General features: G+C 63.9%; 47 protein-coding genes and 1 tRNA gene (2 of these 48 cut by a window edge). 25 read left to right on the top strand and 23 right to left on the bottom strand.

From position 1 onward, the window contains the following. Positions 1-880 carry the 5' portion of an NmrA family NAD(P)-binding protein gene (locus JAO73_RS06570; RefSeq protein WP_198976297.1) on the bottom strand. It extends 2 nt beyond the left edge of the window, so 880 of the gene's 882 nt are visible here — the first part of the coding sequence; its start codon is at positions 878-880; its stop codon straddles the left edge of the window (only 1 of its three bases is visible, at position 1). 280 nt (positions 881-1160) lie between these two features. Here JAO73_RS06570 and JAO73_RS06575 point away from each other — a divergent pair, with 280 nt between their 5' ends. Together JAO73_RS06575 and JAO73_RS06580 are read left to right on the top strand one after the other, a co-directional pair. Continuing rightward, complete coding sequence (locus tag JAO73_RS06575) at positions 1161-1775, top strand: TetR/AcrR family transcriptional regulator (RefSeq protein ID WP_198976298.1); 615 nt, start codon at positions 1161-1163, stop codon at positions 1773-1775. A gap of 11 nt (positions 1776-1786) precedes the next feature. Continuing rightward, positions 1787-2374 carry a YdeI/OmpD-associated family protein gene (locus tag JAO73_RS06580; RefSeq protein WP_198976299.1) on the top strand — a complete coding sequence of 196 codons (588 nt, stop codon included), beginning with the start codon at positions 1787-1789 and terminating at the stop codon, positions 2372-2374. Positions 2375-2381: 7 nt separating this feature from the next. Here the strand turns inward: JAO73_RS06580 and JAO73_RS06585 are convergent, their stop codons facing one another. Beyond that, positions 2382-3074 (bottom strand): LytR/AlgR family response regulator transcription factor, encoded by a 693-nt coding sequence (locus tag JAO73_RS06585; RefSeq protein ID WP_198976300.1) that lies wholly within the window; start codon positions 3072-3074, stop codon positions 2382-2384. 154 nt (positions 3075-3228) lie between these two features. Then, positions 3229-4335: a sensor histidine kinase gene (locus JAO73_RS06590; protein ID WP_198976301.1), complete on the bottom strand. Its 1107-nt coding sequence runs from the start codon at positions 4333-4335 to the stop codon at positions 3229-3231. Between the two features lie 227 nt (positions 4336-4562). On the opposite strand from JAO73_RS06590, the gene JAO73_RS06595 reads away from it, so the two are divergent. The 3 genes from JAO73_RS06595 to JAO73_RS06605 all read left to right on the top strand — a co-directional run bounded on the left by JAO73_RS06595 (position 4563) and on the right by JAO73_RS06605 (position 9585). Next, the gene (locus tag JAO73_RS06595) at positions 4563-7046 is read left to right on the top strand and encodes a TonB-dependent receptor (protein ID WP_198976302.1); all 2484 of its coding nucleotides are present in this window, start codon (positions 4563-4565) and stop codon (positions 7044-7046) included. A gap of 118 nt (positions 7047-7164) precedes the next feature. Further along, on the top strand, positions 7165-8298 hold the full coding sequence (locus tag JAO73_RS06600) for a putative sensor domain DACNV-containing protein (protein ID WP_198976303.1): 1134 nt from the start codon (positions 7165-7167) through the stop codon (positions 8296-8298). 117 nt (positions 8299-8415) lie between these two features. Beyond that, positions 8416-9585: a tetratricopeptide repeat protein gene (locus JAO73_RS06605; RefSeq protein ID WP_198976304.1), complete on the top strand. Its 1170-nt coding sequence runs from the start codon at positions 8416-8418 to the stop codon at positions 9583-9585. 20 nt (positions 9586-9605) lie between these two features. On the opposite strand, the gene JAO73_RS06610 is transcribed toward JAO73_RS06605, so the two are convergent. Beyond that, on the bottom strand, positions 9606-10160 hold the full coding sequence (locus tag JAO73_RS06610) for a hypothetical protein (protein WP_198976305.1): 555 nt from the start codon (positions 10158-10160) through the stop codon (positions 9606-9608). Between the two features lie 217 nt (positions 10161-10377). Here JAO73_RS06610 and JAO73_RS06615 point away from each other — a divergent pair, with 217 nt between their 5' ends. After that, entirely contained in the window at positions 10378-10749 is a 372-nt protein-coding gene (locus tag JAO73_RS06615; RefSeq protein WP_198976306.1) for a hypothetical protein, read from the top strand. A 49-nt stretch (positions 10750-10798) separates the two neighbouring features. Next, complete coding sequence (locus JAO73_RS06620) at positions 10799-11080, top strand: hypothetical protein (protein ID WP_198976307.1); 282 nt, start codon at positions 10799-10801, stop codon at positions 11078-11080. Positions 11081-11180: 100 nt separating this feature from the next. Here the strand turns inward: JAO73_RS06620 and JAO73_RS06625 are convergent, their stop codons facing one another. From JAO73_RS06625 to rluF, 4 genes are all read right to left on the bottom strand, one after another. After that, on the bottom strand, positions 11181-11672 hold the full coding sequence (locus JAO73_RS06625) for a cold-shock protein (RefSeq protein WP_198976308.1): 492 nt from the start codon (positions 11670-11672) through the stop codon (positions 11181-11183). A gap of 113 nt (positions 11673-11785) precedes the next feature. Further along, positions 11786-12769: a 23S rRNA (adenine(1618)-N(6))-methyltransferase RlmF gene (rlmF, locus tag JAO73_RS06630; RefSeq protein ID WP_198976309.1), complete on the bottom strand. Its 984-nt coding sequence runs from the start codon at positions 12767-12769 to the stop codon at positions 11786-11788. An 8-nt stretch (positions 12770-12777) separates the two neighbouring features. Next, positions 12778-13605, bottom strand: a complete 828-nt coding sequence (locus tag JAO73_RS06635; protein ID WP_198976310.1) for a hypothetical protein — start codon at positions 13603-13605, stop codon at positions 12778-12780. A 59-nt stretch (positions 13606-13664) separates the two neighbouring features. Continuing rightward, positions 13665-14747 (bottom strand): 23S rRNA pseudouridine(2604) synthase RluF, encoded by a 1083-nt coding sequence (gene rluF / locus JAO73_RS06640; protein WP_198976311.1) that lies wholly within the window; start codon positions 14745-14747, stop codon positions 13665-13667. Positions 14748-14949: 202 nt separating this feature from the next. Between rluF and JAO73_RS06645 the strand changes: the two genes are divergently transcribed. Then, on the top strand, positions 14950-15594 hold the full coding sequence (locus JAO73_RS06645; RefSeq protein WP_198976312.1) for a hypothetical protein: 645 nt from the start codon (positions 14950-14952) through the stop codon (positions 15592-15594). Between the two features lie 69 nt (positions 15595-15663). On the opposite strand, the gene JAO73_RS06650 is transcribed toward JAO73_RS06645, so the two are convergent. Together JAO73_RS06650 and JAO73_RS06655 are read right to left on the bottom strand one after the other, a co-directional pair. After that, entirely contained in the window at positions 15664-16116 is a 453-nt protein-coding gene (locus tag JAO73_RS06650) for a DinB family protein (protein ID WP_198976313.1), read from the bottom strand. 40 nt (positions 16117-16156) lie between these two features. Continuing rightward, positions 16157-17314, bottom strand: a complete 1158-nt coding sequence (locus tag JAO73_RS06655) for a phosphatase PAP2 family protein (protein ID WP_198976314.1) — start codon at positions 17312-17314, stop codon at positions 16157-16159. 272 nt (positions 17315-17586) lie between these two features. Between JAO73_RS06655 and JAO73_RS06660 the strand changes: the two genes are divergently transcribed. The 3 genes from JAO73_RS06660 (at position 17587) to JAO73_RS06670 (ending at position 20503) form a co-directional block, all read left to right on the top strand. Further along, positions 17587-19041 (top strand): aldehyde dehydrogenase family protein, encoded by a 1455-nt coding sequence (locus tag JAO73_RS06660; protein WP_198976315.1) that lies wholly within the window; start codon positions 17587-17589, stop codon positions 19039-19041. A gap of 2 nt (positions 19042-19043) precedes the next feature. Further along, positions 19044-19832: an SDR family oxidoreductase gene (locus JAO73_RS06665; RefSeq protein WP_198976316.1), complete on the top strand. Its 789-nt coding sequence runs from the start codon at positions 19044-19046 to the stop codon at positions 19830-19832. A 65-nt stretch (positions 19833-19897) separates the two neighbouring features. Beyond that, on the top strand, positions 19898-20503 hold the full coding sequence (locus JAO73_RS06670) for a Uma2 family endonuclease (protein ID WP_198976317.1): 606 nt from the start codon (positions 19898-19900) through the stop codon (positions 20501-20503). A 19-nt stretch (positions 20504-20522) separates the two neighbouring features. On the opposite strand, the gene JAO73_RS06675 is transcribed toward JAO73_RS06670, so the two are convergent. Genes JAO73_RS06675 through JAO73_RS06685 form a run of 3 tightly spaced genes read right to left on the bottom strand, consistent with a single transcriptional unit; the run spans position 20523 to position 23379 of the window. Beyond that, complete coding sequence (locus tag JAO73_RS06675; RefSeq protein ID WP_198976318.1) at positions 20523-20942, bottom strand: hypothetical protein; 420 nt, start codon at positions 20940-20942, stop codon at positions 20523-20525. A gap of 57 nt (positions 20943-20999) precedes the next feature. Further along, positions 21000-21329 (bottom strand): hypothetical protein, encoded by a 330-nt coding sequence (locus JAO73_RS06680; RefSeq protein WP_198976319.1) that lies wholly within the window; start codon positions 21327-21329, stop codon positions 21000-21002. A 40-nt stretch (positions 21330-21369) separates the two neighbouring features. Continuing rightward, positions 21370-23379 (bottom strand): GMC family oxidoreductase, encoded by a 2010-nt coding sequence (locus JAO73_RS06685; RefSeq protein ID WP_198976320.1) that lies wholly within the window; start codon positions 23377-23379, stop codon positions 21370-21372. 164 nt (positions 23380-23543) lie between these two features. Here JAO73_RS06685 and JAO73_RS06690 point away from each other — a divergent pair, with 164 nt between their 5' ends. After that, a complete protein-coding gene (locus JAO73_RS06690) occupies positions 23544-24068 on the top strand; it encodes an acyl-CoA thioesterase (protein WP_190928115.1) in 525 nt (174 codons plus the stop codon). Positions 24069-24154: 86 nt separating this feature from the next. Here the strand turns inward: JAO73_RS06690 and JAO73_RS06695 are convergent, their stop codons facing one another. The 3 genes from JAO73_RS06695 to JAO73_RS06705 form a co-directional block, all read right to left on the bottom strand. Then, the gene (locus tag JAO73_RS06695; RefSeq protein ID WP_198976321.1) at positions 24155-25540 is read right to left on the bottom strand and encodes a hypothetical protein; all 1386 of its coding nucleotides are present in this window, start codon (positions 25538-25540) and stop codon (positions 24155-24157) included. A gap of 235 nt (positions 25541-25775) precedes the next feature. Then, complete coding sequence (locus tag JAO73_RS06700; protein WP_198976322.1) at positions 25776-26891, bottom strand: inorganic phosphate transporter; 1116 nt, start codon at positions 26889-26891, stop codon at positions 25776-25778. Positions 26892-27033: 142 nt separating this feature from the next. Then, positions 27034-28905 carry a M1 family metallopeptidase gene (locus JAO73_RS06705; protein ID WP_233168724.1) on the bottom strand — a complete coding sequence of 624 codons (1872 nt, stop codon included), beginning with the start codon at positions 28903-28905 and terminating at the stop codon, positions 27034-27036. Positions 28906-29251: 346 nt separating this feature from the next. Here JAO73_RS06705 and JAO73_RS06710 point away from each other — a divergent pair, with 346 nt between their 5' ends. The 4 genes from JAO73_RS06710 to JAO73_RS06725 all read left to right on the top strand — a co-directional run bounded on the left by JAO73_RS06710 (position 29252) and on the right by JAO73_RS06725 (position 34993). After that, positions 29252-31597: a mechanosensitive ion channel family protein gene (locus JAO73_RS06710; RefSeq protein WP_198976323.1), complete on the top strand. Its 2346-nt coding sequence runs from the start codon at positions 29252-29254 to the stop codon at positions 31595-31597. A gap of 340 nt (positions 31598-31937) precedes the next feature. Further along, a complete protein-coding gene (locus tag JAO73_RS06715) occupies positions 31938-32390 on the top strand; it encodes a BLUF domain-containing protein (RefSeq protein ID WP_198976324.1) in 453 nt (150 codons plus the stop codon). 62 nt (positions 32391-32452) lie between these two features. Next, entirely contained in the window at positions 32453-34318 is a 1866-nt protein-coding gene (locus JAO73_RS06720) for a PAS domain-containing sensor histidine kinase (RefSeq protein ID WP_198976325.1), read from the top strand. A 96-nt stretch (positions 34319-34414) separates the two neighbouring features. After that, complete coding sequence (locus JAO73_RS06725; RefSeq protein WP_198976326.1) at positions 34415-34993, top strand: type 1 glutamine amidotransferase domain-containing protein; 579 nt, start codon at positions 34415-34417, stop codon at positions 34991-34993. Positions 34994-35228: 235 nt separating this feature from the next. Here the strand turns inward: JAO73_RS06725 and JAO73_RS06730 are convergent, their stop codons facing one another. Next, entirely contained in the window at positions 35229-36401 is a 1173-nt protein-coding gene (locus JAO73_RS06730) for a serine aminopeptidase domain-containing protein (protein WP_198976327.1), read from the bottom strand. 1025 nt (positions 36402-37426) lie between these two features. On the opposite strand from JAO73_RS06730, the gene JAO73_RS06735 reads away from it, so the two are divergent. The 3 genes from JAO73_RS06735 (at position 37427) to JAO73_RS06745 (ending at position 41099) form a co-directional block, all read left to right on the top strand. Continuing rightward, on the top strand, positions 37427-38476 hold the full coding sequence (locus tag JAO73_RS06735; protein ID WP_198976328.1) for a metallopeptidase domain-containing protein: 1050 nt from the start codon (positions 37427-37429) through the stop codon (positions 38474-38476). Then, a complete protein-coding gene (locus JAO73_RS06740) occupies positions 38473-39591 on the top strand; it encodes a hypothetical protein (protein ID WP_198976329.1) in 1119 nt (372 codons plus the stop codon). Before JAO73_RS06735 ends, JAO73_RS06740 begins: the two co-directional genes overlap by 4 nt. A gap of 797 nt (positions 39592-40388) precedes the next feature. After that, a complete protein-coding gene (locus JAO73_RS06745; RefSeq protein ID WP_198976330.1) occupies positions 40389-41099 on the top strand; it encodes a hypothetical protein in 711 nt (236 codons plus the stop codon). Between the two features lie 104 nt (positions 41100-41203). Here the strand turns inward: JAO73_RS06745 and JAO73_RS06750 are convergent, their stop codons facing one another. The 3 genes from JAO73_RS06750 to JAO73_RS06760 all read right to left on the bottom strand — a co-directional run bounded on the left by JAO73_RS06750 (position 41204) and on the right by JAO73_RS06760 (position 43202). After that, entirely contained in the window at positions 41204-41707 is a 504-nt protein-coding gene (locus JAO73_RS06750) for a DUF6992 family protein (RefSeq protein ID WP_198976331.1), read from the bottom strand. A gap of 44 nt (positions 41708-41751) precedes the next feature. Next, the gene (locus tag JAO73_RS06755) at positions 41752-42435 is read right to left on the bottom strand and encodes a porin family protein (protein WP_198976332.1); all 684 of its coding nucleotides are present in this window, start codon (positions 42433-42435) and stop codon (positions 41752-41754) included. Between the two features lie 143 nt (positions 42436-42578). Continuing rightward, positions 42579-43202 (bottom strand): outer membrane beta-barrel protein, encoded by a 624-nt coding sequence (locus JAO73_RS06760; RefSeq protein WP_198976333.1) that lies wholly within the window; start codon positions 43200-43202, stop codon positions 42579-42581. Positions 43203-43393: 191 nt separating this feature from the next. Between JAO73_RS06760 and JAO73_RS06765 the strand changes: the two genes are divergently transcribed. The 3 genes from JAO73_RS06765 (at position 43394) to JAO73_RS06775 (ending at position 46206) form a co-directional block, all read left to right on the top strand. Further along, positions 43394-43468: transfer RNA gene (locus JAO73_RS06765), tRNA-Val, on the top strand. A gap of 521 nt (positions 43469-43989) precedes the next feature. Next, positions 43990-45147 carry a Gfo/Idh/MocA family protein gene (locus tag JAO73_RS06770; protein ID WP_198976334.1) on the top strand — a complete coding sequence of 386 codons (1158 nt, stop codon included), beginning with the start codon at positions 43990-43992 and terminating at the stop codon, positions 45145-45147. Positions 45148-45153: 6 nt separating this feature from the next. Next, positions 45154-46206 carry a sugar phosphate isomerase/epimerase family protein gene (locus JAO73_RS06775; RefSeq protein ID WP_198976335.1) on the top strand — a complete coding sequence of 351 codons (1053 nt, stop codon included), beginning with the start codon at positions 45154-45156 and terminating at the stop codon, positions 46204-46206. 49 nt (positions 46207-46255) lie between these two features. Here JAO73_RS06775 and gloA2 read toward each other — a convergent pair whose 3' ends face one another. After that, positions 46256-46645: an SMU1112c/YaeR family gloxylase I-like metalloprotein gene (gene gloA2, locus JAO73_RS06780; protein WP_198976336.1), complete on the bottom strand. Its 390-nt coding sequence runs from the start codon at positions 46643-46645 to the stop codon at positions 46256-46258. Between the two features lie 289 nt (positions 46646-46934). Between gloA2 and JAO73_RS06785 the strand changes: the two genes are divergently transcribed. From JAO73_RS06785 to JAO73_RS06795, 3 genes are all read left to right on the top strand, one after another. Continuing rightward, positions 46935-49763: a substrate-binding domain-containing protein gene (locus JAO73_RS06785; protein ID WP_198976337.1), complete on the top strand. Its 2829-nt coding sequence runs from the start codon at positions 46935-46937 to the stop codon at positions 49761-49763. Positions 49764-50062: 299 nt separating this feature from the next. Further along, positions 50063-51238, top strand: a complete 1176-nt coding sequence (locus tag JAO73_RS06790; protein ID WP_198976338.1) for an alginate lyase family protein — start codon at positions 50063-50065, stop codon at positions 51236-51238. A gap of 139 nt (positions 51239-51377) precedes the next feature. Next, positions 51378-52565 (top strand): glycoside hydrolase family 88 protein, encoded by a 1188-nt coding sequence (locus tag JAO73_RS06795; RefSeq protein WP_198976339.1) that lies wholly within the window; start codon positions 51378-51380, stop codon positions 52563-52565. 668 nt (positions 52566-53233) lie between these two features. On the opposite strand, the gene JAO73_RS06800 is transcribed toward JAO73_RS06795, so the two are convergent. Both JAO73_RS06800 and JAO73_RS06805 read right to left on the bottom strand, forming a co-directional pair. Beyond that, the gene (locus tag JAO73_RS06800) at positions 53234-54673 is read right to left on the bottom strand and encodes a RagB/SusD family nutrient uptake outer membrane protein (protein WP_198976340.1); all 1440 of its coding nucleotides are present in this window, start codon (positions 54671-54673) and stop codon (positions 53234-53236) included. Positions 54674-54693: 20 nt separating this feature from the next. After that, positions 54694-57083, bottom strand: partial view of a SusC/RagA family TonB-linked outer membrane protein gene (locus JAO73_RS06805; protein WP_198976341.1) — the 3' portion only. 853 nt of this gene lie beyond the right edge of the window; the window shows 2390 of its 3243 coding nt (coding positions 854-3243); the start codon falls outside the window, past its right edge; it ends in the stop codon at positions 54694-54696.

The following is a 57083-nucleotide window of genomic DNA, read 5'->3' on the forward strand; positions in this document are numbered from 1 at the left end:
AGAACGCTGCGGCAAACTCTTTGGCAAAGTCTTCTAGTTTCACCTTGCCCAACGATTGGGGCGGGTTGCGGTCGTAGTCGCGCCGCATGGCGCCGCTGCGGCTGCTGATGCCCAGGTCGGTGAAATCGGAGGCCAGTTGGGCGGGCATGCCGCTCTGTTCCATGCCGCTGCGGTACTGCTCATCGGGCAGCACCACCCACTGCAAATCCGGCTTGCCGATGGCCGCGCCCAGGATGCGGGCGGTTTCGGTGGCGGTGCGCTCGTCGCTGGCGATGTAGCGCACGTCCTGGCCGGGCACGGCGGGTTTGGTCAGCTCTTCGGCGGCGGCCGCGGCAATGTCGGCGGGGGCCACCAGCAGCAGCTTGTCTTCGCCGCCGTAGTTGGTTCCGATGAAGCCGGCCGTTTTTATCATTCCGATAAGATTGTAGAAGTTGTAGTAGAAATACACCGGGCGCAAGTGCGTGAGCGCCACGCCAGGCAGGGCATTGAGCAGCTGCTCCACGTCGTGCGCGCCCAGGATGATGCCCGTGCCGTGGTCCAAATCGGCGCCGTAGCTGCTCAGATGCACCACGCGCTTCACGCCGGCTTGGGCAATGGCTTGCGCGTAGTTGCGGCCCAGGCGGTTGTAGTACGGCCGAAAATCGGGGATGGCAAAATTGGGCGGCACCATGGCGTACACGGCGTCGGCGCCGGTGAAGGTGGCGGTCAGGAAGTCCACGTCTTCCAGCGAACCAATGGCGGCGGTGGCGCCGAGGGCTTCAATAGCCGCTTGCTTTTCGGCCTTGCTGCTGATGACCGTGACGGCGTGGCCTTGCTGCACCAGCGCCTGCGTGAGGGGCCGGCTGATGTGGCCGAGCGAACCCGTAATGATTATTCTCATGATGTATTGGGTTAGGTTTGTGCTGTAAGTATACTATACGGTATAGTATACTTGTATGTTTTCAGCCGATTTTTTTTTGCTGGTTTCAGAAAAGCCGTTCATTAGCGGGCTGGATAGCGCTTATACCGTTCGGAAGCCCGATTTTTGCAGGTAAGCAACCCGCCTTGGCGGGCACTGCGCTGCTGTTATTCAGGCGCGCTGGCTTCGGCCGCCATGCCGCTGGTTGCCGAAGCGTGTCGCCGCGGCAATGGAAACTTCCGCTATTTATTCACCAAACAGGATGGCCAAACGTGGGGCCGAGCTTCGGACCGAAATGCTATTTGCCGCCAAGGCCGTGTTCCTGGAAGTCGGGTTCGAGCGCGCGTCCATGGACCGCATTGCGGCGCAGGCCGGCACCACCAAGCGCACGCTCTACGCGCACTTTGCCAGCAAGGAAAACCTGTTCCTGGCCGTGTTCGACTTCGTGCTGGATTTGCAGCAGCACCGCCTGCAAGGGCCCGCCGACTACGCCCCCGGTACCGAACAGGCCCTCGTGCTGTTTTGCGCCCGGTTCCTCAACGCCATCTTGTCTGAAAAGCCCGTGCGCCTGTGCCGGCTGGCCATCACCGAGGCCGAGCGGTTTCCGCAGGGCACGGTGCGGCTGCACGAGGCCATGTTCGAAAGCGCCCAGGGCCGCGTGGCGCAGTTCCTGAGCGAGCGGATGAACGTGGACGCCGCGGCCAGCCAGCACCTGGCGCACACGCTGCTGGCGCCGCTGGTTTACCCGCGCTTCACCCGGGCGCTGTTTGGCTTTGCAGAGCCGGCGGCTACTTTTTCCGAGGAATTGGGCAATTGCCCGGCCATTGATGTAGCGGCCGTTCGCAACGTGGTGGCCGCCATTCTGCTCCCCCAATAACGCCGCTGCCCATGTCCCGCACCGACGCCTTCGCCCAAGCCCAGCCCGCCAGCCGCGCCGAGTGGCGGCAGTGGCTGGCCACGCACCACGCCAGCAGCCCCGGCGTGTGGCTGGTGTACTGCAAAAAGTCCAGCGGCCAGCCCAGCGTGACTTACCCCGAGGCGGTGGAAGAAGCCCTCTGCTTCGGCTGGATAGACTCGCACCCGCGCAAGCTCGACGCCGACCGCACTCAATTGCTTTTCACGCCGCGCAAGCCCCGCAGCGGCTGGAGCAAGGTGAACAAGGAGCGGCTGCTGCGCCTCGACGCCGCCGGCCAGCTCCAGCCCGCCGGGCTGGCCGCCATTGCCCGCGCCCAGCAAAACGGCGCCTGGGAAAGCCTCGACGCGGCCGAAGCCGGCGCCGTGCCCGCGGACCTGGCCGACGCTTTAGCTGCCAACGAAGCTGCCCAGGCCAACTTTGCGGCTTTCTCGCTCTCGGCGCGCAAGCAGATTCTCACTTGGGTGCTGAGCGCCAAGCAGCCCGAAACCCGCGCCCGCCGCGTGGCCGAAACCGTGCGCATGGCTGCCCTGGGCAAGCGGGCAAACTACGACCGGGAATAGGACGGCTTTACTTCTTAAACCAGGCCAGCAGCTCCGGCTTGTAGGAATTGCCGATGGGGAGGGCCGTGCCATCGGCCAGCAGCACCTGCTCGGGCAGCAGGCGCTGGATGTGCGCGGCGGCCACGATGAAGGAGCGGTGCGTGCGGCCGAACTCGGGGCCCAGCTGGTCGGCCATTTCCTTCATGGTGGCGTGGTGCAGGTAGGTTTTGGCGGTGGTCACCACCTTCACGTAGTCCTTGCAGCCCTCCACGTAGCGAATGCTGCCCAGCGGCACCCGCAGCAGGCCGCCCTGGTCCTTGAGCAGCAGGTGGCGCTCCTCGGCCGGGGCCGCGGCGGGCGCGGGCGGCTGGTAGCGGCCGGTGGCTTTCTGAAACCGCTCGTAGCTGAAGGGCTTGAGCAGGTAGTCGAGCACGTCGAGCTCGTAGCCCTCGTAGGCGTACTCGCGATAGGCGGTGGTGATGATGGTTTGGGGCGGGTGCTTGAGCGTGCGCAGGAAGGCCAGCCCGTTCATCAGCGGCATCTCGATGTCGAGAAACAGCAAATCGACGGGCTGGCTGGTGAGGTGCTCGTGGGCTTCCATGGCGTTACGGCAGGTGCCGGCCAGCACCAGGCCCGGCGTTTGGTTGATGAACTGGGTGAGCACCTGATGGGCCAGCGGCTCGTCGTCAACAATCAGGCAGCGGATGGGGGCGGAGGGCATGGGTTGTAGCGTATAGGCTTGGCAAAAGAACGTCATGCAGAGCGCAGCGAAGCATCTTGCCCGCCACAACTAAATCAATCGATTGGATTACTGCCTGCGGGCAAGATGCTTCGCTGCGCTCTGCATGACGGGCTACTTTAGTGCAGGCGTGCAGTTACACCCTCAACGTCAGCTCGGCCCGATACCGGCCGTCCTTTTCCGACAGCAGCAGCTCGTGGGCGTTGGGGTAATACAGCTGCAGCCGCTGGCGGATATTCACCAGGCCGATGCCGCCGCTGCGGGGCTTGCCGGCGGCCGTGGGCATGGCGGGCAACATGTCGTTTTCGATGACGAAGTGCAGGCGGCCGGGCGCGGTGGTGAGGATGGCATCCACGCTGGCATCATCGGCGTAGTGGTGCCGGCCGTGCTTGAAGCTGTTTTCGACCAGCGGCAGCAGCAGCAGGGGCGGCACCTGCAGGCCCGCCGCGCCCGGCCCGGCGGTGGTGAGCGTGATGCGCGCGCCGGCGTATTTGCGCTGCTCCATCTCGAAGTAGTTTTCCAGAAAGGCGATTTCCTCGGGCAGCGCGATGTACTCCTTGCCGCTGTCGTACAGCACGTAGCGCATTAGCTCCGAGAGCAGCAGGATGAAGCGCGGCGTTTCGGGCGAGCCGGCCAGGCTGAGACCGTAGATGCTGTTGAGCGTGTTGAACAGGAAGTGGGGCTGCAGCTGGCTCTTGAGCTGAGCCAGCTGCAGGGCCAGGTGGTCGCGCTCCACGTGCCGGCGTCGGTATTCCTGCTCGAACGCCACCCGCACGAAGGCCACGCAGCTAAAGGCCAGGAAATCGGTGAGCAGCAGCCCCAGGTAGGGGTTGGCGACGTGCAGCAGCTGCGCGCCTGACAGCGCGGCTAGCTGCTGGTAGAAGTCGGTAAGCAGGGGAGGCGCGGCCACGGGCACAAACAGCAGCGCCGCCAGCCAGGTGTTGAGCTTGGTGCCCCACCACAGGTAGAGCAGCGTGCCGATGCCCAGCAGGGCGTAGCGCCGCTGCCGCAGCAGCACGGGCACCAGCCAGCGGTAGTAGGGCACCACGTAGGCCGTGGCCAGCAGTGCAAACAGGATGAGCTGCGGGTAAGGGAAGTTGCTGCTGTGGCCGGGCCGGTGCACCGTGGCGGCATCTTCCATGAAGCGTGCATACTTGAACACGCCCACGTAGAGCGCCCAAATCAGGAGTTCAAACAATAGGGGGAACCGGCTGGGACGGTCGGCAGGAGGGGGGGCTTGCATGGGGCGAAGGTGGCAGTTTTTGGGCGGGCGTCGGCTGCGGGTCGGGCTGTTTTTCGACTAATGCGGGGATTTTTTCGACCAAAAAACCGGGCGCGGGCTTTGGTCGGAAAGTGGGCCGGAATGGTCGAAAAACGCGGGCAAAGGCCTTTTTGCCGCCGTTGCTTTGTCCCATTCCCAGCCGGTTAGCGGCTCGGGTCACCTCCCTTCACAACCTCTTCCGGTACGCCATGAAAAACGCTCCCGCCTCCGTTCTGCTCTTAAGTGCCCTCGCCGCCCTGCCCGCCGCCGCTCAGGCTCCCGCCGCTGCTCAAGCTGTCACCAAAGGCACTGCCGCTGCTAAAGTGGCTGCCCAGTCGCCCAGCCGCGCCACAGCGCAGCCCCTCACCGGCACCGTGGCCGACAGCCTCGGCCGCCAGGCGCTGCCCTTTGCCACCGTGGTGCTGCAAGCAACTGATGAAACTAAAACCCTGCTCAGCACCGTGAGCGACGCGCAGGGCGCCTTCCGCTTTGAGGCCGTGCCGGCCGGGCGCTACACGTTGCAGGTGCGCTACGTGGGCTACAAAACCGCCACGCCCGTGGCCCTCACCGTGGCTGCCGATAAGCCCGTTGCCCTGGCCCCCGTGCTGCTGGCCGCCGACCGCAAGCTGCTGGCTGGCGTGACCGTGACGGCCACCAAGCCCTTCATCGAGCAGCGGGCCGACAAGCTGGTGCTCAACGTGGCCGCCAGCCCCATCGCTGCCGGCGGCACCGCCTACGACGTGCTGGGCCGCGCCCCCGGCGTGCTCGAAAGCGGGGCAGGATTCCAGCTTCGCGGCAAGAATGTGACCGTGCTCCTCGACGGCAAGCCCACCAACCTCAGCGGCGACGAGCTGAAAACCCTGCTCAGCGCCATGCCCGGCAACACCCTGGATAAGGTCGAAGTCATTGCCAACCCCTCGGCCCGCTACGACGCCAACGGCGCCGCCCTCATCAACATCATCACCACGAAAAGCCTGAAATTCGGCACCAACGGCGTGGCCACGCTGGGCGTGGGCGCCGGCCAGTACGGCCGCTACAACGCCGGCCTCAGCCTCAACCACCGTACCGCCAAGCTGAACGTCTTCGGCAGCCTCGACCGCCAGGAAAACAAAACCTACAGCACCACCAGTGCCCTGCGCACGGCCGGCGGCGAGCTCGAAATCCGCGAAAGCGGCCGCGAGGTGCGCCTCAGCCAGAACAACTCGGCCAAGCTGGGCTTCGACTACACGCTGAGCAAAACCACGTCCTTCGGCATCACCGCGAAGGGCATGCTCAACACCCGCGACCGCGCCGCCGACAACCTGGCCAACCTCAGCACCAACGCGCCGCTCAGCTCCTCGCTCGTGGCCACCGACGGCACCGCCCGGTTCCTGAGCCCCTCGGTGAATGTGTACTATAAAACCACCCTCGACACCACCGGCCGCACTTTGAGCCTGAACGCCGACTACTTCGGCTACCAGAAGGCCTGGCAGAACGAGTATGACACGCGCAATTTCGACGGCGCGATGCAGGAAACCGGCCCCGCCAACCTGCTGCGCGACAATTCGCCGGCACGCAACTCGGTGCGTTCCGCTTCGGCTGACTACAGCCAGCCGCTCCACAAGGGCACACTGGAAGCCGGCCTGAAAACCACCTTCACCACCACCGACAACGACATCCGCTGGGAGCAGGCCACGGCCGGCCGGCCCTGGACCGTGGACCTCGGCAAAACCAACCACTTCATCTACCGCGAAAACATCAACGCCGCCTACGGCTCCTACGCCCGCACCGTGCAGAAAACGAACGTGCAAGTGGGCCTGCGCGCCGAGCAAACCAACACCGACGGCACCTCCCTCACCACCGGCCAAAGCACCCAGCGCCACTACCTGAGCTTGTTTCCCAGCGTGGCCGTGCAGTACAACCAGTCGGAGAAAGTGCAGCTCGGCTTCTCCTACAGCCGCAAGATTGACCGGTTCCGCTTCGGCATCGTCAACCCCTTCGTCACCTACATCAGCCAGTACCGCTACGCCCAGGGCAACCCCAACATCCGCCCCTCGTTCTCGCACAACTTCGAGTTCACGCACTCCTACAACAACCTGCTCACCACCTCCATCAGCTACGGCCACCACACCGACGTGCTGATGGAAACCTACCAGAAAAACGACGCCACCCAGGTCGTGGTCAATTCCTTCGACAACTTCCGCAGCGCCGAATCCCTCTCGGCCAGCACCACGCTCATGAAGCCCTTCCGCAACAACAAGTGGATGACCGTGACCACCCTCGGCCTCGAATACGCCCGCATCAACAACACCGCCACTGTGGGCCTGGGCGCTGCTCGCCCCTCGGCCTACCTCTCCACCAACCACACCATCACGTTGCCTCAGGGCTTCAAAGCCGAAGTTTCGGCCATGTACATGTCGCCGATGACCTTCGGCGGGCTGGCCTTCCAGTCGCGCTTCAGCAGCAGCTTCGGCGTCTCCAAGTCGCTGTTCAAGGACGCCGCCACGCTCACCCTCAACGTGAGTGACCTGTTCAACACCCAGCAGAACCGCTACTCGGTGCTCTCCAACGGCATAAACTCCGTGAATGCCGACAAAGTGGAAAGCCGCTTCGTGAAGCTCAACTTCAGCTACAAGTTCGGCAACAAAAACGTGAAAGCCAGCCAGCGCCGCAGCACCGGCATCGAGGCCGAAAAGTTGCGCATGGATAACTAAGCGGCCAGGAGGGTGTTGGGGGATAACCCAAGCAGCAAAAGAACGTCATGCAGCGCTGCATGACGTTCTTTTGCTGACCGTACTTTTCTGCTCCGCCCCTTTGCTGCACCCACCCCACATGCTTTCCGAACCCACCTACCTCACGGCGCGCATGGCCGCGCCCATGATTGAGGCCCACTTTGCCCGGCACCACGCCGCCAGCCTGGAAGAGGCCGACCGGCTGGCCGCGCCGCCCGAGGCGCTGTGGGTCGAAGCCGTGCTTGACGTGACCTTCTGGGCCAGCCTGCGCCGCGAGGAAGGCCACCCGCCGCGCATTTCGCTGGCCCTGCTGCCGCCCGAACAAATTCGGCGGCCGCTGCTCTTTGGCCACAAGCGCCGCCTCACGCCCTACAACCTGCTCAAGCTGGCGCCCGCCGTGGAGCAGCCCGGCATTCACCTCGGCGTGTGGCACGACGCCGACGGGCTCTATATATGGGGCACGGCCAACACCATTCCGTCGCTGTGTTTTGTGCTCGAAGTGGTGGAGCCGGGCCTGCTGGTGGTGAAGCACCGCCGCGTGGGCGGCTTCGGCAAGTACGTGAACGTGGCCGTGCTGCGCGGCGACCATCTGCAGCTGGTGGACGAGGAACACGGCGGCCTGGCCGACTGCCCGGCCCTGCGCGCCTTCCTGCCCGGCAGGAGCCTGCCCTCGGCCGGTTCCGGCGAGGTCGACAACGTGCTGCTGGAACTGGCCGCCACCATGCGCGCCCACGGCCGCGGCGGCCTGGTGCTGGTGGTGCCCCCCGGCTCCGACAAGTGGCAGGAATCGGTGGTGCACCCACTTTCGTACCCGGTGACACCGGCCTACAAGGGCATCACGCTGCGGCGCCGGCCGGGGCAGTCGCGCCGCCGCCGGCAAGACCAGCTGCACCGCAGCATCGGCGTGGTGGGCGGCTTCACGGCCGTGGATGGGGCCACCGTCATCACCCAGGACTACCACCTGCTGGCTTTCGGGGCCAAGGTGACGCGCGCCGCCACCAGCACGCCCGTCGAAACGATGACGCTCACCGAGCCCGTGGTGGGCAGCGAGCCCCGGCAGCTGCATCCGGCCCAGAATGGCGGCACCCGCCACCTGGCCGCCGCTCAATTCGTGCACGACCAGCGCGATGCCATTGCGCTGGTGGCTTCCATGGACGGCTTTTTTACGGTCTTCGCCTGGTCGGAAGATTTGCAGCAGGTGCACGCTCACCGCATCGATGTGCTGCTGCTCTGAAGCGAAATGAGCGGGCTGCATCCGTCGTTTTTATGGTTAGCTTCGCTGCCTGTTTTCACGCCCGAGCTCTACTGTCCGATGCCTTTTTATATACGCCGATACGCTCTCTTGGTATGCATGCTGCTGGCTGCGCGCCACGGGTGTAGCCAGGCCACCGCCCCAGCCGCACTGGCGCAGGCGGCCAAGCTGGAAAGTGAGAAAAAATACGAATCGGCCTACCAGGTCCTCGACAAAGCGGACCCCAAAAACCAGCAGCCCGCCGTGGTGCTGCAAAAGGAAAAGCTCCTGCTTAACTACTACCTCATTGCGCTCAACTTTCAGGGTTTCGGGCTGAAGGACTTGGCCGCGGGCGAAACGGTGGAGCGCCTGCGCGGCAAGGAAGGCAACTACAGCATGCACCTGCTCGACATGCCGCAAACGCTGGCGCGGCTGCAGAAACAGTTTCCGCAGGATTACCGCCTCAGCCAGGGCCTCGGCGACTATTACTACCGCGCCATGCTCTGCCACTGCGGCGAGCAGGACAAGACCGAAGCGCAACTGCTGGATTTGGTGATTGAGCACTACGGCCGGGCCCATGCGCACCAGCTGGGCGATTTTATGACGTATTACGCCGTGGGCTACAGCCACCTCGCGCAGGGTCGGGCCCAGCCCAGCGTGGCCCCGTTTGAGAAGTCCATCGCCCTCAATCCGCAATACCCCGACGCTCCCTACAACTTGGCGTATGCCCTGCTGCAGCTAAAAAAGCCGGCCGAAGCCATTCCCTACGCTCAAACCTCGCTCCGGCTCTACACCGACCCCGCCCTGAAAGCCGACGCCGCCCGCATGCTCGGGGAGCTCTACCAGCAGCAACAGCAGCCCGCCGAGGCCAAAAAGGCGCTGCTGCAAAGCCTGGACCTGCAGCCCCAGCACTACGCCACGGTGCGCAGCCTGCTGGAGCTCGCCGTGAACACGCACGCGGCCGACGCCCCCGCCTGGGCCACCCGCCTCTACCGCCTCAATCCGGCCGACGACCAGATGTTTTCCGACATCATGGACATCTACCAGGCCCAAAGCCAGTGGGCCGAGGCCGAAGCGTTTTTCAGCAGCCAACTGCCCACCGCCCCCAACACGCCCGCCGCGCAGGGCCTGCTGCACCTGTACCTGGCCATTCTCAACATGCAGCTCAAGCGTCCGCAGGTGGCCCGCCCGCATTTCCTGACCGCCCAAACGCAGCTGAAAAAAGTAGCCAAGCCCGACAACCCGTTGTTTCAGATGATTGAAAAAGGACTGGCCGAGAGCAAGCCCTAGCCGCGTGCCCGCACCAAGGCTCAGGCCAGCAGCCAAAAGCGCCAGCCTCCCCAGTACTGCGCGTAGTGCGCAGCAAACGGCTGTAGCTGGCGGCTGAGCGGCAAGTGATGCCCCGTGGCGTAGGCATTGTAAGCCATGCTATCGGGAAAGGTTTGGCGAAGGTTCGAGCCGAGGTCGTAGGTGTAGAACAGGTTGTCGTCGGCTTGGGCGCAGAGCACGTCGTCGGCTAGTTGGTAGGCCACCACTTCGGATTGGTCGATGGCGCGGACGGGTTCGAAGTAGGCCATGGTGCCGTTGCTTTCTTCCATGGCCTCGCCGTGGCCCAGCGGGATGCGGGCGTAGTCGCCCAGGCCGTGGTTGCCCCAATACGTGAGCGAATACAGGAACAAGCCCACCGAAATCAGGAACCCGTAGCGCCACCAAAACCGCTTGGGCCGGGTGCTGGCCTGGGCAAACGGGCTGGTGGGGGCTAGCGGGCGAACAAACTTGGCCACTTGCAGCAGCAGGGCGGCGTAGACCGATGCCAATACCGCAGTTTTAAAGACCGTAAAAACGAGGTGAACAAGAACTTCCACGCGAAAGCAATGAATTATGGAGCAGCAACGGCACTCGCCAGACCGGGTGAGCCAACCGCCGATGGCCGGCGGTGCAAATAAATCGGAAACATTACGGGCCCTGCTTCCGAATACCCTAACTCGCCGGTCGCGCCCCTGCTTCGGTGTTGCGTTTGCTTACGCTATGGCTTTCCCGCTGCAGTTTTTCCTGGAAACCGTTGTTTTACCGAACCTTCTCATGGCCAAGAACAAAAAAAAGCACTCAAAAAAGGAAGACGTTTCGGAAGACATCCTCGACGTAGCTGCCCTGTCCATCAAGAAATTCCGGAAGGTGACCAAGGAAATCAATAAGCTCAGCACCGGCCAGAAGCTGGTGGGGGGCATTGCGCTGGTGGCCGCCGGGCTGGCCTACCTGGCCTCGCAGGAGGAAGAGGGCGCCGTCCCCGAGCGGGACGAGGAAGCAACGCCGCTGAAGCTGCACGCCCACCGGCCCGAAGCCGACGATGATGGCGACTCAGACGCCGAAGACTACGAAACCGAAGCGCCCACGAAGCCGCCGAAACCCCGAAAAATCACCAAAGCTCGCCCCAAGCCCGGCCCTGAGGTCTAGCGTCGGCGGGCCACCCACGCAAGTCATCCGTTCTAACCCAACCACCGTCATGAAGAAGAACAAGAAAAACAAAGCCGCCAAAAAAGCCACCCTGTTGGGCGGCGCCGGCAAGTCGCTCAAAAAGCTGGGCAAAGGCAAGGGCCTCGGCAAGCTCACCACCACCCAAAAGGTGGTGGGCGGCGCGGCGCTCGTGGCCCTGGGCCTGAGCTACCTCTCGAAGCGCCGCGCCGGCAAAGCCGCCGAAGCCACCGCGCCTACCAGCAGCACCAGCGCCACTTCCGACGCCCTGGCCGCCGAAGAAAGCCTGGCCGCCATGGACGGCAACGCCTAGAGCGGTGTAAAGACGCACTATTTTGCGTCTTACCAGCCCAAACGCAAAAAGGCTGACGCTCCGCGAGCGTCAGCCTTTTTCTATTTATCGAAGTACGGCGCTATTCCGCGGCCGGTGCGGCCGGAGGCGGCGTGGCGCCGCCGAGGCGCACGCGCACGGCGTTGGGGCCTTTGGGGCCCATTTCCACCTCAAACGTCACTTTGTCGTTTTCGCCGATGGTGATGCCGCCCAAGCCGTTGGCGTGTACGAAAATGCTTTCCTGCGTTTGCGAGTCGCGGATGAAGCCGTAGCCTTTCGAAGTGTTGAAAAACGTCACCGTGCCGGTGCGCAGGGTATCCTCGGGCTCGCGGTCTTCCTGCTTGCGCACGCTGATTTGAATTTCCTCGTCCTTGATGACGCGCTTCTTGGTGGGGTCGGGCGGGGTGGAGGTGATGTTGCCGTTTTCGTCAACGTACGCAAACATCTCTTCCAGGGCCGCGCCGGATTTGGCGTTGGCCTGGCGCTCGGCTTTGCGCTCCTCCTTCTCGGTTTTCTTCTTGGCGCGCTTTTTCTCGTTGTCTTTCTTACCAAATGTCTCTTGAGACCTACCCATAGTTTTTTGCTGCTAAATCATTGTGTCTGAGTTTCGCATCGTCACGAAGCGAAAAACAGAGGAGTGGATTGCGACGAAGATACGCAATAATTGAGGCGCATCGGCGGCCCTGCTTACCGGGGCGAATGCCACCGCGTCTTCCGCCAGGCTTCCTGCTGCGGGGGCTTGAGGAACGTCCAGGCCACGAGGCGGCTTTTTTTCTGGCCCTGGGCCATGCCGATGGTGCGCACGTCGGTGGCGCCGGCCGTTTTGAGGGCGCGGTACACGCCGGGCAGGGTTTCTTTTTTCGACACCAGCGTGGTGTACCAGAAAGCAGAAGTGGGCCGCCGGGCGCTTTCCTGCACCATGCGGCGGATGAAGCCCGCTTCGCCGCCCTCGCACCACAGCTCGTTGTTTTGGCCGCCAAAGTTGAGGGCCGGGCGGGGGGCGCGGCCGGTGCCCAGGCCCGTGGCTTTGCGCTGGCTGCCGGCCGCGGCCTCGGCCGCCGAGGCGTGAAATGGCGGGTTGCACATCGTGAGGTCGAACACCTCGCCGGCCTGGATGAGGCCGTCGAAAATGCGGGTGCGGGCGGGCTGCAGGCGGGCCTCGATGGCGCCGGCCAGGCTGGGGTTGGCGGCCTCAATCTGCTGGGCGGCCCGCACGGCCACGCCGTCCACGTCGGAGCCCACGAAGTGCCAGTCGTATGCGCGCCGGCCAATGATGGGGTAAATGCAATTGGCGCCCACGCCCACGTCGAGCACCGTGATGTCTTGGCCGGGCGGCAGGGTGCCGCCGTTGCTATCGGCCAGCAAATCGGCCAGGTAATGCACGTAATCGGCCCGGCCGGGGATGGGCGGGCACAGGTAGCCTTTGGGAATGTCCCAGTACTCAATGCCGTAGAACTCGCGCAGCAGGGCCTTGTTCAGGGCCTTCACGGCGGCGGGGTTGGCAAAGTCAATGGAGAGGTTGCCGAATTTGTTGGGCTGCACGAAAGCGGCCAGCTCGGGCGAGGCCTTGCTCAGCGCCGGGAAGTCGTAGGGCGCGCGGTGGGGGTTGCGCGGGTGCAGCTGGTCTTTTTCGGTGGGCGCCGCGGGAGCGGCAGGGGCGGGTTTTTTCATCGGGCCGGTCAGGTGGTTTTGTAAAGGTACCAGCCCTCGCCCAGGGGGCGCAGCATGATGAGGCGCGCGGGCGTCATGGCCGGCAACTGGGCCGGCTGGGGCTGGTAGAGCAGGCCAACCGTGCTGTTCACCTTGCCCCCGATGACGAATTCCAGGCAGCTGACGCAGCCGGTTTCGCGGCGCGTCACGCGGCTTAGGTACAGCTTGCGCAGCAAGGCGTGCACGGCGGGGGCGGCGTTGGCGGCTTTCTCGCCGGCGGCAATGCTGTCAGCGACAAAATAGTTGCCGGCCTGCACCAGGCGCAGCAGCTTGCGAAAATCGGCCTTGTTTTTCCGGAAGTGGGCGGCAATGTCGGCATCGGCGGCGGTCCACAGGCGCAGGTTGCCCACCGTGAAGGCGTGGCTGGCGTCGGGGTGCTTGCGGTCGTACTCGGCCACTTCGGCCGGCGGCAGCGCCGACAGCAGCTCCACCATGGGCGGGCCCAGGTGCGTCATGGCCAGGTTGCGAATGGCTTGCAGCTTCCAGGCAGTGCCCTCTTTGGCAAAATGCAGATAGAAGTCGCGGCGCTCGGCGGGGTCGCGCAGCTCCACGGCCACCACGGCGGTGCTGTCGCCCTGGCTCAGCAGCTCGCAGCTGCGCTGCAGCCGGGCCGGAATTTGCTGGCCCAGGGTTTCCTGGCGGGCCTGGCCGGCGGCCTCGCAGCAGAGGTAGTCTTTCATGTCGGCCCAGCCGGTGGGCGCCACAAACTGTTCGGCAATTTGCAGCGGCTGGAGGGGCGCCGGCGGGGCCGCGAAGCCGGGAAACCACAGCCACAGCAGCAGGAATACGTGTTTCATTCGAAAGCCTAACCCCAAAGTAGAACGGGATAATTCCGCCGGGCCCGGCGGGCACCACACTAGCGCCGGCCGGCCGGGCCCGCGCCGCGCCCACCGGTCTTGCCCGGCCGGGGTGGCCGGCTGCCCCCCGCCGACGGCCCCGGGCGGCCGCTCGCGGGCCGTGCCGGGCCGGCTTTGGCCGGGCGCTTGCCGGCTGCCCCGGGCCGGGCGCCCGCGGCGGCGGGCTTGTCGGGGCGGGGGCCCCACCAGCCGGTGCCGGAGGGGTTTTGGGGCGAGGGCGGCGGTTTTTTGTAGGGGCGCCGGGGCGCGGCTTCGCCGGTGGGGGAGGGCGCGGCGGCGTTGGCGTTGGCGCCCGGACGGGGGGCGGCCGGGCGCGGCGCCGTGGGCCGGCTGCGGCGGCCGCCGGAGGCTTCTTCGGTGCCGCTCGATTTCTCCACCATTTTCATGATGCCGGCCAGCTCCTGCGGCGTTAGCTCGCGCCAGTCGCCCACGGGCAGGCCCTTCACGGTCACGTTCATGATGCGCACGCGCTCGAGCTTGGTCACTTCGTAGCCGAAATGCTCCACCATGCGGCGGATTTGGCGGTTCAGCCCTTGCACCAGCGTGATGCGGAAAATGTAGGGCGTTTCCTTCTGAATGACGCAGGGCTTGGTGACGGTGCCCAGCATGGGAATGCCGCGGCTCATTTCGTCCAGCATCTGGTCGGTGAGAATGCGGTTCACCGTCACCACGTATTCCTTTTCGTGCTGGTTGCCGGCCCGCAGAATCTTGTTCACGATGTCGCCGTCGCTGGTCAGAAAAATCAGGCCCGACGAGTCCTTGTCGAGCCGGCCGATGGGGAAAATGCGCGCCGCGTGGTTCACGTAGTCCACGATGTTGCCGCGCACGCCCGGTTCGGTGGTGCTCGTGATGCCCACCGGCTTGTTGAAGGCCAGGTACACGGCGTCTTCGGCCTGCCGGGGCTCCAGCTTGTGGCCGTTCACGGTCACGCGGTCGCGCGGGGCCACCTGGTCGCCCACTTTGGCGGTCTTGCCATTCAGCAGCACCAAGCCCTGCTCGATGTAGCGGTCGGCCTCGCGGCGCGAGCACAGGCCGCTTTCGCTGATGAACTTGTTGAGGCGAATGGCGGAGGCGGCGGGCATCGGAAAAAGCTGAAATGAAGCACGGAACGGGCCGGCGTGGCCCGGCCGAAGCTGAAGCGGCAAAGGTACGGCCTGGGCTCCGGCGTGGGGGGCGGAAGCGGGCGGCCCCAGCAGCAGGCCTCATAACTTCCCGCCAAGCGCGTCCGTATCAGCTCCCAAGAATAGCTGCATGGCTGTTTTGATTTTCTTAACCCCCGCATACATGAACACCAAACTATTGGGCCTGCTGGCCGTTGCTGCACTAGCCACCGCCGCCTGCACGCAAGAAAAGAAAGAGGAAACCACCGTGGCCACCACCGACGGCAACACCGCTGTAGTAGTGCCCGACACCATGGCCGCCCACGACGACGCCCGCCGCCTGGCCGCCCGGGTGGCCGAAGACCTCAAGCTGACCGACACCGTGCTGGTGACCCGCATTGAGCGCACCTATTACACCCGCGGCCGCCGCTTGGGCGAGCTCGACACGCGCTACACCACCGACACCACGGGCCGCTACGCCGCCGCCCGCCAAATCAACGACGAGGCCGACGAGCAGGTGCGCACCACCCTCAACAACCCCGAGTACTACAACACCTATTCTTCGAACCGCGCCAACTATGGCGAGGGGCCGTATTCCATCGCGCCGGTGGTGGTGACGGAGCGCCGCACCACGAGCAGCGTGGGCCAGGGCTCGGGCGTGAAAAAAGTAGAAAACGAGCGCGACGGCGACCACAAAGCCAAGTACCTGAACGGCGCCAAAGTGAAACGTGACGACGACGGCTCGGTGAAAATCAAGCGCGCCGACGGCACCAAGATTAAAATCGACGAAAACGGCAACCGCACCGTGAAAAAGGGCCTGTTCAAGTAAGCCCTCCGCGAAAACAAAAAAGCCCGTCCCATACAGGGACGGGCTTTTTTGTTGGCAAAAGGACAACTTCTATTCGTGAATAATCTGCCGGACGTGGTGCTCCAGGTGCAGCACGTAGTCCGTCACCACCCAGCCGAGGGTGACGGGGTTGTTGTGGAGCGAGAAACACTCGGTGGCCAGCGTTGCGGCCGGAATGTGGGCCAGCAAGTGCCGAATGAGGCGGTTGTAGCTCGTCCAGAGGGCCAGCAGGTCGGGGGCGGGCAGGTGGCGGTAGTGGGCGGCGCGCACCCAGCCGTCTTGGTCGTAGGGCAGCAGCTTGAGGGGCGCGGGCGCCACCTGGGCCAGCACGAAACGCCGATGGTTGTTGGCGGCCGAGTCGATGAGGTGGCCCAAAACTTCCTTTTTGCACCAGCGGCCCGGCCCCGGCAGGGCCAGCAGCTCGGCTTCGGAAAACTGGCCCCAATGCTCGGCCAGCAATTGCAGCTGGGTATCGAGTGCGGCCAGGGTCTGGGCTAGTTCCATGCCAGCAATATAGTAGCGCCTAGATAAGTCCGGGCGAGGCCTACCACTTCAACGACCACGACGCGCCCGTGAACGGGCCGTAGGTGTAGGGCGCCACGTGGCCCTGGCGGTACCAGGGGCGGCGCTTGGGCGGCCGCACCCAGCCGGTGCCGGGGGCGGCCGGGTCGGCGGAGGTTTCCTCCACGCGGGTGCGGCCGTTGCGCACGGCAATCTTGGCAAAGCCGTAGCCCAGCGCAATGCCAATGGGGTAGTCGGAAGCCCAGTGCACGCCGTTGTTGAGCATGGCGTAGCCCAGCAGGCCCATCAGGCCATAGCCCACGGGGCGGATGAAATGGTATTCGGGGTAGTTTTCGGCGATGACCGTGACCGTGGCCATGGCCGTGGCCAGGTGGCCGGTGGGGAAGGCGTCGTAGTTGGGCACGAAGCTTTGGTAGCGGTTGTACGACGGAAACAGGTGCCATTCGCCGCGGTCCTTGGTGGCCACGTAGGGGCTCTGGCGGCCGGTGAGGCGCTTGAGCGTTTGGACCACCAGGCCGGTGCTGAAAATGGCCTCGCCCAACTCGCTGGAGGTGCGCAGGGCGCGGTTGTCCTTCTTAATGCCGCCGTAAATCCAGAAGCTGCTGGCCACGGCCAGGTGCGTCCAGCCGTCGCCGAGGTAGTAGAAGGTGCTGTTGAGGTTGTCGGGCACGTTGAACTCGAACGGCAGGTTGGCCGAGCCGATGCGAAAGGGCACGTAGAACAGCGTGCGCTGCGTGCTTTTGGGCGTGAGGCCCAGCTGCCGGCCCACGTCCTGGCTCCAGTCGACGATGGCTTGGTCGGCCACCCACAGGCCCACGGAGCTCACCACCAGGCCCATGAGGGTGCCCTTGTTTTCCTTGCGGAAGGCGTAGCCGGGAAACTGGCCCAGGTCGCGCGGGATGTTGAGGGCCCAGCGGAAGGGCTTGGGCTTGTCGTAGTGCCAGGTCACGCCGGGCGCCACGGTGTAGTCGGTGATGCGGCCGTTGGCGTCGCGCGGGTGAATGTGCGGCAGCGTGTCGTTGAGGTTGGCGTGGGCCGCGGGCGCGGGCAGCGCAAGGGGCGGCTGCGTCCGGCTGGTATCGGCCGGGAGGCCGGCGGAGTCGCCAAGTGCTCCAATCGGGCGGGCCAGACCAGCGGTGGTAGATAACAGGCTGAAGAGCAGGATGGCAAGCAGCCGCAAGCGGCCAGGGTAATAAGACTTCACGTAACGAATACTTTGTAACGACAACGGCACTTGCCTCCATCCGCAAGTGGGCAGCGGGAGGCAACAAACGGAAACCGACGCAGGCCGGTTTGGCTAACGGGCCGCAAAGGTAACACCTACGTCACGAAGGGGGTACCGGCCGGCCGGGGCCACCCGCGCTGACGGATGAGCACCCGAAATGTTGCGCAAGCCGCGTATCTTTCTGCAAAGCCGCACCGCAGAGGGCGGCCTTGTCCTTTCCCAAGCCCATGCAACCTGCTGCTCCTGAGCTCACCGCGCGCGCCACCGCGCTGGCCGCCACTCCCTACCAAACGCAGTTCGACGCACTGCGCCGGCGGGCCCCCGCGTTGCGCCAGGAAGGCGTGGCGGTCCGCCGCGCCCGCTTGCACAAGCTGCAGGACTGGCTGCACGCGCACCGCACCGAGATTCAGCAGGCCTTATACGCCGACTTTCGCAAGCCCTCGGCCGAAACCGACCTCACCGAAATCTGGACTTCGCTGGTGGAGCTCAAGCACACCCGCAAGCACCTGAAAAAGTGGATGGCGCCGCGCTCCGTGGGCACCAGTATGGCGTTGCTGGGCACCCGCTCCTGGGTGCAGGTAGAGCCCAAAGGCGTGGTGCTGATTATTTCGCCTTGGAACTACCCCTTTTACCTGGCGGTGGGGCCGCTGATTTCGGCCATTGCCGCCGGCAACGCCGTGGTGATAAAGCCAGCCGAGCAAACGCCCGCCACCTCGGCGCTGCTGCAGCGGCTGGTAGAAGAGCTGTTTCGGCCCGATGAGGTGCTGCTGGTGCAGGGCGACAAAGAGGTGGCCACCGACCTGCTGAAGCTGCCCTGGGACCACATTTTCTTCACCGGCAGCCCCGAAGTAGGCAAGGTTGTGATGCGTGCCGCGGCCCAGCACCTGAGCGGCCTCACGCTGGAACTGGGCGGCAAAAACCCCGCCGTGGTGGACGAAACCGCCAACCTGCGCGACGCCGCCGAAAAAATTGTGTGGGGCAAATTCCTGAACAACGGCCAGACCTGCGTGGCGCCCGACTACCTGCTGGTGCAGGAAAGCGTGCAGCCCGCCCTGCTGCAGGAGCTCACGGCTGCCATTCAGCGGGCCTACAACCCCACCGGGGCCGGCATTGAGCGCTCCGAGTCGCTGGCCCGCATTGTCAATCAGCACCATTTTGCTCGCCTGGCGGGGCTGCTCGAAGACGCCCAGGGCCGCGGCGCCACCGTGGCTGCCGGCGGCCGTGTCGACGCGACGCAGAACTACATCGAGCCCACTCTGCTAACCGACGTGCCGGCCGGCGCCCGCGTGCTCGAAGAGGAAATTTTCGGCCCGCTGCTGCCCGTGCTCACCTTTAAAAGCCTGCCCGAAACCGCCGAGTACATCAACGCCCGCCTCAAGCCGCTGGCCCAATACATCTTCACCACCAACCAGGCCAACCGCCGCTACCTGCTCTCAACCACTTCGGCCGGCGGCGCGGGCATCAACGAAACGGTGCTGCATTTTGCCCACCCCGAGCTGCCCACCGGCGGCGTGGGCAACAGCGGCCTGGGCAAGGCGCACGGCCATTCCGGCTTTCTGGCTTTCAGCAACGAGAAGGGCGTGATGCGGCAGCGCGTGGGCTTCACGGGCATCAAGGCCATGTACCCGCCCTACACGGGCAAGGTGCAGCAGCTAATTGGCTGGCTGGTGAAATATCTGTAAGCATGAACTTTCAAGGCCAGGTGGTGTGGATAACCGGCGCGTCGGCCGGAATGGGTGAAGCGCTGGCGCAGGCCTTTGCCCAGCAGGGCGCCCGTTTGGTGCTTTCGGCCCGCAACGAAGCCGCGCTCCGGCGCGTGCAAGCGGCCTGCGCGCCCGCCGAGGCCCTGGTGCTGCCGCTGGACCTGGCCGCCCCCGAGACGTTTGCCGCGGCCGTGGCCGAGGTACAGGCGCGGTTTGGTCACGTCGATATCCTCGTCAACAACGGCGGCATTAGCCAGCGTAGCTTGGCCCTGGAAACAAGGTTAGAAGTCGACCGTCGGTTGATGGAGGTCGATTATTTCGGCCCCGTGGCGCTTAGCAAAGCCGTGTTGCCGGGCATGCTGGCCCGCCGGGCCGGCCGTATTGTGGTGGTCAGCAGTTTGGTGGGGAAGTTCGGGACGCCGTACCGCAGCGCCTACGCTGCGGCCAAGCACGCGCTGCACGGCTTTTTTGATTCCTTGCGGGCCGAGCTGTATGCCAGTGGCGTGGGCGTCACCATTCTTTGCCCCGGCTTCATCCGCACCGGCGTGTCGGTGAATGCGCTGACCGGCGACGGGCAAGCGCTGGGGGAGATGGACGAGGCCACCGCCAACGGCATGGCTCCCGCCGAATTTGCTCGACAGGCGCTGCGGGCCATCGCCCAGGGCCGCGACGAAGCCACCATCGGCGGCCGCGAAACCTGGGGCGTGCTGCTGAAGCGCCTGACGCCGGGGCTGTTTGCGCGGGTGCTGCGGCGGGCCCGGGTGCGGTAAGCCGGCGCTGCGCGCAGAGCGCACCCGAACGGTTTATCTTTGACCACATTCTTGCCCGATAACCCATGGGACGGCCCGAAACCCAACACCATTATACACCGGAAGAATATTTTGCTTTGGAACGGCAAAGTGAAGTGCGCCACGAATATTTTGATGGGGAGGTATTTGCAATGGCGGGCGGCACCAAAGCCCACAACCTCATCACGCAAAACATTACCCTGGCGCTGCGGGCCGGGGTGCGCGGCCGAGGCTGTCAGGTGTTTATGGAAGACGTGCGGCTGGCGGTGCAGGAGTCGTTTCACTACACCTACCCCGACGTGGTGGTGAGCTGCGACCCCGACGACCGCTGCGACCCGTATCTGGTGCGCCAGCCGGTGCTCATCGTGGAAGTGCTTTCTCCATCCACGGCTGAGTACGACCGCAGTCGCAAGTTCAATCAGTACAAGAAGATACCATCGCTGCGGCACTACATCCTGGTTTCGCAGTCGGCTTGGGTGCTGGAATGGTTTCGGCGCGACGACCTGGGGCAATGGGTACACACCGTGCTCAGCGACCCAGCCGACGTGCTGGAAATTTTAGACCTACACCTGCACCTACCGCTGGCCCAAGTGTACGACGATACCGATGTGGCCCCGCTACAGCTCACGCCCGAGCCGGAGCCACCACGCTAACCGATGCGCGCGGCAAGGGCTACTTCTGCCGCTGCTGCATCTCGGCGGCTATTTTCTGCTGGGTGGCTTTGGTTTGCAACAGCTTGAACTTGGCCGGGCCCACCACCGTGCGCAATTGCTGTTGCGAGCTGATGTTGATGCGCTTGAGCTCGGCCAGGAGCTGCGGCGATTTGGGCGCGTACTTTTCCTTGGCAGCGTTCGACTCGGTGAGGGTGCCATTGAGAATGGTGCGGACCCGCACGGTCTGGTCGGGGGTGAGCTGGAGTTCGGTACCCATGACGTCGGCCAGGTCGCGGGCGGCGGTGGGCGGCGCTGGCGAGTCAGCAGTACGCACGGTTTCCACCACCGGCGCGGGCTTGTCGCGGCGAAAAATGGAGCAGCTGCCCAGCACGAGGCTTAACGACAGCAGGGGCAGCACAAAGGAATAGCGAATGAGCATAAGGCAGCACCGGATTCGGCCGGCAAGAGCTGTATACGTGGTTGGGCCTGCAAATAGCTAGTTCGGTCCAAGCACCGGGCGTTTGGGCACCGGGTTTTTTCGCAACTGGCGCTCAATCTTGTTGCGGCGGTTTTCAAATTTCCGACGCTCCCAGTTATTGCGCAGCAAGGCTTGCGCCTGTTCGTTGGCGTGCTGCTCAATGAGCAACAGCTGCTCCCTGCGCGCGGCCCCACGCAGCTGTTGCTGGGCCTGGGCTCGCAGCCGTTGGCGCTCGCGCGTCAGGCTGTCAAGCTTTGCCAAGCGGCCGTTGCTGTTCATGTTAAACAGAAATGTATTGACACCGCCGTTGCAGTTGCCGAACAGCAGTACCGCCAGCAGCGGCAGCAACAACAGGTAGGGCAGCGGCGGGCGTTTCATGCCACTAAAGTTATGCCGTGGCCGCCAGCCGCGGCGCCTCTACCGCGCGGCTAGCCTTGAGGCCCTGCGCCGTGAAGTGCGCCAGCGCCATGATGGTGAGCATGGGATTGACGCCGCTGCAGGCCGGAAAGGCCGAGCCGTCGGCCACGAAGAGGTTTTCGACCTCCACGGTTTCGCCGTTGAGCTTGAGCGGGTGCGTGGCCGCGTCGCCGCCCATGCGGCATGTGCTCATCTGGTGGGCGCTGTAGAGGCCAAACTGGTTGGGCTTCCAGCTCAGGTGGGGCAGCTTGTCGAGCACTTCGGGGTTGAGTAATGTGCCGTCTTTGGCGTGCAGCGTGGGCAAGGTGCCGTGGGGCAAATACACCGTTTCGGCCCCCGCCGCCACGTGGATTTGCGCGGCGGCGCGCACGCCCTCCAGCATGTTGGCCCGGTCGAACTCCGACAGCGTGTAGTCAATCAGCGGGGCGCCGTTTTTGTCGATGGTCACGCGGCCGCCGTCGCGGTCTCGCGTCAGCACGATGAAGGAGCCCAGGTGGCTGGCGTCGCGCAGCAGCTCGTGGTGCTGCTGGCCCGAAAGCCAGGGCAGCACCATGCTCAACAGGCCGGGGTGGGTGGGGGGCGTTTCGAGCTTGGCGCCGAAGTTGGTGCCGTGCAGTTGGGTGTAGGTATCGTTCACCACGCTCATGCTGGGGCCGTGCCAGGAGTTCATGGGGTGGGGGTAGCGGGCGCCCACCACCACGGTGGGGTGCAGGTGCAGGTGGCGGCCCAGGTGCGGGTGTTTCAGGCCCGAGCGCAGCAGCAGGGCCGGCGTCTGGATGGCCCCGCCGGCCACCACCACGCGCCGCGCCCGCACGCTGATGCGCACCTTGTGGCCGTCGTCGGTGGTGTGCACGGCCTCGGCGCCGGTGGCGCGGCCGTTGGCTATGGTCACGCGCTCCACTTTGGTGTCGGTCAGAATGCGGGCGCCATGCTCGAAAGCCGTGAGCAAATACGTATTCAGCGTGCCCTGCTTGATGCCGTGGGCATCGCCCAGGGTGGTGTAGCCGAGGCTGCGAAAGTGCGTGTCGGATTCGGTGAGGCCTTTTTCGTTGCGCGGAATCAGCTTCACTTCCTGCCCCAGCTTGGTCGAGCCGTCCCATAGGGCTTGGTTCTGGCCGTTGTGCCGGGTGTAGTTGGTGTTCACGCCAATGGTGCGGGCCACGGCGTTGAGGCTCTCCTTGAATTCGAGGGTGGTGAAATGGGGCGCGTCGTGCTCGCGGGCCCATTCCTGCAGCACGTAGTCGGGCGTGCGGAAGGAGCCGGCCCAGTTCACGGTGGTGCCGCCGCCCAGGCAGGCGCCGGCCAGGATGCCGATGCTGCCGTCCTGGGTGCAGAGCGTGCCCTTGGCGTCGTAGAGCTTGCCCAGCATGTCCACTTCGCGCTGCGTGAAGTCGCAGCCGTGGCAGTAGGGGCCTTTTTCCATCACCAACACGTCGTGGCCGGCCGCGGCCAGCTCGCCGGCCACCACGCCGCCGCCCGCGCCGCTGCCAATCACCAGCACGTCGCAGTCGTACACGGTGTCCTGGGTGGGGCGCAACGTGCGGATGGGCTTGGGCGTGTCCACGGGCTTCTCGTCGGGCCCGGGGTAGCCCAGGCGGCCCCACGCCGCGGGCAAGTCGGCCATGCTGCCGCCGTAGTAGAGCAGCGTGCACAGCTTGCGCACGGCCTGAAAGCCTTTGCGCAGCTGCGGCACATTGGAGGTGGCCCAGCTTTGCAGCAGCTGCTCCCGCTGCGCCGGCTCCAGCTTGCGAAACGGCTTCAGCGGCCCAAACCACGTCAGGCCCAGCAGCGGCTTTTCCAGCAGGTCGAGCAGCTGGCCGAACTCGGCCTGCGCGCCTTCCGGCTGCTCCCGGATGGCGTCCTGCAGCTTGTCCAGGTTCAGGCCGGCCGAACCGGGAGGGCTGCCGTCGGCCAGGGGCGGGACAAAAGTGTCGGCAAGGGCTTGCAGAACGGCGGAGCGGGCGGGCGTGAGCGAGAACATGAGGCGGGAATTTTGGAGGCTAAAAGGTAGCAAATTTTCTCCAAAGTGTTAGGCGTGCCGAGTAGTTTTGGACGAGTGGGCATGACCGGAAGCCAAAACAAAATTGCCATGTATACCAACGTCAACCCCATTCCCGACCTTTGCCCCAGCATCCTCCCGCTGCCATGCCCCGCCTCATCCAAACCCCCGAAACCACGTACCGCGTCCATTTCCAGGACTGCGACATGCTGGGCCACCTCAACAACGCCCGCTACCTCGACTACTTCCTCAACGCCCGCGAAGACCACACCTCCGAGCACTACGCCCTGAACATGGGCCACTTGGCCCAGGAGCAGAAAGCCGCCTGGGTCATCACCAAGCACCACATTAGCTACCTTAAGCCGGCGCGGCAGGGCGCCAAAGTCCGCATCCTGAGCCAGCTCATTCACTTCGACAACTCCAACCTGGTGCTCGAAATGCAGATGCGCAGCGAGGACGGCCTGCGCCTGCTGGCCCTGCTGTGGTCGGAAATGGCCTACGTGACCATGCCCGCCGGCACCCGCACCGACCACGCCAACGCCATGATGAACCTGCTCGAAGACCTCGACGTGGAGGACGTGAGCTACGACCCCGACGGCTTCGATGAGCGCGTGAAAGAGGTGCGCCAGCAGCTCAAGAAGCAGCGCAAAGGCGCGGGCAGCGAGGAGTAACGAGTCAATCTGAAACAAGCAGAACGGTGCTGCTGAGCGCAGCCGAAGCAGGACCGTTCTGCTTTATCCTTGTCCTTCGTCGCGTTCTAAAACGCCACTTGGTACTGCAGCACGTACTCGCCGCGCCGGGCGGTGGCCGTCACGTCGCCATTGGCCTGCGTGGTGAAAACCGGGCGGTTTTGGTAGTTGAAGGAAAGCTTGCTGAGGTTGCCCAGAATGAGCCAGTTCACGCCCACGTCGAACACCATCATGGGGTCGGCCAGGCGGTCGTAGTTTGACCACTGGCCCTGGGCGTAAGGCTGCAGGGTGCCCAGGCTGCCGAGCAGGTTTTGCCGGAGCAGGTAGGCGGCCTGCCCGTAGAGGGTGTGGCCGGTGCCCAGCAGGGGCACGTTGTTGCCGGGCCCGTTGAAGGAGCCCTGGCCGGCGCGCACGCCGTTGGCGGGGTTCATGGCGCCCACGTTGCGGATGTAGCCGGGGCCGAAATCGTAGCGGTAGTAGCCGCCGTAGGCCGTGATGGCCGTGCCTTTGGCGGCGTTCACGGGCGCATCGTAAAACGCATCGATGGCCCAGAGCGTCATGGCCTGGGTGATGGTGTCGCCGGCCGGGCCGCGGCGCCACATGGCTTCGCCTTGGCGCACCAGGCCCGCCCCGAGGTTGAACAGGCGCTTTTTGCCCAGGTAGGTGCCCGCGTTGCCGGCGCCGGCGTTGCTCTCCTGGTCCAGAAACTGGTACATGAAGTAGCTGTGCGCCACGGCGTGCGGGTTGCGCGTCGAGTAGGTCGAGTTCTGCGAAATCGGGTCGGGCACGGCCGTGGCCGTTTGCGTCACAAACGGCTGGCCCACCGACACGCGGTAGTCGAGCTTGCCCAGCTTGCCCTTGGCGTACACGCCCAGGCGCCGCAGAAACTGGTCGTTCACGTCGTTGGTGGCCTCCTGAAAAATGGGCAGGTCGAGGCCCAGAATCGAGGCCGTGGAGGAGTTGGCGTAGCGCGAAGGCCCGTTCCAGCCGTTGAGGCCGATGCCCAGGCTCAGGTGCTTTTTCACGATGGCGTAGTCGGCCGTAGCATCGTGAAAAAACGCGCCCGTCTTGCGGGGCGACAGGTACGAAAAGTTGTTCTGGCCGAACTGCAGAAACAGAAACAGGCGCGGCGTGAGCTGCCCGCTCAGCACCAGCCGCAGGCGGCGAATGCCCACGTCGGTGGTGTGGCGCTCCAACTGCCCGTTCACGGTGGTGCCGGGGTTGCTTTCGTTGAAGCGCGCCCAGGTTTGGGCCAGGAAGTTGAGTTTGAGAAAGGTGGTGCTGTCGGGCGAGAGGTAGGTTTTCAGGCCTTCTTTGAGACCGGGCGGGGCCGAGGGCGGCGGCAGCGTGGGGGCCACCTGAGCCAGGGCCGCGCCGGGGCCGCAAAGCAGCGCCGCCGGGAGAAGGATTTTCTTGAGAGCAGCCGCCTGGCTTCGCGGTAAGAATGACAACATTAAGGTAATGGGAAAGGCAGCGAAAGCACGGACCGGCCGCGCTAGTTTTGCAATGAGAAGAAGTCTGTTTCGACGAGCTGAGCGCGGCCGCCCCAGCAACGCCAGCAGCCCAAAAACGTGGGAAAAGGCAATTCCGGCTTTTCGTCGCCGGCCCGTTGCCGGCGCGCGGCCATTGGCCCAAAGCTACGGCCGTTTGCAGCCCGCCCCTTTCAGCCGGCCCGGAAAGGGCGGCGGGCTACTGGCCAGCCGCTCGAATGCCCGCATACAGCAGGGCGCTGAGCAGGGCCGCCACTGGCAGCGTGAGCAGCCACGACAAGCCGATTTTGGCAATTTCCCGGGAGTTGGCCGTGCCGTTCACCAGCCCGATGCCATAGATGCTGCCCACCGAAACGTGCGTGGTGGACACGGGCAGGCCAAACTTGCTGGCCACAATCACCAGCAGGCTCGTGATGAAGTTGGCCGTGAAGCCCTGGCCGTGGTTGAGCTTGGAAATCTTTTTGCTCATCGTGTCGGCCACTTTTTTGGCGTTCAGCCAGCCGCCCACGGCCATGGCCACGGCCAGAATGAGCACGTTGACGGGCATGGCGAAAAACTTGCACACCAGCAGCAGGCCCACCAGCTTGGGCGTGTCGTTGAGGCCCCGGGCAAAGCTCATGGTGGCGGCGCTGGCGTAGTGCAGGTTGTTGATGAGCGGCTGAAAATTGAGGCCAATGAATGTGCCTTGGTAGAGGTTCTGGCACTCGGCCTGGGTGCTCACGCCCGCCTGCAGGGTGGGCAGCGCCGTGAAGGCCGCCGTGGGCGCCGAGGCCGCGGGCACCCACACGTCGCCCACGCACACGCAGGATTCTTCGGTGATGCCCGCTGCCCGGCGTCCTTGCCGAAACAGCACGTACACCAGCGCCCCCAGCCCCACGGCCAGCACCGGGCCCAAAATCAGGGGCAGGAAGAAGGTGGTGCCCAGTTTGGCAAAATTGACGGCCGTGCCCACTGCCACCAGGCCGGCGCCCACCAGCGCGCCCACCAGCCCGTGCGTGGTGGAAATGGGGAAGCCAAACCGCGTGGCCAGCAGCACTGTGATGCCCGCCGCCAGCGCCACGGCCAGCACAAAAGCGGCCGAGCCGATAACCTCATCCGGCACCAGCCCCTTGCCCGAGAAGTTCTTGATGAGCTCCGCGGCGAAGAAATACGAACAGACCGACCCCGCAAACGTGGAAACGGTGGCCAGCACCAGGGCCGGCTTGTAGCCAAGCGTGCCGCTGCCCCACAGGGTGGCCACGCCCTTGAAATTGTCGTTGGCGCCGTTGGAATACGTGAGCAGCACCACGGCCAGAAAGAGGAGAACTAGCAGCATAGCAACCGTTTTGTGAGGGATAAAAAGAAGTTCGCCGACAGCACCCCGCGTGGGCGCTGCCGGCGAACGTACGGCGGTTTCCCGGCCATTGGTTTCCCAATGTTATGAAATTGTTACCGGATTTTGGGGGCTGCTGCAGCGGCTAGCGCTGCGCCCAGGTGTTGTCTTTCTCGTTGGCATCCATGAAGATGCCGCCTTGCAAAGCCACGGTTTTGGGGGCTTTGGGCAGGGCGATGGTGGCCTGGCGCTGGTTGGCCTGCCACACGGCCGGCGACTGGTGCAGCGTGGCCTTGGTGCCGTCGGTGTATTCCACGTTCACGTCGAACGGCACGGCGAAACCGCCGATGTTTTGTACCGTGAGGCTGGTGCCACTCACGGCGCCCACGGCCAGGTCGATGTAGTAGTTGGTGAAAAACCAGTTCTGGAAAAACCAGGTCAGGTCCTGGCCCGAGGCGCTGCTCATCGAGTTGAAGTAGTCCCACGGAATGGGGTGCTTGCCGTGCCAACGGGCCATGTACTCGTGCAGGCTTTTCTTAAACAGGGCATCGCCGAGCATGTCTTTCAGGGCAAAATAGCTGAGCGAGGGTTTGCCGTAGGCGTTGTTGCCGTAGCCCGCGCGCAGCTCGCTGCTGGGCGTGATGATGGGCAGGTCCTCGGCGGTGCTGCGGTCGTTTATCCAGCGGCTCACCCGGAACTGCTTGTAGAACTCGTCGGCGGTGGCGGCGCCGTTTTCGGCGGTGTTGATGAGGCGCTCAAACGTAGTGGCCCAGCCCTCGTCCATGTAGGCGTAGCGGCTCTCGTTGATGCCCATGTAGAAGGGGAAATACGTGTGCGCGATTTCGTGGTCCTGCACAAACTGCGCAAACTTGGGGTCCTTCTGCGGGCTGTCGTTCACCATCATGGGGTATTCCATGTCGGCAAAGCCCTGGAAGGCCGTCATCTTGGGGAAGGGGTAGGGGATGCCGGGCCAGTTGTTGGGGTTCGAGAACCAGCCCAGGGCGTACTGCCCGTTCTTCACCGACTCGCGGAAGTCCACCGTGGAGTCGGCGTAGGCGGCTTGCATGCTGGCCCGGCGCTTGGCTTTGGCATCCACCACCACGCTGGCGGCGTCCCACACGTAATGGTCGCTCAGGCCCACGGTCACGTCCGAAATGTCTTTCGCGGTCCACACCCACGTGTTCAGGGCCTGCTGGGCAGTGATGCTTTTCTTAGCCAAATCGGCGGCCGTGGCCACGTGAATCACCTTGTCGCTGGTCATCGACTGCTTCAGGCGCTTGGCGGCGGCTTTCTGCAGCACCTGGTCGGGGTTTTGCAGCGTGCCGGTGGCCCACACAATGTAGTTGGCCGGGGCCTTCACGCGCAGGGTGTAGTCGTTGAAATCGTTGTAGAACTCCTTGCTGTCCACAAAGGGCAGCCGGTCCCAGCCGGCGTAGTCGTCGTACACCGCAATGCGCGGGTAGAAGTAGGCCAGGAAGTACGTGGTGGGGTCAATCATGCCCTCGCGGCCGCTTTCCACCGAAACGGGGTAGTGCCAGGCAATGGCGAATTTCACCGAGTCGTGCGGGGCCAGCGCCTTGGGCAGCCGCACGCCCTGAACGGTACCGGTGCCCTGGCCGGGCGGCAGCGGGCGCAACTGCCCCGCCACTTGCAGGCTGTCGATGACGAGCCCGGTGGTGAGGTAGTCGGGCGAGGCGTCACCGTCGCGGGCCACACCGGGCCGGTGTATGTTCATGATGAGGCGCATCACCACCTGGCGCAGCGTGTCGGGGCTGTTGTTGAAGTAGGTGATGGTTTCGCGGCCGCGGATGTCGCGGGCCGGCGGGGCAGCCGTCACCGTGATGTCGTAGCGGGCGCGGTTTTGCCAGTAGTTGGGACCGGGGCGGCCGTCCACGGCGCGGGTGCCTTTCTGGAAAGCCCGCTGAATGTCGCGGGGCATGTAGAGTGGCTGGGTTTGCGCGGCCGCGGTTTCGGCCAAGCCGGCAAGCAGCAAGAGCGTAAGCAGGGGTTTCATCATAGCAGGGACAGACGGCAGGGGAAGGGTGGGCGTTGCACGTGATGCGGGGCAAAGATGGCGCGGATGGGCGCAGTTGTAGCGCGGGCTCTGCGGGTCCGCGCCGCGACTGCACCGCCATGCGCGGACCCGCAGAGTCCGCGCTACTATCGAAAGGCTCCCTTGCAAAGCAAAAGGCAAACGCCTTGGTCGATGGAATCCTCCGGTTCGGCGGCGCGAGGCAACGCTGCGTCCTTCGCTTCTTTTATGGATGGGCTTTTCAGTCCCGCGGGACGTACTTTTCCTGTTCAATGCTTTTGTAATGCTCGTTTTCAATCCCATACCGGCTGTCGCCAGGTCGTTCCATTTCTTGAGCCAGCTCCTCGCGTTGCGCGCGATTCTTTCGCTGCTGCTGGGGCTGTTGGTACTGGCCCCGGTCGCGGCGCAAACAACCACTGCCAAGGAAGACACGATGGCCGTGGACACCACAACCGTCCGCGACGATTCTTATCGGCTGGAGGTGGGCTACACCACGCTCAGTGGCATTTCGGGGCAAGTGCGCAAGGTGTTCGATACCCGCGGCCTGGCCGAAGACCTGCCGGACATGGTGGAAAACCTTAAGGCCATTCAATACACGGTGAAGCAAAAGGGCGAGGTGGTCGACATCAAGCAGCTGCAGATGTGCCAGCTCATGCTCGTCAGCATGCAGGACCAGCTGGCGGAGTGGCGGGCGGCCCTGGGCGTGGCCAACAAGCAGCTCGCGGAGATGCAGACGCGCCTCAAGCGCCTGCCCCCGGCGCGGCCCCGCGCCCTGCGCCCCGACGCCACCGCCCTGGCGCTGGAGCGCTCCGATTCGGCCCTGCAGGCGCGGCAGCAGCGCATAGCCGGCCTGCTCACCAAGCGCCTCACCAAGGTAAAGCAGCTGCAAACGCAGGTGGCCGCCAGCTACATCCAGGGCATGGAGCTGCAGGACGAGGTGGGCGACCAGATGCGCCGCTACGGCCGCACCACCGCCAAGGCCAACTACCCGCCGCTGTGGGAAGCCGGCGCCACCCCCAAGGCACCCGCCGACCCCAAAGCGCGCAAGGCCGGCCAGTACCGCCGCCAAATCATCGGCTTCTACTTCGCCAACAACTGGGACAACTGGGCCTACATGGCCCTGATTGGGCTGGTGTTCTACGGCTGGGTCACGTTCAACTACCGGCGGGCCAAAAAGGAAGGCTTGGTCATCACCGAGCCCTTCCGCTACCTGCGGCCGGGGCCGGTGGCGGCCACGCTGGTGGTGATGTTCAGCCTGGCGCCGGCCCTGGAGCTGCACCCGCCGCCCATCTACCTGGCGCTGCTGCAACTGCTCTTGCTGGTGGCGCTCACGGCGGTATTTGCCCGGAGCTGGCCGCGGCGGCTGTTTCTGGCGTGGCTGGGGCTGGTGGCATTTTTTGTGTGGCTGGGCATCACCAATGCCAACGCCGCCACCGGCCTAGCGGCGCGCTGGGGGCTGCTGGGGCTCAATGCGCTGGCCGTGGGCATTGGCGCGTGGCTGCTGTGGCGCCTGCGGCAGACGCTGGAGAAGCTGCGGTTTCTGGTCCCGGTGGCGGGGCTGTTTGTGGCGCTCAATGCCCTGGCCATAGTGTGCAACGTGGTTGGCCGGCTGAGCCTGGCGAAGATGTTCAGCACGGCGGGCATTTTTGGGCTGACGCAGGGCATCGGGCTGGCGGTGTTTATTGAGCTGTTCACGGAAGCGTTTCACTTGCAGATGTTGTGCAGCCGCAACGCCGCGGGCAGCGCGGTTCACTTCGACTACGACAAAATTGAGCCCCAGCTCATGCGTCTGCTCACGGTGCTGGCCGGGGCGCTGTGGCTGGTGGTGTTCACTTCCAACCTCAACCTGTACAACGCCATCTACGGTGCCGCCGAGCACTTCCTGACCGCCCCGCGCCTGCTGGGCAGCACCGAATTCACCTACGGTAACATCCTGCTTTTCTTCGTGATTCTGTTCATTTCGGCCCAGTTGCAGCGCTACATCGGCTATTTCTTCGGCGACGTGGGCGAGGCCGACAGCGTCGACTCGCGCCAACGGGGCTCGTGGCTGGTGGCGCTGCGGCTGTTGCTGGTGCTCATCGGGTTTGCGCTGGCCACGGCCGCCACGGGCCTGCCGCTGAGCAAAATCGCCATCGTGTTCGGGGCCCTGAGCGTGGGCATCGGCCTGGGCCTGCAAAGCATCGTGAACAACCTGGTGTCGGGCATCATCCTGATTTTTGAGCGGCCCTTCCACGTGGGCGACTTCATCGAAGTGGCCGGCAAATCGGGGCGGGTGCAGGACATCGGCATTCGTTCCAGCAAGCTGCTCTCGCTCACGGGTTCCGAAATCATCGTGCCGAACGGCGACCTGCTCTCCGGCCATGTCATCAACTGGACGCGCACCAACGACCACATTCGCGTGGACCTGTCGCTGAAAATGACGGCCACGGCACCTGAGGCCGACCTGCAAGCCAACCTGCAAACGGCCCGCGAGCTCATTCAGGAAGAAATCAAAAACAGCCCCTACACGCTGCACAACCTGCCGCCCGAAATCCTGCTCAGCAGCATCAACGGGCAGGTGTACGAACTGAAGGTGCTGTTCTGGATTACCAACATCCGGCAGGAGCAGCTCACGAAAAGCGAGATTCTGGCGGGCATTTACCGGCGGTTTCAGGCCCAGGGCTTGCAGCTAGGGTAGGGGTGGCCGCCATTGGTTTGGCAAGCGTCGCAGGCCCAGGTGTCCCCACTCGACGCTTGGTAGCTCCGACTCGTCCAATCCCCGCAATTGTTGAGGCCAGAGGCCACCATTCAGGCACTAAGCCCGGCCCGGCAGGCCCGAAGAATTGGGCCGATTCTTTCTGCGCAGCGCAAAAAGTCAAAACTGACTTATTTTTACGCCCCGCCTTACCTAGCACAGTCCTTAGTCGCGTTGCTTTCCTGAAAGCGAATAACCCCTAAGGACTTCGCTCGTACTAGTGCGCTGCTTACCCTGTCCCGTCTTTTCCTGAGCTATGAAGGCGGGCGCTCTGTTATTGAAGATGATACACATTGTTTACATGAGCCGGGCCGTGCGTCCGCTCTCCGACCAGGACTTGCAGGCGCTGCTCGACCAGTGCCGCCGCGACAACGCGGCGCGCCACGTAACGGGCGTGCTCTTTTACAGCCACGGCAACATTGCGCAGCTCATCGAGGGCGAAGCCGAGGTGCTGGAACCGCTGTTCGAGGTCATCGCGCGCGACGGCCGCCACTCCAACGTGGTGAAGCTCGTCGACAAGCCCATTGCCGCCCGCAGCTTCGAAGACTGGTCCATGGCTTTCCACCCGCTCGAGCCCAGCGGCTTCGAGGCCTTGCAGGGCTTCCTGCTGCCCCAGCACGTGCCGCCGCCCCCCAGCACCCTCAGCATTGCCGACGCCATGCTTGTCGATTTGGTGCGCCTGGCCGTGTTTGGCGCCGATGCGGCCCCGACTGAATCGGAGCCAGCGCATGCGTAATCCCACTGCGCTGAACCAGCGCCGGCGTCCCGCCCATTCTCCTTCTTACTCCGCGTTGGGCCATGCGTGAGCAACAGCTGCAAGACGTCCTCCGGCGCATTCCGGCCGGCGTGGCCACGCTGCAGGGCGAAGCCCTGCGCTTCGGCTTCGTGAACGAGGCCATGCAGCTTGTGCTGGGCGGCCCCGTGCAGGAAGGCCAGCCCGTGGCCGAGCACCCCGGCACCATTCCGGCCGATTTGTTGGAGGTGATGCAGCAGGTATTCCAGTCGGGCCGGCCCTACGTGGCCAAGGCCTACTGCATCCCCCTGCCCGGCACTGACGGCGAAAAGCCCACGCCGCGCTACTTCGACATTGCCTTAGAGCCTGTGCGCGAAGGCGATGCCCCCGTGAGCGGCCTGCTCCTTTTTGCCGTGGACGTGACCGCGCAAGAAGAGTCCCGGCAGCGCGCCCACCAGCTGTCCATCGAAACCCGCCGCCTCGACACGCGCCTGCGGGTGCTCACCGAAACCGTGCCCCAAATCACCTTCACGGTGGATGCCGCCGGCAAGTACGAGTACGTGAGCCCGCAGTGGTACTACTTCACGGGCCAGCCGCCCACGGCCGACCTGAACGCCATCTGGCCGCTGCTCATTCACCCCGACGACCGGCTGCGCGTGCTTTACCAGTCCGATTCGGCCCGGGCCGCCGGCATTGGCTGGAGCTACGAGTACCGCCTGCGCCGCCACGACGGCCAGTACCGCTGGCTGCTGAGCCGCGCCCTGCCCGAGTTGCACGCCCCCGACCAGGCCGTGTTCTGGCACGGCGCGCTCACCGAAATTCACGACCAGCGCGAGCTGGCCGAAGCCCTGCGCCGCGGCGAAGCCGAGCTGCGCTTTCTGGCCGACAGCATTCCGGAGCTCATCTGGACGGCCACGGCCGAGGGCTTCATCGACTACTACAACGAATACACGGCCGAGTATTCGGGCCTGACCAAGGAGGAACTGGGCCCCACCGGCTGGATAAACCTGCTCGACCCCAGCGAGCAGGCCGGCGCCGCGCGCCGCTGGGTGCAAAGCATTGCCTCGGGCCAGCCCTACGAGGGCCTGTTTCGGATGCGGCGGCACGACGGGCGCTACCGCTGGCACATCATCCGGGCGCGGCAGCTCGCCGACGAGCGCGGCCCGCGCTGGTTTGGCGCCTGCACCGACGTGGACGACCAGCACCGCCTGCGCGAAGTGCTGCAAACCCAGTACGACGAGCTGGCCCGCACCAACCGCGACCTCGACACCTTCGTGTACACGGCCTCGCACGACCTCAAGCAGCCCGTGCTCAACCTGCGCGGCTTGTTTGAGGAGTTGCGCCGCAGCGCGTCCTTCGATGACCCGCAGGAAGGCCAAATCGTGCACATGGTAGACGAGGCCCTCGGCCAGCTCGACACTACCCTGCAGGAGCTGGCCGCCACCGTGCAGGACCAGCGCGGCCTCTCAGCACCCGTCGAAACCCTGGACCTGCGCAGCGTGGCCGACGAGGTGCTGCTGGGCCTACGCGCCCAGGTGCAGGAGGCCGACGCGGTGGTAGAACTCGATTTTTCGGCCGCGCCCACGCTCACTTACGGCCGCGCCAACCTGCGCAGCATCCTGCACAACCTGTTCAGCAACGCCCTCAAGTTTGCCGACCCCGGCCGGCCGCCGCACATTGTGGTGCGCAGCGCCCTCACCGATGCCGGCCAGCCCATTCTTACCGTGCAAGACAACGGCTTGGGCATGGAGCTGCCGGGCCGCCCGGCGCCGGTGTTTCAGCCGTTTGCGCGGCAGCACCCGCACATTGCGGGCGCGGGCGTGGGCATGTACCTGGTGCAGCGCATTGTGTCCAGCCGCGGCGGCCACCTCGACGTGACCAGCACCGTGGGCCAGGGCACCACCTTCACGGTGCACTGGTTCGAAGCCTAAGCCATAATCTTGCTTAACTAAACGCGGCGCAGGGCGTACAGAAAAGGGCCGGGAGCACTCCCGGCCCTTTTCTGTTTTTTACTTTCCAATAACACCATGAGCCTTTTCAGCAGCGACAAACTCAAGGGCAAGAAAATTGCCATCATTGCCACCGACGGCTTCGAGCAAGCCGAACTCGACGAACCCAAGAAATACCTCGAAGGCGAGGGCGCCGAAACCCACGTCATCTCCCTCAAAAGCGGTTCCATTAAGGGCTGGGACGGCCCCAAGAAAGACTGGGGCAGCAAGGTCGACGTCGACAAAGTCATCACCGACGCCCGCCCAGCCGACTATGACGCCCTGGTGCTGCCCGGCGGCCAGATGAACCCCGACATTCTGCGCGTCAACAAAGACGTGGTGGCCTTCGTGAAGGAATTTGCCGGCTCGGGCAAGGTGCTGGCCGCCATTTGCCACGGCCCCTGGCTGCTGGTGGAGGCCGACGTGGTGCGCGGCAAGCGCGTCACGAGCTGGCCCAGCGTGCACACCGACCTCAAAAATGCCGGCGCCCTGTGGGAAGATTCCGAAGTGGTGACCGACCACGGCCTCATCACCAGCCGCAAGCCCGAAGACATTCCCGCCTTCAACAAGAAAATTGTAGAAGAGATGCTGGAGCCCCAGCACGGCGGCAATAGCTAAGGAGCGACGAGGCCCGACCTGTCATTGCGAGCGAAACGCAGTGAAGCGCGGCCAGCCGTCCTGTTCTCAGCGAACAGCCTTACGAAGTGACAAACCCAATAAGAAGCCCCGGCACTGCGCAGTGCCGGGGCTTTTTGGTTGAAGAGCGTGACTGGTCTTAACAGAAAAAATTAGCAATGCCGAACTTCGTTTGCCACGGCCTGCGGCCTCGCAATGACAGACGTATTCTGCCAACCTATTTCTGGCTCACAATCCACTTGTAGATATCGGCCGGCGTATCGGGATTGAAGGCCGCAGCGGCGGCTTCGGCGGGCGAGTCGCTGGCAAACTGCAGGGTGTGGTTGAGGTTGGGGTAGCGCATTTCAGCCACTTTGGCGTTGGCCCGCAGGCCTTTGCGCAGGGCCGTCAGGTTGAGGGCCGCGTTTACCTCACGGTCGGCCTCGCCCTGCAGCAGCAGCACGGGGCACTTCACCTCCGGCAGCGCAGGCTGCGGGTCGAAGCTCAGGAAGCTGCGGTAGGCGGGCGTGGTGAGGGTTTGCACGGTGGTTTGCACGTCGGCCGGGGCAATGCCGGGGTAGCGCTGGCGCAGCATGTTGCTTAGAATGGCTTGGGCCTGGCTGTTGTCGGGGGTTTGGCGCACGATTTCCAGCATGGCCCGCTGGTGCTTGACGAGGTTTTCCTCGTCGCGGCGCATGGCGGCTTTCTGGCGCAGGCGCTGCTGGTCGAGGTAGGTTTGCACCTGGGCGGCGTTGGAGCCGTGGGCGCGCAGTTTGGCCGCCTCCTGCTCGGCGGCGCGCAGGGCGCGCTCATACTGGTGCTGGCGGGCCAGGTCGGTGGTGTCGTTGCCCAGCACCTTGCCGTACATCACCGGCTGGGTGGCCAGCAGCTCGCGGCCCGGCACGCCGGCCGCGGCTACCGCCACCACAAACGTGGGCGCCAGCGGCTGGGCGCCGGCCAGCAATGCCACGTTGGCACCTTCGCCGTGGCCGATGAGGCCGAGGCGCGTCACGTCAATCTGGGCACGGGTGCGCAGGAAATTCAGCGCCGCAATGGCGTCGGCCGAGCGCTCGGCCAGGGTGGTGGTGGCCGCCGAACCGCCCGAGCCGCCGTGGCCCCGCTCCTTGAGGCGCAGCACGGCCACGCCCTGGCTCACCAGGTAGTCGGCGAGCCCGTTCATCATTTCGCTGTTGGGCGAATGAGGGCCGCTGGCATCGGCGCCGCGCTCGGGCAGCAGCACCGCGGCCGGAAACGGGCCGGGGCCCGAGGGCAGGCGTAGCAGGCCGTTGAGGCGCACGCCGCCGGCGGGGCTGGTCACGGCCACGGCCTCTACGCGGTCAAGGGGCTTCGCCGATGAGTCGAAACCAAGTAAAATGCAGAAGGCGGCGAGGGCAAGTACGAATGGGCGCATAATAAACGGTTTGGCAGCGGGCAACAGAAGCTGCTATTCCCATTTGTGGGCGAAACAGCGTGCGCAAAATTCGGCCGTGTGCAAAGGCGACAGGTTTTTATAAGCCGAACCAGGGGTTTTTGTCGACTTACGGCTTCATTTTCCAGCCGAGAATGTACGAAGTTTTTCCCATATCGGGTTTTGATTCTCATTATGGGATTGCGCAAACGGCAAAACGTTGCCACCGTAATTGCTCCAGAGTTGGCAGTTCAATTTTTGTAAGGCTATATTCAAGCGTCTGGGCCACGGTGTTTTCCACCGCTGCGGCTGGGCTGCTTTGCCGGGCATTTCGTCCGGTTATTCGGTTCTCTACCAACCCGTTTGCCTTCGGCGATGCGCCGGTCCCATGATAGGTTGGGTCAACGTCACATTCTGCCTGCCGGTCTCCGGTTGCCAGTCTTGCTTGCGCAGCCCCTGCGATGCCCGGGCCGCGCTGCCGTACGCCGGTGCAGCTGTTTCATCCCTGCATTCACCCAATCTGCTTGCCTATGAGAAAACGTTGATTTTTTGCCGTCGGTGCCGCGTTTTGCAACGCTTTGTTCATCTCTTTTTCTACTTGTTCGCTTATGAAATACGCTTACCCCTCCTTATCTTGGCGTGCGCTGGCCCGCTGGGCGTTTATGCTGCTGCTGGCCCTGGGCGGGGCCACCAGCGCCCGGGCACAGGCCGACGAACCGGCCGCCTGGCCGTTTGCGCCCACAACCAATTGCTACCCTGCCTGGGTAAAACGGCCCGTGGCCCCCGGCCAGCTGCAGGCACCGGGCACTCCCACCCCTACCCAGGCACCGAGTAAGGGCAAGGGCTTGGCCGGCCCGGCTGTAGTAACTCCCAGCTCAACCTTTGGCGGGGCTTTCACCCCTCAAGGAAGCCTCAAAATACTGATTGTTTTTGTAGGGTTTACGGAGGATATAGGTCCAATTCCTAGGGGAAATTGTAGTAGCTATTCTTCACCAGAGTGGTCGCAACTTGCGGCAACGGGAAGTGGTATGAGTGAAGGCGAAACTTTCCCAGCCAATTACACCGACGTTTGCTACACCAATCCCGCCCAGTTCAGCTTGGGCGCTACCGACCAGAGCGTGTCCAACTTCCTCTACCAGATGTCGCGCACTTCTCCCAATCCGTTGAAAGTCACCTTCGGCACCCTGCCGAAGCGGGTAAACGTTCCGGCGAGCGGCCGGGCCTTCGGGGACTTTTCGGGGTACGCGCAAGATGCCATTAGTGCCGCCCACGCGCAGTTTCCAACTTTCAATTGGGGCCAGTACGACCAGCGCACCAACAACCCGGGTTTCGGCTATGACAACAGCACCACCGGCCCCGACGGCGAATTGGACTACGTTATTTTCTGCTTTCGCGTGGGCTGTCATCCCTCCATCCGGAAAGACGACGGCGTGGCGGGCGTGTTCCCGGTCACGATTCCGGCCAATGCCAGCCATCCTGCCTACGCCATCACCACCGGGCACTGCCAGGCGGGCAGCACCCTGGGGTGGCCCTCGGTGCTGCACGAGCTGGCGCATACCCTCTACGGCGCGCCGCACGTGCTGGGCGCCAACAGCACCACCGGCAACCACTACTACGGCACCCTGGGCTGGAGCATGATGCAGAACGCGGCCACCTCGTTTTCGGCCGCCGCCTGGGAGCGCTGGTACCTGGGCTGGACGGAGCTGAAAACCAGCCCGGGGCAGGTCAGCAGCGACATCGGGCCGGGCCGGCTTGCGCCCAACGGCACCTACGTGCTGCGCGACTACGTGACCACCGGCGACGTGATGCGCCTGGAGCTACCCAACACCAACCAGTACCTGTGGCTGGAAAACCGGGCCAAAAACGGGCCGCTGGACCGGCGCAACGGCTACGTGCTGGCGCCCGACGGCAACGCTTACCTGCCAGCGCCGCAGGGCCTGCTGGCCATGGTAGAGAACATGAGCCCCAGCCGCACCTCTTTTGTTGGCCCCTTCAACAACGCTCAGGTGAACGGGCTGCGGGTGGTGTCGGCCGAAGGCAACTTCGATTACCGTCCCTCTGGCCCCTTTACACGGTGAACAACCATTTGCACGGCAACCCGACCTACAACTACCAGCTACGCGAAAACACCGGCCCGCCCGTGCTGCACAACAACGCCACCGGCGGGCACAGCGAAATCACCAGCATTCGGGGAAACCGCGACGGCGATGGGCGAATTCGCTACGACTCCGGCACAGGCAATGCCGACATGACCGTAGGCAACGAATTTACCCCCTTGTTTGTAGTCGATGACCTGATTACGGACGGCCTGTTTGGCCCGCACGTGGGCACCCGCACGGTCGGGTTTCGGTACGCGCTCGACACCAACCCCATGATTATTCCGCACCAGACCTACGACCCGGCCAACGAGCGGCAGTCGGTCATTCCGCTCAGCGGCTTGTCGGTGGAAATAACCGGCTACGATGCCGCCTCGGGCGACCTCACGCTGCAGGTGCGCTACGACAACACCGCCGTGACGCACGACACCCGCTGGACCGGTACCCTGCAAACCTTCCCGGTGCCCGGGGCCACGGCCGGACGCGAAATCTACCTCGACGGGGCCACCCTGACCCTGGACCGCAGCGCCACCCCGCAGCGCGAAACGCCGGGCCCGCACGGCGATTTCGTGAACGACACCGAGCTGCGGCTCGGCACCGGCACCAGCCTGGGCGTAGCCAACGGCGGCGTGCTGCGCCTGACGGGCGCCGGCACCACGCTCTACCTGGAAGATGGTGCCCGGGTGGTGCTCGACCCCAGCGGTGCCCGGTTGGAAGCCCAGGCGGGCACCACCATCAGCGTTGCCGACCGCAACGACCTGGAAGACAACGGCGGCCTGGTGCTGCGCACCGGCAGCCAGCTCATTGTGCGCAACGACGGAACCGTCATCGATGGCACCAGCCTGCGGGCTTCCCAGCCGGTGGTGTTTCCCAATCCGGGCACGGGCGCGGCCAGCTTTTCCTGGCCGGCGGCCACGGCTCCCGCGTCGCGGGCAGGCTATCGGTACCAGTTCACCGATTTGCAGGGCCACGTTGTGCGGCAGGGACGGGTGGAGCCCCGCGGCAATACCCTGACCGGGCTGGCGCCGGGGGTGTATTTGCTCGTCACGCACGGGCCGGCTGCCCCGGCCCGCACGCAGCGGGTAGAGGTACGATAAGGGCCGCTTACTTTTCTTTCGCCATGCGCTACTTCCTGTTTTTTCTGCTGTGCCTGCCCCTGGGGGTGCGGGCGCAGGCGCTGCCCTGGCTGCGAGCCTACGGCACCACGGCCAACGAAACCGGCGGCTACGCCGTGCCCATGCCCGGCGGGGGCTACCTACTCGCCGGGCAGCAGCCCTACGCCAACGGCTTTGCCAGCCGCATCTACCTAGTGCGCACCAATGCCGTGGGCGACACGCTGTGGACCAAACGCGTCTCGCCGCCTTATGCGCTATTACCAACTCTTTCAGGGGCGGTGGCCGACGCCAATGGCAACCTGTTGTTAACCGGTTACGAAAACGGAAGAGGCAACCAGACGGGCTTTGCTGTAAAGATAAATTCTTCCGGCGACACGCTCTGGACTCGCACTTACCGTCCCTTGCTTCAATTGGGTGCTACCGGTCAAAGTTCGGCTCAACCGGCAGTCATTGCAGCAGATGGTCACTATTTGTTCTTACGAATTGACAGCGACTACTTAACGGGACCTCCCTATGTTGTTTCAACGGTAAATCTGTATAAGGTTAATAGCGCAACAGGGAGCGTCATGTGGTCGTTTAATCTCAGCAATTTTTTGACAACTTCGGGCCTGGACCTGCCAAACAGATTATATAGCGACCCCACGGTTTCGGCGAGCAGTGTCACAATGCTCATCGAAGGAACATTAGGAGGAAATACCAATGGGGTAAAAGGATATTTACTATTCAATGCTGCTAACGGAACATTGGTGCAGTTTAAAAGGCGCGATGGACTTTATGCCTTGGATAACTACCCAACCGCCGCAGTAGAACGCGATGGCAACATCGCCATGGGCCGTCGGCAGAGCCTGACCAAAATCACGCCCACCGGCGACACCATTTGGCGCACGGTGGCGCCCAACCGCTACGCCAACCGCAGCTGGGATGCGCGTGCCATTGTGGAAGACGCGCAGGGCAGCCTGCTGCTGGTGGGCGACTCTGAGCTTCAGACCGGCGGGGCGGGCGGCAGCAGCAACCAGATTCACCTGGTGCGCTTCACCGGCGCCGGGCGCCTGGTGAGCGACACCATGCTGTTTCGGGCCGGCGACAATTACGCCCGCTCGGCGCTGCTGGCGCCCAACGGGCGCGGCCTCGTGTTTAGCGGCTACACCACGGCCGGCCCGCGGGGCGGCTCCGACCTGCTGCTGGGGCTCTACGACGGCTTCCGGCCGCTGGCCGCCGCGCCGGCCAGCGCGACGGCGGCCCCGCTGCAGGCCTACCCCAACCCCGTGAGCGGGCCCGCTGCCCGGGCCACCGTGGCGCTGCCGGCGGCCACGGCGGGCGGGCGGCTGGTGCTCCACGACGGGCTGGGCCGCTACCTAGGCGCCCAGCCCGTGGCCCCCGGCGCTCGGCAGGCCACCGTGGAGCTGGCCGGGCGCCCGCCCGGCCTCTACCTGCTGCGCTACGAGCAGGCCGACGGCCGCCGCTACCTCGTGCGCCTGCTGCGCGAGTGAGGCAGGTGCTGGTACCGGCTCCCGAACAGCAACGCCCCGCCGGCTTCGGCGGGGCGTTTTCGTTGCATTCGGAATGAGGCCGAGGGAAAGCAGGTGCCGGCCTGCTACTGCAGCCACGGCAGCCACCCGCGGCCCTGCCAGTGCAGCCAGCCCCAAATCACCGCATCAAACACCAGCAAAAAGCCACCTTGCAGCCCCAGCGAGCGGCCAAAGCCCAGCAGGCGGGCCGAGTGGGGTTCGTCGGGCAGGGCGGCGCGGGCGCGCAGGTAGTAGCCGGCCATCACGTAGGCCACATCCAGGCCGGCATTAAAGAGGAAAAGGTTTTCGTTGAAGAGCTGGGCCTGCACCACGTCGGCCAGGCGCAGGCCGGCCGGTGCGGTGGGCTGCAGGTGGTAGATGCCCCAGGCGGCCAGCAGGCCGTTCACCAGCGCCCAGCCCACGTTCATGCCGTGGAAGTAGTAAGCGGGCCGGCGCTTGTCGGCGCGCGAAAGGAAATGGCCGCTCACCAGCAGGTTGAGCAGCACCCAAGCGGCCAGCACAGCCAGGCCCCGGCCCAGCAGGGCCTCGCGGGCCTGGTGCACGGCCGCCACATCGAGCGCAAGAAACATAGGGGGCTACAGCAAATGAGAAACCCAGGCCGGCGCCAAGGCCGCTAGTGCTTAAAGCCGAGGCCCAGGTACACCTGAAACACCTGGTTGCGGATGTTGTTGTCGGCCACGGTGGCGCCGGACTTGCTGTTGTACTGCAGCACGGTGCCGTCTTTGTAGATTTTGCCCAGGCTCCAGTCGAAGCGGGCGCCCAGCTTGGCAAAGCCCAGGCGGGCTTCGGCGCCGGCAATGGCGCCGTAGTCGAGGCTGTTGTAGCCCCGGTCGGAAATGCTCACGGTGGCGTCGCCGTCGCGCACGTTGGTGAGCAGCGACACCTGCGGGCCCACGTGAATGCTGAGGGTTTCGGTGAGGTTGCCCACAAACAGGATGGGCAACTCCAGGTAGTCGAGGCGGGTGTCGCGGGTGGCGGTGCCCAGGTAGTCGGTGCGGTAGCCTTTGCGCGAGTACAGCAGCTCCACCATCAGCGAGGCGAAGTTGTTGAAGCCAAACTGCCCGTACACGCCAGCGTGGAAATCCTTGAGATTGTCGCGGTTGGTGAATAAATCGGCGCCCGCGCCCTGGATGCTGGCCAGGTTGTAGCCGCCCTTGATGCCGAAGCCGGTGTTGCGCGACTCGGTGCCGTCGCTGGCGGCGTAATCGGTGGAGGAGCCCACGCCGGGGCCCTGCTGGGCGCGCACGGCGGGCGCGGCCGCCAGGGCCAGCGCAAGTACGAATAAGGCTTTTTTCATGACAAGTAGAAGGTAAAATGGCCTCATAGCAAACGGCCGTTTGCGCCCAAAGTTGCCCGTGCGGCCGGCCCCATCACCAAAAAAGGAGGTTCCTCCCGGAACCTCCTTTTTTGGCAAGCCAAACGCAAAGCAGCCGCAGGGCCTTATTGCGTGAAGCCGAAGCCCAAGTACACCTGGAACACGTTGTTGTACACCTTGGCGTCTTTGACAATCTTGGTCAGGCCCAGGTTGTAGCGGGCGCCCAGACGGGCCGGGCCGAGGCGGTATTCCAAGCCGCCCACGCCCGACAGGTCGAAGCTCTTGAAGCCGTTGTCGTTGATGTCGAGGTCTTTGCCGCCCGACACCACCTTGGTCAGCACCGAAGCCTGCGGGCCGATGTGGAAGCTGAAGGCGTCGGTGATGTTGCCCACGTAGAGCACCGGCACCGACAGATAGTCCAGTCGCAGGTTGTCGACGCCGTCGGTGAACTTGGTGCCTTGGCGCGAGTACAGCGCTTCTACCTGAATGGAAGAGAAGTCGTTGAACCCGAACTGCCCGTAAAGGCCCGCGTGGAAGGTGTTGGAGCTGCTGCGGCCCGAGCCGGCGTCGTCGCCGTACACGTTGGCCAGGTTATAGCCGCCCTTTACGCCGAAGCCGGTGTTGCCCGATTCGGTGGTGGCGCCGCCGGTGTAGTCCTTCGAGGAAAGCGCGCCGCCCGGCGCTGCCTGGGCAAAAGCAGCCGGTGCAGAGGCCACGGCGAGCAGCAGAAACAGAAAAAGCTTTTTCATGAGTGAAAGAAAGGGGTAAGGGAAAGCAAAAGCTCGGGAAGATGACTATTCCCGCTTGCCCCTATACTTTACCGGGCCCAGAAAGTTGCCGAGGCTGGGCAGTCCGGCCAAAAAAATGGCCGCCCGGTGTGCGGCGCCGGTCGCCGGGCCTTACCTTTGGGGCAGCGCCGCCCACCGGGCGGGCTTATTCCGGGGTGTTAGCTCAGTTGGTTCAGAGCGCCACCCTGACACGGTGGAGGTCGATGGTTCGAGCCCATTACGCCTCACAAAAGCCCTTGCTGCAATGCGCAGTGAGGGCTTTTTTATGGATTGGCCTCACCTCGTTCGTCTTTACACAGAATCAATCCCCCCGCATCAGCTGCTTGGGAGAAGACATGAACTGCTTGAGTAAAAAAGGGCAGGATTGACTTTCCGGAAGGAAAACTGACCGTGTAGAGGTGCTTCGTCCTCAAATTTTCGGGCAAGTATTTGCTGAAAACAGATGGTGCGAAAAAGCGCATCAGTTAGCTACAGCAGCCTTCGGCAGTTTGTACTTCGGAGGGCAACCCTTGATGCTCCTCCACACTTCGCTGCTTTGCCAACGCACCACGCGCGAGGGGGCCGGCCCCCAGGTGCCCAGCGTGTGCTACCGTGTTTCAAGGTTGGGGTCACGAGGGCTTCGTTGTCAGGGGCCATGGCAGCGTTCCCAACCGCTCGGTTTCCAGTTTCACGCTTCGGAGCTAGGCCCGGCCCACCGGGAACACCTTGCAGATGGTGGAGAAACCCGGGCAGCGCGCTACTTTCATTCATGATGAAACTACGACTTGGAATGATTGGCGGGGGCCAGGGCGCGTTTATTGGAGGCGTGCACCGCATGGCGGCCCGGCTCGATGGGCTCTACGAGCTCACGGCCGGAGCCTTTAGCAGCAACCCCGCTAGCTCGCGGGCCACGGGCGTGCTGCTGGGCCTGGCCCCCGGCCGCGTGTACTCGTCTTATACCGACCTCATGGTTCAGGAAAGCCAGCGGCCCGAGGCCGAGCGGGTGCAGGTTATCAGCATCGTGACGCCGAACCACCTGCACTTTGCTCCCGCCAAGCTGGCCCTGGAGCACGGATTCCACGTTATTCTGGACAAGCCGATGACCTTCTCCCTGGCCGAAGCCCGGGAGCTGGCGCGGGTGGTGGCCGCTTCCGGCAAGCGCTTCTGCCTCACGCACACCTACACCGGCTACCCCATGGTGAAGGAAGCCCGGCAGCTCATCCGGGCCGGCCGGTTGGGCCGCCTGCGCAAGCTGTACGTGGAGTATCCGCAGGGCTGGCTGAGCGAGTTCGCCGAAGGCGAAGCCGGCAACAAGCAAGCCGCCTGGCGCACCGACCCCGCCCGCAGCGGCCTGGCCGGGGCCATGGGCGACATCGGCACCCACGCCTTCAACCTGCTCGAATACGTGGGCGGCCTGCCGGTGGAGCAGCTCTGCGCCGACCTCAATACCGTGGTGCCGGGCCGCCGGCTCGACGACGACGGCGCCGTGCTGCTGAAGCTGGCGGGCGGAGCCAGCGCGGTGCTCCTGGCCACGCAGGTAGCGGCCGGCGAGGAAAACAACGTGCGCATCCGGGCCTACGGGGAGCTCGGGGGGCTGGAATGGCAGCAGGCCGACGCCAACACGCTGCTGCTGAAACCGCTGCACGGCCCGGCCGAAATCTGGCGCACGGGGGGCGGCTACCTCAGTTCCTTCGCGCAGCACAGCACCCGCACGCCCGCCGGCCACCCCGAGGGCTACCTCGAAGCCTTTGCCAACCTTTACCGCAATTTCGCGCTGGCCATCTGGGCCGACCTTGAAGGCCGGACGCCCGCGCCGGAAGTGCTCGATTATCCGGGCATTGCGGATGGCGTGCGGGGCATGGCCTTCATCGAAAACGTCATTGCCTCGGGCCGTTCCGATAAGAAGTGGACCGATTTTACCGTCTAGCCGCTCATGAAAACCATCAAAGGCCCCGCCATTTTCCTGGCTCAGTTCATTAGCGACGAGGCTCCGTTCAATAGCCTTGAAAGCATCTGTGCCTGGGCCGCCAGTCTGGGATTTAAAGGCGTGCAGCTGCCCACGCTAGACAGTCGGTTTATCGACCTGCAAAAAGCCGCCGAAAGCCAAACCTACGCCGATGAAATCAAGGGCATCGTGCACGCGGCCGGGCTGGAAATCACGGAGCTGTCCACGCATTTGCAGGGGCAGCTCGTGGCCGTCAACCCGGTGTACGACCAGCTTTTCGACGGCTTTGCGCCCGCGGCGTACCGCAACAACCCACCGGCCCGCCAGGAATGGGCCGTGCAGCAGCTCAAGTACGCAGCGCAGGCGTCGAAGAACTTAGGCTTGAACGCCCACGCCACCTTCAGCGGGGGGCTGCTCTGGCCCATGGTGTACCCGTGGCCCCAGCGCCCGGCCGGCCTGGTAGAAGCCGGCTTTACGGAGCTGGCCCGGCGCTGGACGCCCATTCTGAACGTGTTTGATGCGTGCGGGGTGGACTTGTGCTACGAGGTGCACCCCGGCGAGGACCTGCACGACGGCAGCAGCTATGAGTTGTTTCTGGAGAAAGTGGGCCAGCACCCGCGCGCCTGCCTGCTCTACGACCCTTCGCATTTCGTGCTGCAATGCCTCGACTACCTGGCCTACCTCGACATCTACCACGACCGCATCCGGATGTTCCACGTCAAGGACGCGGAGTTTAACCCCACGGGCCGGCAGGGCGTGTACGGCGGCTACCAGAACTGGATGGACCGGGCCGGCCGCTTTCGCTCGCTCGGCGACGGGCAGGTCGATTTCAAAGCTGTTTTCAGCAAGATGGCGCAGTACGACTTCCCCGGCTGGGCCGTGCTGGAGTGGGAATGCGCCCTCAAGCACCCCGAGGACGGCGCCCGCGAAGGCGCCGCATTCATCCGCGACCACATCATCCGGGTCACCGATAAGGCCTTCGACGACTTCGCCGCATCCGGCCGCGATGCCGCGCTAAACGACACGGTTTTGGGTATCTAGCCCTGCCCACGCGGAGGTGAGGACGCTGGCGGGCCTGATGTGGCGGCTACTACACCTCGTAGAATTCCAGCGGCAAGCCGTCGGGGTCGGCAAAGAAGGTGAAGCGCCGGCCCGTCAGGTCGTCGACGCGCATGGGCTCGCAGGGCACCGCGTGTTGCTCCAGCCACTGCATGGCGGCCGGCAGGTCGGCCACGGCGAAGGCGAGGTGGCGCAGGCCAGCGGCTTCGGGGTAGCTGGGGCGCGGCGGCGGGCTAGGGAAGGAGAACAGTTCGATGAGGTAGTGGCCCCGCACGGCCAGGTCCAACTTATAAGAGTCGCGCTCAACTCGGTGGGTTTCGGCCAGCACCTCTAGCCCCAGAATAGTGGTGTAAAAGTGCTTCGAAACGGCGTAATCGGCGCAGATGATGGCGACGTGGTGCAAGCCAAGGATGGGGGACATAGGGCCGGGAAGGTGGTGTAGGAAGGCTCAAAGAACCACCTTGGTCGGCGCTTATCCGAATAGGAACAGAAAAATTCAGTCAGCACGACGTTCTGGTTTTAGCCGAATCCAAACACGCCCTACGCCGGAATGGCTGAGTGGGTAAGACGGGTTTCGATGGACGACTATTCTGCTGTGTATATTTGAAAGGTTGCGCCTTCCATCCCACCCTGGGCCCAATCTTTATATCCTTGTGATTACAAAACTATTTTCTCGCGCCTCCGCGTGCCTGGCGCCTGTTTTTCTGTTGTTGAGTGCCTGCAGCGGGCCCGCGGCGCGCCCGTCGTACCGCATCGGATTTTCGCAGTGCAGCACCGGCGGCACTTGGCGGCAAGCGGTGCTCGCCGGCATGGAGCGGGAACTGAGTTTCCATCCCGAAATGCAGCTGCGCATGCTCGACGCGCACGACAACAGCCAGCGGCAGCAGGAGCAAATTCGGGAATTGGTACGCGGCGGCATCGACCTGCTCATCGTGTCGCCCCAAGAGGCGGGGCCCGTGACGCCGGCCGTGGAAGAAGCCTACCAGCGCGGCATTCCGGTGGTGCTGCTCGACCGGCGCATTACCTCCGAGCAATACACTGCTTTTGTGGGCGGCAACAACCTCGAAGTGGGGCAGACGGCGGCGCGCTACGCGGCGCGCTTGTTAAAAGAGCACGGGAATGTGTTGGAAATTCTGGGCGGCGTGAATGCCTCGACCACGGCCAACCGGCACCTGGGCTTTGCACAGGGCCTGGCGGCGTTTCCCAACATGCATTTGGCCGCGCAGGTGCATGGCAATTGGGACCGCACCGCCTTGCAGCCCTTGCTCACGGCGGCGCTGAAAGCCCATCCGGAGGTGTCGGTCATTTTTGCGCACAACGATGAAATGGGGCTTGGCGCGGCGGCGGTGTTGCGGAAGCTCGGTCTTACCAAAAAGGTGCGCATTATCGGCGTAGATGGGCTGCAGCCGGGCTTAGTGCAACAGCGGGCGCTCACGGCCTCGCTGCTATACCCGCCGGCCGGCGAGGACGCCATCCGCACGGCCGTAAAAATTCTCGCCCAGCAGCCCTTCAAGCGGGAAACCATTTTGGGTACGATGGTCATCGACTCGACCAACGCGGTGACCATGCGGCAGCAGATTGATAAGATGGTGAGCCAGCAGCGCGACATTGAGCGGCAGCAGGGCCTGATGCAGCACCTGCTGGCCACTTACGCTACGCAGCAAACAGCGCTGTACGGGCTGCTGGCCTCGCTGCTGGGGGCGCTGGCGCTGGGCGCGGTGGCTTGGCGCTCGGCCCGCAAAAACCGCCAGATTAACCGCCAGCTGGCCTTGCAAAACGCCGAGAACGACAAAATCAACCGCGAGCTGGCCAGCCGCAACGCCGAGTACGACCGCATCAACCACGAGCTGATTAGGCAGAACGAGGAAAACGACCGCATCAACCGGCAGCTGCTGCAGCAGAACGAGGAAATCAGCGCCCAGCGCAACCAATTGGAAGTGCTGGCCGAGCAGTCGCGCGCCGACACCGAAGCCAAGCTGCGCTTCTTCACCAACTTCTCGCACGAACTGCGCACCCCGCTTACCCTCATCATGGGGCCGGTGGAAGAACTGCTCACCAGCGGCCCCGACCTGACGGGCAGCCAGCGGCAGGACCTGACCCTGGTGCGCCGCAACACCCAGCGGCTGCTGCAACTGGTGAACCAACTGCTGGATTTTCGGAAAATTGAAGTCGGGAAAATGGCCGTGCGCGCCACGGAGGGCGACTTGGTGGCCTTCGTGCGCGAGATTGTGGAAGTGTTTGAAAAGCCGGCCCGCCTGCGCGGCGTGGACCTGCGCCTGCTGAGCGCGGAACCGAAATTAACCGCGTGGTTCGACGGCAACTTGCTGGACAAGGTGTTCTTCAACCTGTTGTCGAACGCCGTCAAATTCACGCCCGACCAGGGCACCATTACCATCAGCGTGCAGCCGGCCGACGGCGGCCGGGCCCTGCAGGTGAGCATCGCCGACACGGGCCGCGGCATCAGCGAGCAGGACCAGGCCCACATCTTCGAGTGGTTTTACCAAGGCAGCCAAGGAACCGTGGCCAAAGGCTCGGGCATTGGTCTGGCGCTGGCGCACGGGCTGGTGCGCCTGCACCAAGGACAGCTGACGTTCAGTAGCTTGCCGGGCCGGGGCAGCATCTTCACCGTGACAGTGCCACGGGAGCTGCCAGCAGAGTTGCGCGCCGATAACCCCGCCGATAACAGCACAGAGCTCTCGGCGGCCGTGCTAAACGCGTCCGAAGAGGTTTTGCTTGACTTCGGCCCGGAAGCAACGGCGGCTGCCAAGGCGGAAAGCGACACGCTGGTGCTCGTCATCGAAGACAACCAGGAAGTAAACGAATTTCTGACCCGCAAGCTGGGCGGCAATTTCCGGGTGCAAAGCGCCGCCGATGGCCACACGGGCTTCCGGCTGGCCACCGAGTTGATTCCGGACCTGGTAGTGTGCGACGTGATGATGCCCGGCCTCAGCGGCCTGGAAGTGGTGGCCCAGCTACGGGCCGACTGGCGCACCTCGCACATCCCGGTGGTGCTGCTCACGGCCCGCGGCGCCGCCGAGCAGCAGGTGGAAGGCGTGCAGGCCGGGGCCGACCTCTACCTCACCAAACCCTTCAACCCGACCTTTCTGCTCGAAAGCGTGCGCACCCTGCTGGCCAACCGCGCCCGCCAGCGCGCCCACTTCCGCCGCGAGTTCCGGCTAGACGAAGCCGCGCCCACGCCCGACCAGAAATTCGTGGCCGACCTCACCGCCACCGTCCAAACCCACTTGAGCGACACCAACCTCGGCGTGGAAGACGTGGCCCGCTACCTGGGCCTGACGCGCATGCAGCTCTACCGCAAGGTGAAAGCCGTGCTGGGCACCGGGGTCATCGAATTCATCCAAGGCCAGCGCCTGGACAAGGCCGGCGAACTGCTGCTCGACGACTCGCGCTCCATCACGGACGTCGCGTATGAGCTGGGCTTTTCCACGCCGTCGTACTTCTCCAGCAGCTTCCGGGCGCGCTACCAGCTGTCGCCCTCGGAGTACCGCACCCGGCATGTGCCGCATTTGAAGGGGTAGCGAGGGCAAGCCCCGCCGGATATGACCCCGTCCTTACATCGTTCGGACAATAAAACCGCACTAAAAGGATTGTGACAGACGTGCACTAAAAATGAAACCGAGCCCTCACGGGGCTCGGTTTTTTATTTTTTATCCTTTTCATTTTCAGGCAACAATGGAAAAAGCATCAGGTGAACACGCGCTGTTAAAAATGAGAAAGGGTGCCTGGTTTTAGGCACTGAACTTTGCATTGCTTCGGCTCAAATGGACTGTTTACAACTCCTGTTTTTATGATGCGCAAATTGCTGGTTCGGTGCGGAGTGGCGGTCTTGGTTGTGGGCTTGGGGACGGTTGAGGCCCGCGCGCAGCAGGGCGGCCGTCCGGCGTTTATTCTGCTCGACGGCGCCCAGATGGCCGCTTACAAAGCGGCTTATCAGAAAGGCAGCCCGGCCGAGACCAAACAGGTGCAGGCCGCCGTGGCCGATGCCCAAAAGGCCCTGACGCACGGCCCGTACACCATCGTCGACAAAACGCAGACGCCCCCCACCGGCAACAAGCACGACTACATGTCGCAGGCGCCCTACAGCTGGCCCGACCCCACCAAGCCCGACGGCAAGCCCTACATCAACCGCGACGGCCTGCGCAACCCCGAAGCGGCTGCTTTCACCGACGAGGACCACATGCTGGACATGACCAGCGACGTGAAAAAGCTGGCCGTGGCCTACTACTTCACCGGTGAGGAGAAGTACGCGGTGCAGGCCGCCAGGCAGTTGCGCGGGTTTTTCCTGGACCCGGCCACGCGCATGAACCCCAACCTGAACTTTGCGCAGGCCATTCCGGGCCTGTACACGGGCCGCTGCTACGGCATGATTGAAACCCGCAACCTCGTGGAAATTCCCGATGCGCTGGCCTTGATGAGCGCCAGCAAAAGCATTGACACCAAGCTGGTGAGCGGCTTGCAGGACTGGTTCCGGCAGTTTACCGCCTGGGCCCAGACCAGCCCGCTGGGCTCGGCCGAAGGCAAGGTGGAAAACAACCACGGCACTTTTTGGGACTCGGAGGTAGTGGATTTTGCCCTCTTCACCGGCGACGAAGCCCTGGCCCGCAAGGTGCTCGAAACCCAGACCAAGGCGCGCATTGCTACGCAGTTGCAGCCCGACGGCGCGCAGCCCCTGGAGCTGGCCCGCACCCGCCCCTGGAACTACGTGACCATGAACATGCTGGGCTGGGTGCGCTTGGCCCGGCTGGGCGAAAAAGTCAACGTCGACCTCTGGAACTACGCCTTGCCCGACGGCCGCGGCCTGCACGCCGGCGTGGCCTGGCTGAAGCCCTATTTACTGAAAGAGAAACAAATGGAACGCGCCGACGTGGCGCCCATCAGCAACCACACCGCGTTGCTGCTCTACGACAAGGCTGGCCAACATTACCCTGATTTGGCCGCCGACAAGGTCTTTGCGCTGTATCCGGACAACGTGCGGCGCCCCTGGACCTTGTAGCGAAGCGGCCCTGGAGGTTTCGCGGTGGGACGAAGATGCCCCAGGGCCGCCGAGCTAAAAATTGCACCAATCCATTCGTCGGCGCCGCCAATGGCCGCGCTGCTCCTCCTTGCCACCCTTTCCAGACTACCCCTCTTTCATGACCGCACCGCGCCCGACGCTGCTGCTCCTGCTCGCGCTGGCGGGCCCCGCGGCAGCCCAGAAATCCCCTGATATCCCCGTAGGCCAGGTAGTAGCTTTGGCCGAGGCGCAGTACGCCGCTTTTCTGCGGCAGTACCCCGACAGCACGCAGCAGCCCCGCACCACCAAGCCCGATGGCTCGCTGCAGCTCACCACCTCGCGCAACTGGACCAGCGGTTTCTTTGCCGGCAACCTGTGGCAGCTGGCGCGCTTCACGGGCAAGGACAGCTGGCGCCGTCGCGCCGCCGCCCGCACAGAGACCTTGGAAGCCGAGAAATACACCACCGACAACCACGACCTGGGCTTCATTCTAAACAACTCTTTCGGGCAGGGCTACGCGCAGACGCAGACGCCGAAATACCGCGAGGTGGTACTGCAAGGCGCAGCCACGCTCTCGCGCCGCTTCAGCCCGACGGTGGGCGCCATCCGGTCCTGGGATTTTGCGCCGTTCACCTATCCAGTCATCGTGGATAATCTGATGAACCTGGACATGCTGTTTTCGGCCAGCAAGCTCAGCGGCGATACCACTTTTGCTCACCTTGCCAAAGCCCACGCCAACACCGACCTGAAAAACCGCTTCCGCAGGAACTACAGCACGTTTCACGTGTTGGACTTTGACCCTGCCACCGGCCAGTTGCGCAAGGCCATGACGCACCAAGGCTATTCGGACCAGTCCTGCTGGGCGCGCGGGCAGGCCTGGGCCATCTACGGTTACGCCATGCTCTACCGCAACACCCGCGACCCGCGCTACCTGGCGGCCGCCCAGCACGCAGCCGACTACTTCCTCAAGCAAACCAACCGCATTCCTGACCATATTCCGTACTGGGATTTCAACGCGCCCGACATTCTCAACGCCCCGCGCGACGCCTCCGCGGCGGCCATTGCGGCCTCGGGCCTGCTGGAGCTGAGCAAGTACGCCAAGAGCCCGAAGAAGTACTACCAGGGCGCCACCGGCTTGCTGAGCAGCCTCTGCACGCCGCAATACCTGGCCACGGCCGGCACCAACAACTTCTTCCTGCTGAAGCACGCCACCGGCTACAAGCCCGCCAACTCGGAAGTAGACGTGCCGCTGGTGTACGCCGATTATTACTTGCTCGAAGCCCTGTGGCGCTACCAGAATTACAACCAGTTTCTGGCGCTACTGTAGGAGAGACGGCGTTCCGCCCGCTGAGTCAAGCCACTGTTTCAGCCGTACGGGGAATAAAAGAAGCCAGCAGGCGCGCGACTTAGGGGCGCGCCTGCTGGCTTCTTTTATTCCCCGTACGGCTGAAAGCAGCCGAAGCATTTTCACTGTTTCGCGATGCCCGGCTGTGAGATTTGTAGAAATATTGAGGTCGCCAAAGAGGCACCGTGATAATCGGACCATCCCCTTGTTTAATCACATTGACCAAATGGTGCACGGTAAATGAAGACTTTAGTAATGAATGCCAATTGAAAACGGCAAGCCACAGCGTTTTAAAAATATTAGACAAGTCGGACTCCCTTATTGCGTAACGCTCGTGCTTGTAGCCGGTCACGTCGATGCAGAATTCGTCAAAAAATCGTCCACAAAGGTGAAAGTATCCGGCCCGTCGATTTGCAGTTCAGCAAAAATTTGTAGTGCTGAGCGAGACTGAAGAATTACCACACGAGCGAAGCTGCACGAAGGAAAGCACAGATTATTCAATTGAAGGCGTTATGATGGATAAAATGCAAGGCCGTTTGGTAGAGAAATGCACGGTAAGGATGTGCGTGTGAGCCAGCATTAAAAGAGCCGGTGGATGCAGCCAGCTAAACTGACTGCATCCACCGGCTCTACTGCCAGATTTAGCTTGCTTAATACCCCGGATTCTGCGTCAGTTTGCTGTTGAGCAGAACTTCGACCTGCGGAATGGGAAACAGCTCCTTGGTAACGCTTGGGGCTAGGTTGCCGTTGGCGGGGTCGAGGGTGGTGTACTTGGTTTTGAAGGCCTGCATGGTGCTGGTGGCTTTGCCCCAACGGATGAGGTCGTGCCAGCGGTGGCCTTCGAAACACAGTTCCACGCGGCGCTCCTGCTCGATGGCCAGCTGCGTGTCGGCGGTGGTGAGGGTGAGGGGCTTGGCGGCCAGGCCGGCGCGGGTGCGCACGCGGTTGAGTTGCGGGATGGCCAGGGCGGTTTTGCCGTTGTTGTTCAGCGCCTCGGCGTACATGAGCACCACGTCGGCCAGGCGAATAATAGGCCAGTCGTTGTCGCCCTCGTTCGGAGACAGCACGTTGTACACGAACTTCTTGGCGTAGTAATCGGTGGCGTTGCCGGTGCCAAAGGCCGTGAGGAAGGCCGCCTTGCGCTGGTCGCCGGCCTCGAAGGCATCGTTCAGGTCCTTCGTGCCGAGGTTGGTGCTGCCGCCGGCCACGGTGGTGACGTTGGCGTTCACCGGCGCGAAATTGTAGGCGAACGAGTTGCCTTCGCCGTTGCCGGAGCTGAAGTACTGGCAGGCGAAGATGATTTCGGCGTTGTTGTCCTTGCCCACGCCGAACACGTTGTTCACGTCGGGCAGCAGCTGGTATTGGGTGAGGGCCACCACTTCGGCCAGTTTTGCCTCGGCCAGGGCCCACTTTTTCTCCTGCAAATACACCTTGCCCAGCAGCGCCTTGGCGGCGCCGCTGGTGGCGCGGCCCACGTTGGCGGCGTTGTAGGAAAGGGGCAGGGCTGCTTCGGCGTCGGTCAGGTCTCGCTCAATCTGAGCATACACGTCGGCGGCGGGCGTGCGCACCAGGTCCAGCGCTTCGGCCTGGCTTTTTAGCTCGGTGAGCACCAACGGCACGTCGCCGAAGAAGCGCACCAGGTTGAAATACATCAACGCGCGCAGAAACTTGGCCTGGCCCACAATTTGGGCTTTGGTGGTGGGCAGGGCATAGCTCACGTCGTCGGCGTGGCCCAGCGTCACGTTGGTGCCGGCAATAACGGTGTAGTGCTGGTTCCAACCGCTGGCAATGGCGGTGTTGTTTATCAGCCAGTTCAGCTTGTCGAACTGCCCATAGCCCACTTCGCTGGAATTGATGGTGCGGGTATTGTCCGAAGGCAATTCCGTGAACTGGAAGTAGCCGTTGTACACGCTGCGCATGGAGCCATAAGCACCCGTGAGCGCGGCCTGAATGTCGGCTTCGGTTTTATAGAAGCCGCTCACCGGAATGATGTCCTGGGGCGTGAGGTTCACAAAATCTTTGCAGCCGTAGCTGCTCACCGTGAGGCCGGACAACAGCAAAGCACGGAGAAGGAACGTAGTTGGTTTCATGATATTCAAGAGTCAACAGATTAAAAACCAACCGTGAGGCCGCCCGTGAACACCCGAATGCCGGGGTAGCTGCTTTGGTCGAGGCCGGGCGTGATGAGCGAGCCGCCGTTGATGCTCGTTTCGGGGTCGTAGCCGGGGTAGCGGGTGAAGGTGAACAGGTTCTGGCCGGTTGCGTACAGGCGCAGGCTCTGCAGCTTCACGCGTTTGAGCAGGGGGGCCGGCAGGGTGTAGCCCACCGTCAGGTTGCGCACCCGCAGGAATGAGCCGTCGTACACCTGCCGGTCGGTCAGCTGGTTGCCGGGGTTGTAGCCGCCGGCCGAGATGCGGGGCCAGCGCGTTTCCACTTCGGGCGCGTCGGGGCTCCAGGTGTTTTTGTAGAAGTCGCGGATGATGTTGGTGCCGTTGGCGGCCAGCGTGTAAAACTGCCGGATGTTGCCCATAATCACGTCGCGGCCCTGCACGCCTTGCAGGCTCAGGCTCAAATCAAATGCCTTGTAAGTGAAGTTCTGGTTGAGGCCGTAGAGGAAATCGGGCACGCCCTTGCCGACTTTCACCCGGTCGCCCTCGTCAATCTTGCCGTCGCCGTTCTGGTCCTTGATAATCCAGTTGCCGAGGTTTCGGGTGGCGGCGTAGGGGTAGGCGTCGAGGTCCGCCTGGTTTTTGTACACGCCCAGCACCTCAAAGCCGTACATGTTGCCCAAGGGCTCGCCCACAATGAGTTGGTAAGAGTTGTTCCAGCCAAACACCGACGCCTCGGGCGGCAGCGAGGTCACGCCGCCCAGGTCGAGCACCTTGGTGCGGTTGCCCGAAATGTTGCCGTTGATGTTCCAGCGCACCGGCCCCAGGTTGACGGTGGTGCCGAGGGCCAGCTCCAGGCCGCGGTTGCGCAGCCCGCCGATGTTGGTGCGGTAGGAGGTGGCAAAGCCAAAGGCGCCGGGCAGGCTTTGGTTCAGCAGCATGCCGGTGGTTTCGCGGTTGTAATAGTCCAGCGTGAGGGTCACTTTGTCGCCAAAAAAGCCAGCGTCGATGCCCAAATCCGTCTGCTGGTTTTTCTCCCAGGTCAGGTTGGGGTTGCCCAGGCCGCGCTGGTTGTACCCGTACACCCGCGCGCCGCCGAAGCTGTAGTTGCTGTTGGCCTCGGTGTTCAGGTAGTTGAAGGAACCAATGTTGGCGTTGCCGGTCTGCCCGATGCTGGCCCGGAATTTCAGCTCGTTCATCACCGGCTTAATGCCTTGCCAGAAGCCTTCCTCGCTCACGCGCCAGCCCAGCGAAGCCGAGGGGAACACAGCGAAGCGGTTGTTCGGCCCGAAGCGCGACGAGGCATCGGTGCGCAGCGCCGCGGAGAGCAAATACTTCTTGCGAAAATCATAAGTCAAGCGTCCGCCATAGCTCAGAAAGGCGTTTTGGTCGTAGGTCAGCTCCCCAATCCGGTCGGGCGAGCCCAGCGGGTTTTCGAGCAGGGTGGTGGTGATGGTGCCCGGCCGGGCCGTGGTAGCCGTGTTGCGGGCCTGAAATTTTTGCAGCGAAAACAGCCCCAACAACCCAAAATTGTGGTCGCCCACCTGCTTGTTGTAAGTGGCTGTATTTTCCCACAGAAAATCAACCGCCTGGTTTGAGCTTTCGCGGGCGTACACCGAGCCCAGCACCGGAGTAGAGATGTTCGCGTTGCGGGCCGCTTCCGAGGCCATGGTGGCCGGAATGTAGGCCGACTGGTTGTCGGTGGTGAGGGTGCCGCCGCCGGCCGTTTTCAGCCGCAGCCCCGGCAGCGGCGACCACTCCAGGAACGTGTTGGCAAACACCCGGTAGCTGGTGTAGGTGTTCTGGTTCAGGTCCACCGTTTGGCGGGGGTTGAACACGTTGGTGGTGTAGAAAGCCGTGTTGTTGGCGCCGATGACCTGGTTGACGGGCGTGCCGTAGTCGCCGTTGGCAATGAACACGGGCAGCGCCGGCGACTGCAGCAGGGCCAGCGACGTGGCATTGGGCACGGCCCGCGTGCCGTTGTTGGCCGACCCGCCCGACTGATTATAAGCGCCATTGGCCGCCTGCCGGTCCTGAATGCCCAACGACGGCGCCACCGACACCCCAAGTTTGAGCTTGGAAGTAAGATTGGCGTCTAGGTTGAAGCGCAGGTTGAATCGGTCGTAAGACGAGCCCAGCAGCACGCCGTCTTGCTTGAAATACGCCCCCGAAACGTTGAAGCGGGCCTTTTCCGTGCCACCCGAAGCCGTCAGCTGTACGTTGCGAATTACGGCATCGCGGTAAATCTCATCTTGCCAGTCGGTGTCGGGCAGGCTGCCGGGGTCGTTCAGGAACACGGGCGGCAGCGGGTTCGCCCCCGTGCCGAACCCGCCCGTGGCCGGGTTGAAGTTCTGCTGCCGCACCCGGTCCTTCTGCCAGTCGATGTATTCGT

The sequence above is a fragment of the Hymenobacter miniatus genome, assembly GCF_016427455.1.
Lineage (GTDB): Bacteria > Bacteroidota > Bacteroidia > Cytophagales > Hymenobacteraceae > Hymenobacter > Hymenobacter armeniacus.

What these genes read in the sequence shown, in the direction of transcription:
- JAO73_RS06575 (WP_198976298.1), top strand. Translation starts at nt 1,161, where the DNA reads ATGGCCAAACGTGGGGCCGAGCTTCGGACCGAAATGCTATTTGCCGCC.
- JAO73_RS06580 (WP_198976299.1), top strand. Translation starts at nt 1,787, where the DNA reads ATGTCCCGCACCGACGCCTTCGCCCAAGCCCAGCCCGCCAGCCGCGCC.
- JAO73_RS06585 (WP_198976300.1), bottom strand. Translation starts at nt 3,074, where the DNA reads ATGCCCTCCGCCCCCATCCGCTGCCTGATTGTTGACGACGAGCCGCTG.
- JAO73_RS06590 (WP_198976301.1), bottom strand. Translation starts at nt 4,335, where the DNA reads ATGCAAGCCCCCCCTCCTGCCGACCGTCCCAGCCGGTTCCCCCTATTG.
- JAO73_RS06595 (WP_198976302.1), top strand. Translation starts at nt 4,563, where the DNA reads ATGAAAAACGCTCCCGCCTCCGTTCTGCTCTTAAGTGCCCTCGCCGCC.
- JAO73_RS06600 (WP_198976303.1), top strand. Translation starts at nt 7,165, where the DNA reads ATGCTTTCCGAACCCACCTACCTCACGGCGCGCATGGCCGCGCCCATG.
- JAO73_RS06605 (WP_198976304.1), top strand. Translation starts at nt 8,416, where the DNA reads ATGCTGCTGGCTGCGCGCCACGGGTGTAGCCAGGCCACCGCCCCAGCC.
- JAO73_RS06615 (WP_198976306.1), top strand. Translation starts at nt 10,378, where the DNA reads ATGGCCAAGAACAAAAAAAAGCACTCAAAAAAGGAAGACGTTTCGGAA.
- JAO73_RS06620 (WP_198976307.1), top strand. Translation starts at nt 10,799, where the DNA reads ATGAAGAAGAACAAGAAAAACAAAGCCGCCAAAAAAGCCACCCTGTTG.
- JAO73_RS06625 (WP_198976308.1), bottom strand. Translation starts at nt 11,672, where the DNA reads ATGGGTAGGTCTCAAGAGACATTTGGTAAGAAAGACAACGAGAAAAAG.
- rlmF (WP_198976309.1), bottom strand. Translation starts at nt 12,769, where the DNA reads ATGAAAAAACCCGCCCCTGCCGCTCCCGCGGCGCCCACCGAAAAAGAC.
- JAO73_RS06635 (WP_198976310.1), bottom strand. Translation starts at nt 13,605, where the DNA reads ATGAAACACGTATTCCTGCTGCTGTGGCTGTGGTTTCCCGGCTTCGCG.
- rluF (WP_198976311.1), bottom strand. Translation starts at nt 14,747, where the DNA reads ATGCCCGCCGCCTCCGCCATTCGCCTCAACAAGTTCATCAGCGAAAGC.
- JAO73_RS06645 (WP_198976312.1), top strand. Translation starts at nt 14,950, where the DNA reads ATGAACACCAAACTATTGGGCCTGCTGGCCGTTGCTGCACTAGCCACC.
- JAO73_RS06650 (WP_198976313.1), bottom strand. Translation starts at nt 16,116, where the DNA reads ATGGAACTAGCCCAGACCCTGGCCGCACTCGATACCCAGCTGCAATTG.
- JAO73_RS06660 (WP_198976315.1), top strand. Translation starts at nt 17,587, where the DNA reads ATGCAACCTGCTGCTCCTGAGCTCACCGCGCGCGCCACCGCGCTGGCC.
- JAO73_RS06665 (WP_198976316.1), top strand. Translation starts at nt 19,044, where the DNA reads ATGAACTTTCAAGGCCAGGTGGTGTGGATAACCGGCGCGTCGGCCGGA.
- JAO73_RS06670 (WP_198976317.1), top strand. Translation starts at nt 19,898, where the DNA reads ATGGGACGGCCCGAAACCCAACACCATTATACACCGGAAGAATATTTT.
- JAO73_RS06675 (WP_198976318.1), bottom strand. Translation starts at nt 20,942, where the DNA reads ATGCTCATTCGCTATTCCTTTGTGCTGCCCCTGCTGTCGTTAAGCCTC.
- JAO73_RS06685 (WP_198976320.1), bottom strand. Translation starts at nt 23,379, where the DNA reads ATGTTCTCGCTCACGCCCGCCCGCTCCGCCGTTCTGCAAGCCCTTGCC.
- JAO73_RS06690 (WP_190928115.1), top strand. Translation starts at nt 23,544, where the DNA reads ATGCCCCGCCTCATCCAAACCCCCGAAACCACGTACCGCGTCCATTTC.
- JAO73_RS06695 (WP_198976321.1), bottom strand. Translation starts at nt 25,540, where the DNA reads ATGTTGTCATTCTTACCGCGAAGCCAGGCGGCTGCTCTCAAGAAAATC.
- JAO73_RS06700 (WP_198976322.1), bottom strand. Translation starts at nt 26,891, where the DNA reads ATGCTGCTAGTTCTCCTCTTTCTGGCCGTGGTGCTGCTCACGTATTCC.
- JAO73_RS06705 (WP_233168724.1), bottom strand. Translation starts at nt 28,905, where the DNA reads ATGATGAAACCCCTGCTTACGCTCTTGCTGCTTGCCGGCTTGGCCGAA.
- JAO73_RS06715 (WP_198976324.1), top strand. Translation starts at nt 31,938, where the DNA reads ATGATACACATTGTTTACATGAGCCGGGCCGTGCGTCCGCTCTCCGAC.
- JAO73_RS06720 (WP_198976325.1), top strand. Translation starts at nt 32,453, where the DNA reads ATGCGTGAGCAACAGCTGCAAGACGTCCTCCGGCGCATTCCGGCCGGC.
- JAO73_RS06725 (WP_198976326.1), top strand. Translation starts at nt 34,415, where the DNA reads ATGAGCCTTTTCAGCAGCGACAAACTCAAGGGCAAGAAAATTGCCATC.
- JAO73_RS06730 (WP_198976327.1), bottom strand. Translation starts at nt 36,401, where the DNA reads ATGCGCCCATTCGTACTTGCCCTCGCCGCCTTCTGCATTTTACTTGGT.
- JAO73_RS06735 (WP_198976328.1), top strand. Translation starts at nt 37,427, where the DNA reads ATGAGTGAAGGCGAAACTTTCCCAGCCAATTACACCGACGTTTGCTAC.
- JAO73_RS06750 (WP_198976331.1), bottom strand. Translation starts at nt 41,707, where the DNA reads ATGTTTCTTGCGCTCGATGTGGCGGCCGTGCACCAGGCCCGCGAGGCC.
- JAO73_RS06755 (WP_198976332.1), bottom strand. Translation starts at nt 42,435, where the DNA reads ATGAAAAAAGCCTTATTCGTACTTGCGCTGGCCCTGGCGGCCGCGCCC.
- JAO73_RS06760 (WP_198976333.1), bottom strand. Translation starts at nt 43,202, where the DNA reads ATGAAAAAGCTTTTTCTGTTTCTGCTGCTCGCCGTGGCCTCTGCACCG.
- JAO73_RS06770 (WP_198976334.1), top strand. Translation starts at nt 43,990, where the DNA reads ATGATGAAACTACGACTTGGAATGATTGGCGGGGGCCAGGGCGCGTTT.
- JAO73_RS06775 (WP_198976335.1), top strand. Translation starts at nt 45,154, where the DNA reads ATGAAAACCATCAAAGGCCCCGCCATTTTCCTGGCTCAGTTCATTAGC.
- gloA2 (WP_198976336.1), bottom strand. Translation starts at nt 46,645, where the DNA reads ATGTCCCCCATCCTTGGCTTGCACCACGTCGCCATCATCTGCGCCGAT.
- JAO73_RS06795 (WP_198976339.1), top strand. Translation starts at nt 51,378, where the DNA reads ATGACCGCACCGCGCCCGACGCTGCTGCTCCTGCTCGCGCTGGCGGGC.
- JAO73_RS06800 (WP_198976340.1), bottom strand. Translation starts at nt 54,673, where the DNA reads ATGAAACCAACTACGTTCCTTCTCCGTGCTTTGCTGTTGTCCGGCCTC.